The organism is Streptacidiphilus monticola (assembly GCF_042658505.1).
In the GTDB taxonomy this organism is placed as follows: domain Bacteria; phylum Actinomycetota; class Actinomycetes; order Streptomycetales; family Streptomycetaceae; genus Streptacidiphilus; species Streptacidiphilus monticola.
The window spans coordinates 53,310-100,262 of the sequence record NZ_JBHSQJ010000023.1 but is presented as its reverse complement, the minus strand read 5'-3'; the positions used below and the strand labels follow the sequence as shown (position 1 = coordinate 100,262).

The 46,953-nt window shown below is 73.1% G+C and carries 42 protein-coding genes and 1 tRNA gene; 16 read left to right on the top strand and 27 right to left on the bottom strand.

Annotated elements, in window-relative coordinates:
- The first annotated feature begins 317 nt into the window (after positions 1-317).
- A complete protein-coding gene (locus ACFP3V_RS07870; RefSeq protein WP_380581231.1) occupies positions 318-1,712 on the top strand; it encodes a CoA transferase in 1,395 nt (464 codons plus the stop codon).
- On the opposite strand, the gene ACFP3V_RS07865 is transcribed toward ACFP3V_RS07870, so the two are convergent.
- From ACFP3V_RS07865 to ACFP3V_RS07840, 6 genes are all read right to left on the bottom strand, one after another.
- Positions 1,696-2,589 carry a deoxyribonuclease IV gene (locus ACFP3V_RS07865; protein ID WP_380581247.1) on the bottom strand — a complete coding sequence of 298 codons (894 nt, stop codon included), beginning with the start codon at positions 2,587-2,589 and terminating at the stop codon, positions 1,696-1,698. The two genes, ACFP3V_RS07870 and ACFP3V_RS07865, sit on opposite strands and share 17 nt — an antisense overlap.
- Before the next feature lie 227 nt (positions 2,590-2,816).
- Positions 2,817-4,709: a glycoside hydrolase gene (locus ACFP3V_RS07860; RefSeq protein WP_380581229.1), complete on the bottom strand. Its 1,893-nt coding sequence runs from the start codon at positions 4,707-4,709 to the stop codon at positions 2,817-2,819.
- 102 nt (positions 4,710-4,811) lie between these two features.
- Complete coding sequence (locus ACFP3V_RS07855; protein ID WP_380581227.1) at positions 4,812-6,563, bottom strand: glycoside hydrolase family 35 protein; 1,752 nt, start codon at positions 6,561-6,563, stop codon at positions 4,812-4,814.
- A 91-nt stretch (positions 6,564-6,654) separates the two neighbouring features.
- Positions 6,655-8,016, bottom strand: coding sequence for an ABC transporter substrate-binding protein (locus ACFP3V_RS07850; protein ID WP_380581225.1), 1,362 nt, complete (start codon positions 8,014-8,016; stop codon positions 6,655-6,657).
- 90 nt (positions 8,017-8,106) lie between these two features.
- On the bottom strand, positions 8,107-9,066 hold the full coding sequence (locus ACFP3V_RS07845) for a carbohydrate ABC transporter permease (RefSeq protein WP_380581223.1): 960 nt from the start codon (positions 9,064-9,066) through the stop codon (positions 8,107-8,109).
- Positions 9,063-9,929, bottom strand: coding sequence for a carbohydrate ABC transporter permease (locus ACFP3V_RS07840; RefSeq protein WP_380581221.1), 867 nt, complete (start codon positions 9,927-9,929; stop codon positions 9,063-9,065). The genes ACFP3V_RS07845 and ACFP3V_RS07840 overlap by 4 nt, the downstream gene beginning before the upstream one ends.
- Positions 9,930-10,190: 261 nt before the next feature.
- On the opposite strand from ACFP3V_RS07840, the gene ACFP3V_RS07835 reads away from it, so the two are divergent.
- Entirely contained in the window at positions 10,191-11,240 is a 1,050-nt protein-coding gene (locus tag ACFP3V_RS07835; RefSeq protein WP_380581219.1) for a LacI family DNA-binding transcriptional regulator, read from the top strand.
- A gap of 98 nt (positions 11,241-11,338) precedes the next feature.
- Here the strand turns inward: ACFP3V_RS07835 and ACFP3V_RS07830 are convergent, their stop codons facing one another.
- A complete protein-coding gene (locus ACFP3V_RS07830; protein ID WP_380581217.1) occupies positions 11,339-12,136 on the bottom strand; it encodes an AraC family transcriptional regulator in 798 nt (265 codons plus the stop codon).
- 54 nt (positions 12,137-12,190) lie between these two features.
- Here ACFP3V_RS07830 and ACFP3V_RS07825 point away from each other — a divergent pair, with 54 nt between their 5' ends.
- Complete coding sequence (locus tag ACFP3V_RS07825; RefSeq protein ID WP_380581215.1) at positions 12,191-13,399, top strand: MFS transporter; 1,209 nt, start codon at positions 12,191-12,193, stop codon at positions 13,397-13,399.
- Positions 13,400-13,462: 63 nt separating this feature from the next.
- Here ACFP3V_RS07825 and ACFP3V_RS07820 read toward each other — a convergent pair.
- Positions 13,463-13,545 (bottom strand) — tRNA-Leu (locus ACFP3V_RS07820).
- Positions 13,546-13,921: 376 nt separating this feature from the next.
- Between ACFP3V_RS07820 and ACFP3V_RS07815 the strand changes: the two genes are divergently transcribed.
- On the top strand, positions 13,922-14,359 hold the full coding sequence (locus ACFP3V_RS07815; protein ID WP_380581213.1) for an ATP-binding protein: 438 nt from the start codon (positions 13,922-13,924) through the stop codon (positions 14,357-14,359).
- A 37-nt stretch (positions 14,360-14,396) separates the two neighbouring features.
- Here ACFP3V_RS07815 and ACFP3V_RS07810 read toward each other — a convergent pair whose 3' ends face one another.
- The 4 genes from ACFP3V_RS07810 to ACFP3V_RS07795 form a co-directional block, all read right to left on the bottom strand.
- The gene (locus ACFP3V_RS07810; RefSeq protein ID WP_380581211.1) at positions 14,397-15,503 is read right to left on the bottom strand and encodes an MBL fold metallo-hydrolase; all 1,107 of its coding nucleotides are present in this window, start codon (positions 15,501-15,503) and stop codon (positions 14,397-14,399) included.
- A 127-nt stretch (positions 15,504-15,630) separates the two neighbouring features.
- Positions 15,631-16,191, bottom strand: a complete 561-nt coding sequence (locus ACFP3V_RS07805) for a winged helix-turn-helix domain-containing protein (protein WP_380581209.1) — start codon at positions 16,189-16,191, stop codon at positions 15,631-15,633.
- Positions 16,192-16,293: 102 nt separating this feature from the next.
- Positions 16,294-16,434, bottom strand: a complete 141-nt coding sequence (locus tag ACFP3V_RS07800) for a hypothetical protein (RefSeq protein WP_380581207.1) — start codon at positions 16,432-16,434, stop codon at positions 16,294-16,296.
- 90 nt (positions 16,435-16,524) lie between these two features.
- Positions 16,525-16,800: an isoamylase early set domain-containing protein gene (locus ACFP3V_RS07795; protein WP_380581205.1), complete on the bottom strand. Its 276-nt coding sequence runs from the start codon at positions 16,798-16,800 to the stop codon at positions 16,525-16,527.
- 129 nt (positions 16,801-16,929) lie between these two features.
- Between ACFP3V_RS07795 and ACFP3V_RS07790 the strand changes: the two genes are divergently transcribed.
- Positions 16,930-17,739, top strand: a complete 810-nt coding sequence (locus ACFP3V_RS07790) for an exodeoxyribonuclease III (RefSeq protein ID WP_380581203.1) — start codon at positions 16,930-16,932, stop codon at positions 17,737-17,739.
- A 246-nt stretch (positions 17,740-17,985) separates the two neighbouring features.
- Here the strand turns inward: ACFP3V_RS07790 and ACFP3V_RS07785 are convergent, their stop codons facing one another.
- The 4 genes from ACFP3V_RS07785 to ACFP3V_RS07770 form a co-directional block, all read right to left on the bottom strand.
- Positions 17,986-19,089 carry a Gfo/Idh/MocA family protein gene (locus ACFP3V_RS07785; RefSeq protein WP_380581201.1) on the bottom strand — a complete coding sequence of 368 codons (1,104 nt, stop codon included), beginning with the start codon at positions 19,087-19,089 and terminating at the stop codon, positions 17,986-17,988.
- The gene (locus tag ACFP3V_RS07780; RefSeq protein ID WP_380581199.1) at positions 19,086-19,838 is read right to left on the bottom strand and encodes a sugar phosphate isomerase/epimerase family protein; all 753 of its coding nucleotides are present in this window, start codon (positions 19,836-19,838) and stop codon (positions 19,086-19,088) included. Before ACFP3V_RS07780 ends, ACFP3V_RS07785 begins: the two co-directional genes overlap by 4 nt.
- Before the next feature lie 119 nt (positions 19,839-19,957).
- Positions 19,958-20,878: a sugar phosphate isomerase/epimerase family protein gene (locus ACFP3V_RS07775; protein WP_380581197.1), complete on the bottom strand. Its 921-nt coding sequence runs from the start codon at positions 20,876-20,878 to the stop codon at positions 19,958-19,960.
- Positions 20,878-21,975, bottom strand: coding sequence for a Gfo/Idh/MocA family protein (locus ACFP3V_RS07770; RefSeq protein WP_380581195.1), 1,098 nt, complete (start codon positions 21,973-21,975; stop codon positions 20,878-20,880). Before ACFP3V_RS07770 ends, ACFP3V_RS07775 begins: the two co-directional genes overlap by 1 nt.
- A 161-nt stretch (positions 21,976-22,136) precedes the next feature.
- Here ACFP3V_RS07770 and ACFP3V_RS07765 point away from each other — a divergent pair, with 161 nt between their 5' ends.
- Positions 22,137-23,339: an ROK family protein gene (locus tag ACFP3V_RS07765; protein WP_380581193.1), complete on the top strand. Its 1,203-nt coding sequence runs from the start codon at positions 22,137-22,139 to the stop codon at positions 23,337-23,339.
- Between the two features lie 77 nt (positions 23,340-23,416).
- Positions 23,417-24,835 carry an LCP family protein gene (locus ACFP3V_RS07760; RefSeq protein WP_380581191.1) on the top strand — a complete coding sequence of 473 codons (1,419 nt, stop codon included), beginning with the start codon at positions 23,417-23,419 and terminating at the stop codon, positions 24,833-24,835.
- A gap of 7 nt (positions 24,836-24,842) precedes the next feature.
- On the opposite strand, the gene ligD is transcribed toward ACFP3V_RS07760, so the two are convergent.
- Together ligD and ACFP3V_RS07750 are read right to left on the bottom strand one after the other, a co-directional pair.
- Positions 24,843-25,754, bottom strand: coding sequence for a non-homologous end-joining DNA ligase (ligD, locus tag ACFP3V_RS07755; RefSeq protein WP_380581189.1), 912 nt, complete (start codon positions 25,752-25,754; stop codon positions 24,843-24,845).
- Complete coding sequence (locus ACFP3V_RS07750; protein WP_380581187.1) at positions 25,751-26,371, bottom strand: DNA polymerase ligase N-terminal domain-containing protein; 621 nt, start codon at positions 26,369-26,371, stop codon at positions 25,751-25,753. The genes ligD and ACFP3V_RS07750 overlap by 4 nt, the downstream gene beginning before the upstream one ends.
- 190 nt (positions 26,372-26,561) lie before the next feature.
- Between ACFP3V_RS07750 and ACFP3V_RS07745 the strand changes: the two genes are divergently transcribed.
- The gene (locus ACFP3V_RS07745) at positions 26,562-27,251 is read left to right on the top strand and encodes a dienelactone hydrolase family protein (RefSeq protein WP_380581185.1); all 690 of its coding nucleotides are present in this window, start codon (positions 26,562-26,564) and stop codon (positions 27,249-27,251) included.
- Positions 27,252-27,356: 105 nt separating this feature from the next.
- Here ACFP3V_RS07745 and ACFP3V_RS07740 read toward each other — a convergent pair whose 3' ends face one another.
- Positions 27,357-27,671, bottom strand: coding sequence for a hypothetical protein (locus tag ACFP3V_RS07740; RefSeq protein ID WP_380581183.1), 315 nt, complete (start codon positions 27,669-27,671; stop codon positions 27,357-27,359).
- A gap of 378 nt (positions 27,672-28,049) precedes the next feature.
- Positions 28,050-30,110, bottom strand: coding sequence for a phosphocholine-specific phospholipase C (locus ACFP3V_RS07735; protein ID WP_380581181.1), 2,061 nt, complete (start codon positions 30,108-30,110; stop codon positions 28,050-28,052).
- 157 nt (positions 30,111-30,267) lie between these two features.
- On the opposite strand from ACFP3V_RS07735, the gene ACFP3V_RS07730 reads away from it, so the two are divergent.
- The 6 genes from ACFP3V_RS07730 to ACFP3V_RS07705 all read left to right on the top strand — a co-directional run bounded on the left by ACFP3V_RS07730 (position 30,268) and on the right by ACFP3V_RS07705 (position 34,905).
- Positions 30,268-30,720 carry a MarR family winged helix-turn-helix transcriptional regulator gene (locus ACFP3V_RS07730; RefSeq protein WP_380581179.1) on the top strand — a complete coding sequence of 151 codons (453 nt, stop codon included), beginning with the start codon at positions 30,268-30,270 and terminating at the stop codon, positions 30,718-30,720.
- Entirely contained in the window at positions 30,717-31,538 is an 822-nt protein-coding gene (locus ACFP3V_RS07725) for an ABC transporter ATP-binding protein (protein WP_380581177.1), read from the top strand. The genes ACFP3V_RS07730 and ACFP3V_RS07725 overlap by 4 nt, the downstream gene beginning before the upstream one ends.
- Complete coding sequence (locus ACFP3V_RS07720) at positions 31,498-32,322, top strand: ABC transporter permease (protein WP_380581175.1); 825 nt, start codon at positions 31,498-31,500, stop codon at positions 32,320-32,322. The genes ACFP3V_RS07725 and ACFP3V_RS07720 overlap by 41 nt, the downstream gene beginning before the upstream one ends.
- Positions 32,323-32,473: 151 nt before the next feature.
- Positions 32,474-33,184 (top strand): alpha/beta fold hydrolase, encoded by a 711-nt coding sequence (locus tag ACFP3V_RS07715; protein WP_380581174.1) that lies wholly within the window; start codon positions 32,474-32,476, stop codon positions 33,182-33,184.
- 8 nt (positions 33,185-33,192) lie between these two features.
- Positions 33,193-34,263, top strand: a complete 1,071-nt coding sequence (locus ACFP3V_RS07710) for a LacI family DNA-binding transcriptional regulator (protein WP_380581172.1) — start codon at positions 33,193-33,195, stop codon at positions 34,261-34,263.
- A 12-nt stretch (positions 34,264-34,275) separates the two neighbouring features.
- Entirely contained in the window at positions 34,276-34,905 is a 630-nt protein-coding gene (locus ACFP3V_RS07705; protein ID WP_380581170.1) for a GNAT family N-acetyltransferase, read from the top strand.
- Between the two features lie 432 nt (positions 34,906-35,337).
- On the opposite strand, the gene ACFP3V_RS07700 is transcribed toward ACFP3V_RS07705, so the two are convergent.
- The 7 genes from ACFP3V_RS07700 to ACFP3V_RS07670 all read right to left on the bottom strand — a co-directional run bounded on the left by ACFP3V_RS07700 (position 35,338) and on the right by ACFP3V_RS07670 (position 43,668).
- Positions 35,338-36,330: a rhomboid family intramembrane serine protease gene (locus tag ACFP3V_RS07700; protein WP_380581168.1), complete on the bottom strand. Its 993-nt coding sequence runs from the start codon at positions 36,328-36,330 to the stop codon at positions 35,338-35,340.
- Between the two features lie 431 nt (positions 36,331-36,761).
- Positions 36,762-37,793: an ABC transporter ATP-binding protein gene (locus tag ACFP3V_RS07695; RefSeq protein WP_380581166.1), complete on the bottom strand. Its 1,032-nt coding sequence runs from the start codon at positions 37,791-37,793 to the stop codon at positions 36,762-36,764.
- Positions 37,790-38,740 carry an ABC transporter permease gene (locus tag ACFP3V_RS07690; RefSeq protein ID WP_380581164.1) on the bottom strand — a complete coding sequence of 317 codons (951 nt, stop codon included), beginning with the start codon at positions 38,738-38,740 and terminating at the stop codon, positions 37,790-37,792. The genes ACFP3V_RS07695 and ACFP3V_RS07690 overlap by 4 nt, the downstream gene beginning before the upstream one ends.
- Before the next feature lie 3 nt (positions 38,741-38,743).
- Positions 38,744-39,724, bottom strand: coding sequence for an ABC transporter permease (locus ACFP3V_RS07685; RefSeq protein WP_380581162.1), 981 nt, complete (start codon positions 39,722-39,724; stop codon positions 38,744-38,746).
- Positions 39,721-40,788, bottom strand: coding sequence for an ABC transporter ATP-binding protein (locus ACFP3V_RS07680; RefSeq protein ID WP_380581160.1), 1,068 nt, complete (start codon positions 40,786-40,788; stop codon positions 39,721-39,723). The genes ACFP3V_RS07685 and ACFP3V_RS07680 overlap by 4 nt, the downstream gene beginning before the upstream one ends.
- Positions 40,789-40,870: 82 nt before the next feature.
- Entirely contained in the window at positions 40,871-42,541 is a 1,671-nt protein-coding gene (locus ACFP3V_RS07675; RefSeq protein WP_380581158.1) for an ABC transporter substrate-binding protein, read from the bottom strand.
- A 116-nt stretch (positions 42,542-42,657) separates the two neighbouring features.
- The gene (locus tag ACFP3V_RS07670) at positions 42,658-43,668 is read right to left on the bottom strand and encodes a LacI family DNA-binding transcriptional regulator (RefSeq protein ID WP_380581156.1); all 1,011 of its coding nucleotides are present in this window, start codon (positions 43,666-43,668) and stop codon (positions 42,658-42,660) included.
- A gap of 336 nt (positions 43,669-44,004) precedes the next feature.
- Here ACFP3V_RS07670 and ACFP3V_RS07665 point away from each other — a divergent pair, with 336 nt between their 5' ends.
- Positions 44,005-45,351 carry a GH1 family beta-glucosidase gene (locus ACFP3V_RS07665; protein ID WP_380581154.1) on the top strand — a complete coding sequence of 449 codons (1,347 nt, stop codon included), beginning with the start codon at positions 44,005-44,007 and terminating at the stop codon, positions 45,349-45,351.
- Between the two features lie 31 nt (positions 45,352-45,382).
- A partial coding sequence (locus tag ACFP3V_RS07660) for a beta-galactosidase (RefSeq protein ID WP_380581152.1) occupies positions 45,383-46,953 on the top strand: 1,571 nt, incomplete at its 3' end.

Genomic DNA, 46,953 nt, shown 5'->3' with positions numbered 1-46,953 from the left:
GTGGGTGGTGGGCTGGTCGCGCCCACGCGGCGGAGCCGCGCATGTCGGCAGGCTCGCGCCGCTGAGAGGTGCCGGGCTGCTCGCCCAGGCCCAGGAAGCTCTCTTGGGCCCATGCCCCCCCGAGCCGCGCTCGGGAGGTCCGGCCGCTATCAGGGTCGGACCTCCGCGGGTGGTGGGGGCCGGTCGCGCCCACGCGGCGGAGCCGCGCATGTCGGCAGGCTCGCGCCGCTGAGAGGTGCCGGGCTGCTCGCCCAGGCCCAGGAAGCTCTCTTCGCCCGGGCCCCCGAGCCGCGCTCGGGGAGGCGCAGAATGGGCCGGTGACCTCACCTCGTGATCATGCCCTCGGCCACGCCTGGGCCGCGCTCGGCGGCGACCCCGACCTGACGCGGCTCGTCTCCTTCCACCGGCCCACCCCGCTGCTGGGCGCCCGGCTCCCGGTGCGCACGCTCGCCACGGCCACCGTGGCCGCGGCGGCGCTCGGCGCCGTCGCCCTGCTCGCCACCCGCAACGGAGACGCCCTGAACGAAGCGGTCCCCATCGACCGGACCGCCGTCGCCATGGCCTTCTTGAGCGAGCGTCAGCTGCGGATCGACGGCGCTCCGGTGCCGACGTTCGCGCCGCTCTCCGGCTTCTGGCGGACCGCCGACGGCTGGGTGCGCACCCACGCCAACTACCCGCACCACCGGGCCCGGCTGCTCGCCGCGCTCGCGCTGCCGGAGTCCGCGGGACCGGAGCTGCTGGCCGCGGAGCTGGCGCGACGCGAAGCCGCCGCCGTCGAGCAGGCGGTCTACGCCGCGGGCGGACTGGCCGTCGCCGTGGCCCCGCCCGGTGCGCACGGTCCCCTGCCCCTGGTGCAGCGCACGCGGTCCGACGCGCCGTCAGCGCCGGTGCTGGGCAGGGCGATCCGTCCTCTGGAGGGGGTGCGGGTGCTCGACCTCACCCGGGTGATCGCCGGCCCTGTGGCGACCCGGACCCTGGGCCTGCTCGGCGCCGACGTGCTGCGGATCGACCCGCGCCACCGCCCCGAGGAGCCGGGGGCGCAGGCCGACACCGGCTTCGGCAAGCGTTCCGCGCTGCTCGACCTGGCAGCGCCCGCGGACCGCGACCTCCTTGACGGCCTGGCCGCGACCGCCGACGTCGTCGTCACGGGGTACCGCCCGCGTGCGCTCGACCGTTTCGGGCTCTCCCCCGAGGCGCTCTTCTCCCGGCGCCCGGAGCTGGTCGTCGCCCAGCTCTGCGCCTGGGGCTGGGACGCGCCCGAGCCCTGGCGCGGACGGCGCGGCTTCGACAGCCTGGTCCAGGCGGGCGTGGGCATCGCCGCGCTGGAGGCCGACAAGCCGGACGGGCCGCCGGGAGTCCTGCCGGCCCAGGCGCTGGACCACGGCACCGGGTACCTGATCGCCGCGGGCGTCCTGCGGGCGCTGACGGACCGTCAGCGGGGCCTCGGCGGCGCGCTGCTGCGGTACTCGCTGGCCGGGACCGCCCACTGGCTGATGCACGGCCTGGACCCCGAGCCGGCCGGCGCGGACGAGGCACTGCTCCGATCCCCCGGCGGCTACCTGGCCGAGACGGACTCCGCCTTCGGCCGACTGCGCTACGTCCGGCCGCCCTTCGGCACGGAGGTGTGGTCCCGGCCCCCGTCCCTGCCCGGGGCCGACGAGCCGCGGTGGCTGCCCCCGGCTGACGACTCCGGAGTCAGCGCAGGGACTTGAGGAGGGCGATGTCGGCGGCGTGACCGCGCCCGGGGCCGGCGCTGCGGTCAGGGGTCTCCACGACGAGCGGGACGCCCGCGGTGGACGGGTGCCGGAACAGCTCCGCGAAGGCGGGGGCGCCGATGTGCCCGTGGCCGATGTTCTCGTGGCGGTCCTTGCGGGCGCCGCAGACGTCCTTGGAGTCGTTGGCGTGGATCAGCCGCAGCCGCCCGGGGCCGAGGGTGCGCTCCAGGAGGTCCAGCGCCTCGGTCACTCCACCCTCGGCGGCGAGGTCGTGACCGGCGGCGAAGGCGTGACAGGTGTCCAGGCACACGCCCACGCGCGGATGGCGGTCCAGCGCGTCCGCGTACGCGGCGAGCTCCTCGATGCGCGAGCAGAGGGACGCCCCCTGACCGGCGGTGGGTTCGAGCAGCAGCCAGGGGCCGTCCTCCGCGTCCAGGAGCGGGAGCAGGTGCTCGCGCACCTGGCGCAGCGCCTCCTGCCGCGGCCTGCCCCCGGTGGCCGAGCCGGTGTGCACGACGACCCCGAGCGCGCCGATGGCGCGGCCGCGGCGGAGCGAGTGCCGGAGGGAGTTGACGGAGCGTTCGAGGGTGAGCGGGTTCTCCGTGCCGAAGTTGATGAGGTAGGGCGCGTGCACGTAGGCCGGGATGCGCAGCGCGGCGCAGGCCGCACGGAATGCCTCGTCCTGCGCGGGCTGCCCGGCGGGTGTGGCCCAGCCCCGCGGGTTGGCGACGAACACCTGCACGGCCTCGGCGTGGAGCTGCGCCGCGCAGGCGAGTCCGGTGCCCACCAACCCCTTTGCGGCGACCGGGACATGGGCTCCGACGGGATTGCGTACCGCCGGGGAGGCGGAGGGGGAGACGGAGGCGGAGGGCAGGACGTTCACCGCGCGAGCATCCCACGCCACCCCAGCCCCGGACCCCGCAGGGGTCCTTGAGGGCCCGAAGGGCCCTGAAGGGGCGCGAGGAACTGCGCGACCGGCCCACCACTCGGGGAGGTTCGACCCTGATGGCAGGCCGGACCTCCCCGAGGAGTGTGTTGCTCGCGCGGTTCCTCGCGCCCCTCAAGGGCCCTTCGGGCCCCCGCGGGGCGCCCGGGGCCGCCTCAGGCCAGGGTCCAGCGCTGGTTCGTGCCGCCGTTGCAGGTCCACTCCTCGATGAGGGTGCCGTTCGCCGTGCCCTGGCCCGTGGCGTCGAGGCAGAGGCCGGAGGCCGCGTTCGTGACCGTGCCGTCGGGGTGGACCACCCACCGCTGGTTGGCGCCGCCGTTGCAGGTGTAGATGTCCACGACGGTCCCTGCCGCCGTTCCGCCCTGGTATCCGTCGAGGCACTTCGCACTGCCGCCGCCGTAGACGGTGATCGTCCCCGAGGCCGTCAGCGTGAAGGCCTGGTTGCTGCCGCCGTTGCAGGTCCACAGGTCCAGCTGAGTCCCGTTGGCCGTCTTCGACCCCGGGACGTCGAGGCAGCGGCCGGAGCCGACGCCGGTCAGCGTCTGCCCGGTCGGGGCCGTGCTGCCGGGCTGGCCGGCGCTGGAGAGGACGTAGGTGGTGACGCTCTGGGCGGGCAGCGTCGCCGTCAGCGTGGAGCCGGAGACGTTCGGGGCGGAGACCGGGGCCAGGCTCTCGGTCGCGCTGGTGCGGTAGCTCGCCGTCGGGGTCAGCGTGCCGCTGCCGGCGTTGAGCGCCAGGGACGTTGACGACGTGTTGGTGTTGGCCGCCACGATCGTCCACGCGTTGTTCTGCCGGAAGGCCAGCGTCTGCACTCCGGACAGCGAGCCGGCGACGGCATAGCGCACGGCGCCGGGGCGGACGAACTTGCTGTACTGCCCCAGGGCGTAGAAGCGCTTGGTCGGGTAGAGCGTCTGGTTGCCGTCGGTCGCGTAGTTCGGATCGTAGTAGATCAGGCCGTCGTTCCAGCCGTGGGAGTTGACCGAGGTGGCGCAGCTGCCGGAGGCCGTCGGGTCGCAGCCCAGCTCGGACGAGAGGGCGGTCCACCACTGGAAGGCGCTGTCGTTGCCGTAGGCGAGGTCGTTGTAGAGCGAGTTGACCAGGGTCAGCGCCCCGGTGATGGTCGGGTCGTACTGCTGGCCGTAGCCGCCTCCGCTGACCTGGCAGCAGATCTCGGTGGCCCACACGGGCTTGCCGTTGGTCGCGCCGAGCGCGCCGACCTGCTCCAGCTGGCTGCCGGACGGGAAGTCGTACGTGTGGTGCGCGATCGCGGACACGTGGCCGGGGGCCGTGGCGTCGGCGAGCCAGGTGGGTGCTTCGGAGAGCAGCTGGGTGGTCTGGCTGGACTCGTCCGCGATGACCTTCGTGCTCAGGCCCGCCGACGCGAGTGCCGAGCCCACCGCGTTGATGACCCCGGCCCTGGCCGCGGGGGCGACGGTCATGCCCTCCTGGCCGCAGGAGCTGAAGGAGTTGTCCGGCTCGTTCATCGGGCTGATCTCGTCGAAGGCCGTGCCCTGGGCCGCGAAGTGGGCCGCGACGGTGGCGAGGTAGCTGCCGTAGGCCGACTCCTGACCGGTGCCGAGCGAGCCGCCGCAGCTCTGGCCGTTGCTGGTCATCGACGCCGGGGCGCTGTTGACGAAGCCGATCAGGTCCGGGACGCCGTCGGCGGCCGCGTAGCCGAGGAAGGCGCGGCCGCCCGGGTCGCGGGTCCAGTCGTAGCTGCCGTCGGCGTTGAGGAACGTCTGCGGTGCGCGGGCGGCGACGCTGACGCCGGTGCCGCCTCCGCCGATGTTGTACCGGTACTGGCTGAGCTGGATGCCGGAGCTGGTGAACAGCAGGTCCGCGGCCTGCTTCTGGGCGGTCGTGCCGAAGTGGGCGAGGTCGTTGACCCACCAGGCGCCGGACGCGCCGAAGCCGGCGATGGTCTGGGCGGCGCCGGTGATCTGGGCGGTGCCGGTGGAGGCCGCGGCCGGGGTGGAACCGGTCAGGGGCAACAGGGCCGCGGTGACCAGCGCCGCCGCTGTGGACAGGATCATGACAGGTTTCAGCATGCGGGTTCCTCCGGGGACTGCGGGGTGGAAGTGCCGGGGAGGTGCCACCGCGCGGCTCCGGGGAGATGGACTCCCCGGGGCCGTACGGGTCGTGCCGCTGCGTCAGTCCTCGAGCGGTCCGAGGTCGGCGGTCTGCCGCAGCTCGGCGGAGCGCGTCGTGGAGGCGTGCAGTTCGAGGACGGTGAGCTCGTTCCGGCCGGGGCGCAGCACCGGGGCCGGGACGTAGAGGGACCGCTGCGGTCCGCGGGACCAGTAGCGGCCGAGGTTGAAGCCGTTGACCCAGGCGTTGCCCTTGGTCCAGCCGGGCAGGTGCAGGTGGCTGTCGGCCGGGGCCTCGATCTCGAACTCGCCCCGGTGGAAGGCGGGTCCGACGACCGCTGCGGCGGTCGAGGGCACGAACGCCAGCCCCGAGAGCGAGTCGAGCGGCAGCGGCCGGCTGGACCAGGGCCCGAGCGGCCGGCCGTTGACGGTGACCGGGCCGAAGAGTCCCTTGCGGTCGTGCACCGCCTGGCCGTAGTTGACCCGCCCCTGGTTCTCGACCAGGATGCGCAGTTCCGCGCCCGCCCGGGGGCTGGTGAAGGCCAGCGCGTGGTCGTCGTTCTCCCGTTCCAGCACGCCGACCGGCTGGCCGTCGACGAAGACCTGGGCCCGGTCGCGGACCACGGGCAGGTGGAGCAGCGCCGGTCCGGCCTCGGGCAGCGTCGCGGAGTACAGGACGAATCCGAATGCCTGGCCCAACTCCTCCATGCCGAGCGGGCGTTCGCCGGACACGAGTTCGCCGAGCGCGTCCAGGGCGTCCCACAGCGGGGCGGTCAGGTCCAGGGCGATGCCGGGGACGGCGAGCTTGGGGCCGGGGGGCGGCACCGGGGCGTCCGGGACCTCGCCGTAGCGGGCGAGCACCTCGCGGAAGGCCGCGTACTTCGGGGTGGGGTCGCCCGCCTCGTCGAGGGGGGCGTCGTAGTCGTAGGAGGTGACCGTGGCCCGGTACAGCCCCTTGTCGTTGGCGCCGTTGGTGAAGCCGAAGTTGGTGCCGCCGTGGAACATGTAGAAGCTGACCGAGGCCCCGGCGGCCAGCATCTCCTCCAGCACCGCCGCGGCGTCCGCGGCCGGTCGGACCGTGTGCACGCCGCCCCAGCGGTCGAACCAGCCGTTCCAGAACTCGGCGCACATCAGCGGGCCCTGGGGCTGCAGCTCGCGCAGCGCCGCGAGGCCCTGGGCCGCCCTGCCGCCGAAGTTGACGGTACGCAGCACCCCGTCCAGTCCGCCGTCGGCCAGGTCGCCCGGCTGGTCGGCGGTGAACAGCGGGACGTCGACGCCGCGCTGCTTCAGCGCCTGGGCGAGGTGCTCCAGGTAGGCGGTGTCGCTGCCGTAGGCGCCGTACTCGTTCTCGACCTGGACCGCCAGCACCGGACCGCCCCGGGTGGCCAGGTACGGCAGGACCGCCGGGAGCAGCCGGTCGAGGAAGCCGTCCACCGCCTCCAGGTAGGCGGGCTGGGTGGAGCGCAGCCGCATCTCCGGGTCGGCCAGCAGCCAGGACGGCAGGCCGCCGCCCTCCCACTCGGCGCAGATGTAGGGGCCGGGCCGCAGCAGCACGTGCAGGCCCTCGGTCGCGGCGAGTTCGAGGAAGCGCGGCAGGTCGAGGAAGCCGTCGGTGGTGAAGCTGTCCGGCCGGGGCTGGTGCAGGTTCCAGGGGACGTAGGTCTCGACGGTGTTGAGGCCCATCAGCCGGGCCTTGTGCAGCCGGTCCGCCCATTGCTCGGGGTGCACCCGGAAGTAGTGCAGTCCGCCGGAGAGGATCCGGAACGGCTGCCCGTCGAGGCGGAAACCGTCGTCGGTGATGTCGAGCACTGCCACGTGAAGTCTCGCTCCGTGGTTCGGCCGGGGCGCGGGCACGCCCGAATCGACGCCCGCGCCCCGGGACTTGGGGTGTCCGGCGCTACGCTGCTCAGCCGTTGGAGACGCTGAAGCCCTGCTGGGTGCCGTAGCTGCCGATGGTGGACTGCCAGGTGCCGAGCGCGGCGCCGAGGTCGGTGCCCTCGCTGATCGCCTTGCCGACGCTGTCCTTGAAGACGGAGTTGGCGTAGACCTGGTAGGGCAGGTACTGCCAGCCGGGGGCCACGGCCTTGGAGTTGGCGGCGAAGACCTGGTTGGCCTGCTGTCCGCCGAAGAAGTCGAACTTCTTGCCCAGGAAGTCCTGGCTGTTCAGCAGCGCGGTGGTGGCCGGGAAGAGCCCGTTGGCGCTGAGCGAGGCGGTGGCCACCGGGTCGGAGTTGAGCCAGGCGGCGAAGGCGGCCGCGGCGGCCTTGTTGGGGCTGGTGGAGATGACCGCGTCGGAGGAACCGCCGTTCTCCGAGCTGACGTTGGCGCCCGCGGTCCACTGCGGCACCGGGGCGGCGGCCCACTTGCCGGAGGTCTGGGCGATGGTGGACTCCAGCGAGCCCGGGGCCCAGGCGCCGGCGATCCACACCGCGTACTTGCCGCTGCCCATGCCCTTCCACCAGTCGGTGGTCCAGCCGGGAGTGGGGTCGACCAGCTTCTTGGCCAGCAGCGAGGACCACAGCTGGGCGAACTTGGCGGTGCCCGCGTCCTTGAGGTTGAGCTTGACCGAGGTGCCGCTGCCCTGGAACGGCCGGCCGCCGGCCTGCCAGATCAGGCTGTCGACGCCGCCGGCGTCGCCCGGGTCGATGGAGGCGATGTAGTGGGTCGGGTCGGCGGCGTGGATCTTCTCGGCGGCCTTGGCGAACTCGTCCCAGGTGGTGGGGACGGCGATGCCGAGCTGCTTGAAGATGTCGGTGCGGTAGAACATGGTCAGCGGACCGGTGTCCTGCGGGTAGCCGTAGATTCCGTTGTCGATGGCGACCTGGGCCCAGGCGGAGTCCGTGTAGGAGGACTTGAGCGAACCGGCGCCGTAGTCGGAGAGGTTGACGACCTGCTTGGAGAGGGCGAACTGCGGCAGCGCGAAGTACTCGATCTGGGCGACGTCCGGGGCGCCGCTGCCGGCCTTGATCGCGGTCTGCAGCTTGGTGTACTCGTCCGCGGACTGGCCCGCGTTGACCACCTTGACCTTGATCTTCGGGTACTTCTGCTCGAACAGGTCCACCGTCTTCTGGATGTTCGGCACCCACGTCCAGAAGGTCAGCGTGGTGGGGGTGTTGAGTGCGTCCGCGGCGCTGACCGGCTTGCCACCGGATCCGCCGGAGCTTCCGGACGAGGAGCTGCAGGCGGCGGTGAGCGAGAGGGCGAGCGCCGCCGAGGCGGCCAGGAGGATGCGAGCGGTTCTGGTGGAGCGGCTGCGCACGGTTCGCATGGAGGGTGTGCTCCTCGGGTCGTCGTTGACGGAGACGGTCAGGACTGGTGGTGCGTCGGGACTGGTGGTGCGTCAGGGGGCGGTGCGGGGCTACTGCTTGACCGAACCGGCCGCGAGGCCGGACTGCCAGTAGCGCTGCAGCAGCAGGAAGGCGGCGACGAGCGGCACGACGGCGAGCACGCTGCCGGTGATGATCAGGGGGTAGAGGTCGACGATGCCCGCGCCGCCGCTCTGCGGGCCGGTGGTCTGCGCGTTCCACTGGCTCAGGCCGACCGTCAGCGGGAACCACTTGGGATCGCTGAGCACGATCAGCGGCAGGAAGTAGTTGTTCCAGGTGGCCACGAGCGTGAACAGCAGCACGGTGACGAAGCCCGGCGCGAGCAGCCGCAGCGAGACCGTCCAGAAGGTGCGCAGCTCGCCGGAGCCGTCGATGCGCGCCGCCTCCAGGAGCGAGTCGGGGATCGCCTCCATGGCGTAGACCCGCATCAGGTACAGGCCGAAGGGGCTGGCCAGCGCCGGGATCAGCACCGCCCAGGGCGAGTTGACGATGCCGACCTTGCTGAACAGCAGGTAGGTGGGCACCGCGAGGGCGGTCGTCGGGATGGTGATGGCGCCCAGGATGATGCCGAAGATCAGGCGCTTGCCGCGGAACTCGTACTTCGCCAGCCCGTAGCCGCCGAGCGCGGCGAGCGCCGCCGCTCCCCCGGCGCCGACGACCGCGTAGAGCACGGTGTTGCCCAGCCAGCGCAGGTAGACGCCGTGGTCGTAGGTGACGGTCAGCCGGATGTTGTCGAAGAGGTGGAAGCCGTGGCCGAACCAGAGGCCGAAGCTGTCGAAGAGCGACTGGCCGTCCTTGGTGCTGCTCAGCAGCAGCCACACCAGCGGCATCAGCGTGTAGAGCAGCATCACGCCCATGATCGCGGTGAGCAGCGGGCTCTTGCCGCGCCGGCGGCCGGAGTTGCGGACGCCCGGACGGCTGCGGCGGCTGCGGCGGCGCACCGGGTCGGCCTCGGCGCGGTCCCGGTCGGGTGCGGTGGCGGTGGCGCTCACAGGGCGCGCTCCTGACGGTTGGCCCACAGCTGGACGGAGTAGGCGACGACGGCGGTCACGCCGCCGAGGACCACGGCGACGGCGGCGGAGTAGTTGAACTGCTGGCCGTTGAAGGCGAGGTTGAAGGCGTACATGTTGGGCGTGTAGTTGGTGGAGATGACGCCGGGCGCGAGCGACTGCAGCACGTTGGGCTCGTTGAACAGCTGGAAGCTGCCGATGACCGAGAAGATGCCGGTGAGCAGCAGCGCCTGACGGATCGCCGGCACCTTGATGGACAGCGCCTTGCGGATCTCCCCGGCCCCGTCGACCTCGGCGGCCTCGTACAGCTCGTGCGGCACGGTCCGCAGCGCGGCGTACAGGATCAGCATGTTGTACCCGGTGTACTCCCAGGTGGTGACGTTGCCGATGGAGGCGAGCATCCAGGAGCGGGAGAGCAGGTCCGGCACCGGCAGGTGCAGGTCGGTGCCGAGCTGGTGGAACAGCCCGAAGTGCGGGCCGTAGAGGTAGCCCCACATCAGCGCGGCGACCACGGCGGGAACGGCGTAGGGGATGAAGATGCCGATCCGGAACAGGCCGGCCCAGCGCAGCCGGCCGCTGTCGAGCGCGAGGGCGGCGAGCAGGGCCAGGCCCAGCATGATCGGCACCTGCACGGCGAGGAAGAGCGCGACCCGGCCCAGCCCCACGTGCAGCAGCGTGTCGGTCAGCGCCTGCCGGTAGTTGTCCAGCCCCACGAACACGTTGCCGCCGACCAGGCCCTGCCGGAACAGGCTGAGGTAGGCCGCGTATCCCAGCGGCGCCACCACGGCTGCGGCGAAGACGACCAGGAACGGGAGCAGGAAGAGGAAACCGTAGCGTCGTGTCACGGAACGTCCAAGGTTCGAGGGGCTGGGCTGCTGAGCCGGCGGGCCAGCCGCGCTGTGTTTGCGCAAACACGGCCTGACTGGCGTTGAGTGTGATCCCGGACGTCGCGGCGCGTCAAGACACGCGGGCGTAACACTTTCGCTCGACCCAAGAGACCCTACTTAAGCGGACATTGACGGACATTCAGCGAAGGCCCAAGCTCTTGCCAAGCGACTGGGGCACGGGCCTAGGATGTTGGCGCAAACATCGTGAAGGATGGTTTCGTGACCGAGAGTTCGCCTGTGCCCACCAAGACGCGCAAGCCGCCCTCGCAGGCGGACGTCGCCGCCCTGGCGGGGGTCTCCAGCCAGACGGTCTCCCGGGTCGCCAACAACCGCAGCAATGTGGACGAGGCCACCCGGCAGCGCGTGCTCTCGGCGATGCAGCTGCTGGGGTACCAGCCCAACAGCGCCGCCAGGGCCCTGGCCACCGGCCGGTTCGGCATGATCGGCGTGATCAGCTTCAGCCTCAGCGCGCACGGCAACAGCCGTACGCTGCAGGCGATATCGGAGGTCGCACGGATCTCGGGCTACTCGGTGAACCTGGTCGGCCCGGAGGTCGCCACCGGCGGTGCGATGGAACAGGCGGTCACCAAGCTGACCAACCAGGGCGTGGACGGGATCATCCTGATCGAGGCCCAGATCCTGGACCATCCGAACCGCAACCTGCCGCACGGGGTCCCCCTGGTCATCGCCGACGGCGACCCGGACCAGCGCCACCCCTCCGTCGACAACAACCAGGCCGCGGGCGCCGAGGCCGCCACCGCGCACCTGCTGGGCCTGGGCCACCGCACGGTCCACCACCTGGCCGGCCCGCAGGACTCCCACTCCGCGCGACGCCGCGCCGCGGCCTGGTTCGACACCCTCAAGCGGGCGGGCGCGCCGGTGCCTCCGGTGCTGTACGGCGACTGGAGCGCCGAGTCCGGCTACCGGCTCGGCCGCCGCCTCGCCGCCGACCCCGAGGTGACCGCGGTCTTCGTGGCCAACGACCACATGGCCCTCGGCCTGGTCAAGGCCCTGCACGAGGCCGGGCGGCGGGTCCCGCACGACGTCAGCGTGGTGGGCTTCGACGATGTGGCCGAGTCCGCGTTCTTCCTGCCGCCGCTGACGACGGTCCATCAGGATTTCGAGCAGGTCGGGCGGTTGTGCGTGTCCCTGCTGCTGGAGCAGATCGCGGACACCGGGCACCGCGAGCGCCGCGTCCAGGCGGTGGTGACGCCGGAGCTGGTCGTCCGCGAGAGCACGGCCCCGCCTCCGGTGCCCCAGAGCCGGTGACGGCCGGGGCGAGCGGATGACGCCCGGAGGTGACGCCCGGGCCGGGCGACCGGCCGCATTGCTGCGCGCCCCCGGCTCCGCCGGGACCTGTCCCGGCGTCAGTTGGCCTGGGTCGGCGGCAGGTACTGGCTCGGGGTGGTGCCGAAGGTGCGGCGGAAGGCCTCGGTGAAGGCGCTGGGGGTGGCGTAACCGCAGGCGGCCGCCGTGGCGGTGACGGAGCGTCCGGCGTCGAGCATGCTGAGGGCGTGGTGCAGCCGGAGCCGGGCGCGCCAGCGCGGAAAGCTCATTCCGGTCTCGGCCTGGAACAGCCTGCTCAGCGTGCGTTCGCCGGCGCCCACCGCCGCGCCGAGCTCGCGCAGCGAGCGCGGGTCCCCCGGATCGGCGTGGAGGAGCGCGGCCACCGCGCGCAGCCGGTCGTCCACCGGCGTCGGCAACAGCACCGGCAGCCGCTCCGCGCGGGCGAGTTGGTAGGCCGCCGCGAGTTGCAGCGCCGCCCGCTCCTCGCTCGGGTAGCCGTCGCCTTCCTCGGCGAGCGCGGCGACCAGTTCCCGCAGCAGCGGGCTGACCGCGCACACCACCGGCTGCTCGGTCCCCAGGGGGTCGGTCTCCGGCGGGAACGCCAGCGAGCGCATCCGGGCCGCGGTCCGCGCCGGGTGCGCATGCGGAGTGAACGCCGGTACCCAGACCGCGCGTTGGGGCGGGACCACCCAGCTGCCGACCGCGGTCTCCACCTGCAGCACGCCCTGCGCGGGGTGGATCAGCTGGTGCACCTCGTGCTGGTGCCAGTCGATGCGCTGGTCCGGTTCCAGCCGTTGCCGCGTCGGTCCGGGCAGCGGCAGGCAGGGAGCCCCACGGGGCTGGTGGTGGCCTGCGTGGTCGTGGCGGGTTGTCGACATCGTCCGGCAGGCTATCGACAGCCCGCCGCGACCCTGCGTCGCCACGCTGGGGCCATGACCTCGACCGCGACACCGCGCACCGGAGCCGCCTCCACCGACACGCCTGCCCCGTCGCCTTGGCGACGGATGCGGCTGTGGGGCCTGGCCCATGCCGTCGACGACCTCTACCAGGGCCTGGTGCCTGCCGCCCTCCCCTATTTCGTGCTGGAGCGCCACTACGGCTATCTCGCCACCACCGGCCTGACCTTGGCGGCCACGCTGGGCAGCGCGCTGCCGCAGCCGCTGGTCGGACTTGCCGTGGACCGGTTCCGGCTCCCGTGGCTCGCCGGGGCGGGCGTCGGGATGGCCGGCCTCGGACTCGGACTGTCCGGCCTGGTCGGCTCCTATGCGGGCGTCTGGCTGCTCATCCTGCTCTCCGGCCTCGGCGTCGCCTGCTTCCATCCGGCCGCCGGCAAGGCCGCCCGCGCGGACGCGGGCGACAGTGCCGCCGCGATGAGCGTCTTCGCCGCCGGCGGCAGCGTCGGGTTCTTCCTCGCCCCGGTGCTGGCCACCCCCGCCCTGATGGCCTGGGGTGTCGGCGCGACCGCGCTGTTCCTGCCCCCGGCCGCGCTCCTCTGCTTCGTGCTGCTGCGCCGCTCGCGCCGGGCCGCGGCGAGTGGACATGTCGTCACGTCGCTTGCCGGCGACGACCGTTGGCTGCCCTTCACGGCCCTGACCGCGCTGGAGGTGGTGCGCTCGGTCGCCTTCTTCGGGCTCAACACCTTCATCGAGCTCTACTGGCTGCGTGAGCTCCACGCCGGACGCGCGGCCGCGGGCGCGGCGCTGACCTGCTTCCTGGCCGGAGGCGTGCTCGGCACCCTGGCCGGCGGCCGGATCGCGGACCGCTGGGGCATGGTCCGCACGGTCCAGCTCGGCGCGGCCCTGGTCCTTCCCCTGCTCGCCGGTCTGCTGTTCGCGCCCGGGGCGTGGCTGCCGCTGCCGCTCGCGCTGCTGACCGGGGCGGCGCTGAACCTGCCGTTCGCGGTGCTGGTCAAGCTCGGCCAGGACTACCTGCCCTGCCGCCCCGGCACCGCCGCGGGCGTCACCCTCGGCCTCGCGGTCAGCGTCGGCGGCCTGCTGGCCCCCGTGCTCGGCCTGGTCGCGGAGGCCCACGGCCCGCGCGGCGCGCTGCTCGCGCTGTGCGCGGTGCCGCCGGTCGCGCTGCTGCTCGGCCTGCTGCTCCCGGAGCCGGAGCCCGGACGCCGGCCGACTGACGGGCGCTGACGGGGCGTCGCCCGGACACGGTGAAGGCCCCCGGTACGGACCGGGGGCCTTCGTCATTCTCTGTGCGCGAGGGGGGACTTGAACCCCCACGCCCCGTAGGGCACTAGCACCTCAAGCTAGCGCGTCTGCCATTCCGCCACCCGCGCCGGTGGTGTCCGCGGTGACCCGCGGTGACGAGGTAAACAATACACGGAAAACAGAGTGCTCCCGACCACCCCTCTCACGGTCGAAAACGGTCGGAGCCAATCATCGGACGGACATCCGCGGACGCCATTCGGTCACTTTCCGCGCTCGGGCCGTGTCGAAGGCGAACCAACGCTGTCATGGGCGGAGAGCACCGGGCGCGGATGACCCGGGCGGTCCTGAGATGGCGGCTGATCACCTATGCACGTCCGCAGAGAGGTCCCAGTGTCCGAGCCGGGCAGCCCGGCACCGGGCGGCCCGGCACCGGGTGGGCCGGAGCCCGGAGGCGGCCCGGAGCCCGGCGGTGACCCCGAACCCGGAGGGGGCTCCCCACCCGGCGTGGTCGAAGGGGTGTGGCGCTTCGCCGCGCCCGCGCTGGAGGCGTCGGTCCCCCAGGCCCGGCACGCCGTGCGCGACCTGCTGCTCGCCCAGGGCTTCAGCGGCCCCGCCTACGCCGACCTCGTCGACAGCCTGCTGCTCATCGTCTCCGAGCTGGTCACCAACGCCGTCCGGCACGCCGCGCTGCTCTCGCCGCAGGTGGTGGTCGAGGTGGTGATCGGGGCGAACTGGGTGCGGCTGTCCGTGGAGGACGACCACCCCTACCGCCCCAAGGCCCTCGCCGCCGACTTCGGCCGCACCGGGGGGCGGGGGCTGATGCTCGTGAAGACGATCACCCTGGAGGCGGGCGGCAGCTGCGACGTCGAGCGGACTCCCGGCGGCGGCAAGGTGATCTGGGCCTCCCTGCCGCTGCCGGCCGCGCGCACCCCGATCGACTGACCTCACCGCCCCGGCGTGCCCGCCTGCTGACGGGGGCTCAGATGATGCGCCGCCACCAGTGGTCCAGCTTGGGCGGAGTGGCCACGACCACCCGCTCGCCGGGGCGCGGCACCGCCACCGGCACGGCCTGCGCGTCCGCCTCCTCGCACAGCCGCTCCACCGGCTCCGACCAGTCGTGCGTGGCCAGCACGAACGTGGCCCAGTGCACCGGGACCAGCAGCCCGCCGCGGACGTCGAGGTGGGTGCGCACCCCCTCCTCGGGCGTCATGTGGATGTCCGCCCAGTGCTCGCTGTAGGCGCCGATCTGCACCAGCGTCAGGTCGAAGGGGCCGTACTGCTCGCCGGTGCGCGCGAAGCCGTCGAAGTACCCGGTGTCGCCGCTGTAGAAGACGCGCTGGGTCGGGCCCGCGATCACCCAGGACGCCCAGAGCGTCCCGTCCCGCCGGAACCCGCGGCCGGAGAAGTGGTGCGCCGAGGTGGCGGTCAGCGTCAGCGAGCCGACCTCTGCCTTCTCGTCCCAGTCCAGCTCCACGATCCGGGTCTCCGGGACGCCCCAGCGCTCCAGGTGCGCGCCGACGCCGAGCGGGACGACGAAGAGCAGCGACGGCTGCAGCCGCGCCAGTTCCCGGGTGGTGTGCATGTCCAGGTGGTCGTAGTGGTCGTGGGAGATCAACACCGCGTCCACCGGGGGCAGTTCGGCGAGTTCGACCGGGACCGAGTGCAGCCGCCGGGGCCCGGCGGCCTGTGAGGGGGAACACCGCTCCGCCCAGACCGGGTCGATCAGCACCCGCTGGCCCTCGATCTCCAGCAGTGCGGTGGAGTGGCCCAGCCAGGTGACCGCCAGCTCCTCGGACGCCGTCTCGGCCAGCTCGCGCACCAGCGGGATCGGCAGCCGGGGCTTGCGGTGCTCGCGCCCGCTGACCAGCTCGCGCAGCACGCTGCCGCGGCCCTCCTCGGGCTCGGGCCGGGGCGGCTGCGGGGGATTGCGGAACTTGCCCTCCCGGTACTGCGGCGAGGCCTCGACACGGGCGCCCCGGCTGCCCTTGCGCGGATCGCCCCCCATGGCCGCCGGCACCTCGCGCGCGGCCCAGCCCAGCGCCGCCGCCCCGGCCACCCCGGCCGCGATCTTCCCCGCTCTGCCCATGCCCGCCGCCTTTCGCTCCGCTTGTGTCGCCACAGCCACAACGGTCGAAACGGACGGCCTGTTCCCGGATGCCGGACGGGGTCCGTTCCGCCCCCCGGACGGCACGGACCCCGCGTCCGGCGATGCCTCAGCGGGCCACCGGCGGGACGAACTTGTAGCCGACCCGGCGGACCGTCACGATGCTGCCGCGGAAGTCCGCCCCGAGCTTGCGGCGCAGCCGCGCCACGTGGACGTCGACGGTACGGCCGTCGCCGACGTGGCCGTAGCCCCAGACGGCGCCGACCAGGTGGTCCCGGGTGTGCACCCGGTGCGGGTGCTCGACCAGATGGGCCAGCAGCTCGAACTCCAGGTAGGTCAGGTCGAGCTGACGGCCGTTCACCCGGGCGGTGCGCCGGTCCGGGTCCAGCTCGATGGCCCGGTGCGGCGCCGACGTCGCGGGCGGGGTGGGCGCGGCGACGGGGGCGGCGGACGACGCCTCCGCGGGGAGCGGGGGCGCGGGCACCAGCTGCGGCGTCGTCCCGGCCGGGACGAGCACCAGGTAGCCGACCAGGGCCTGCTCCGGGGCGGACCCCTGGAGCTGGGCGACGACCTGCTCGGGCAGGCGGTACACCCCGCCCGGAGCCGCCGCGGCGGTCGCGGGGGCGGTACGGCGGGCGGTGGGCAGAACGGAGACAGTGGCAGTGGACATGGCACAACTCGATTCGCGCGAAGGGAGGTTGGAGGTCTTCTTCTGCGCGCGGCGAGGGCCTGCGGGTGTCCGGGCCGACCCGGCCCGGAAAAGGGCCGCGGGTCAGGCGGAGCAGACCTGCGCGCTCGTCGAGCGGCAACAGGTCTGGTCGAAGTGGCACTGCTGCCGGGACGGCCAGAACGGCTCGAGGTCGGCCTGCGCCGCCCCGCCGCCCCGGCGAGTGCCGTCCGTCAACGTGTCCATGGCTCCATTCAAGCAGAACAGGGCGGCCCGGCTCCACCCTGACAACGCGTCAAGGGTCCGTGGGCCGCCGAGCGCCTTCCTGACGGACGGTCAGACGAGGATCAGGCTGCCCTGCGGGTCGATCCGGTCGGCCGACTCGTCGTCGAACCAGACGCCGCCGGTGGCCAGGTAGCGGAAGCGGTGCTCCCCGGGCGGGAAGGTGATGCTGACGGTCCGGGTGCCGTTGCGCCGCCGCACCAGTTCGGCCGCGCCGGGCTGCCATCCGTTGAAGTCGCCGACGACGCTGACCGTGCCCTCCGGCGCGTGCGCGGGCAGCTTGAAGGTCACCCTGGTCCTGCCTCCGAACAACCGGGTCCTGCTCAGCACGGTTCCGTTCCTCCCCTGATCCGTCCCCTGTTCCGGCGGGTGATCCGCCCGCTGTTCCGCGGGCTCGTCGCCCGGAAGGAACCAGCATGGCCGACGGGGCTGTCCGACCGGAAGGGCACAATGTCCGCCATGAGCTTCACCATCACCACCGCGAACGTCAACGGCCTGCGCGCCGCCTCCGGCAAGGGCTACGTCGAGTGGCTGACCGCCACCTCCGCCGACGTCATCTGTCTCCAGGAGGTGCGCGCCGAGCCGCTGCAACTCGCCGAGCACGTGCGCGAGCCCGAGGGCTGGCACACGCTGTGGGCCCCCTCGACGGCGGCCAAGGGCAGGGCGGGTGTGGCGGTGCTCACCCGGCAGGAGCCGCTGGCCCGCCGGGTCGGCTTCGGCTCGGCGGAGTTCGACACGACGGGCCGCTACGCGGAGGTCGACCTGCCCGGGCTGACCGTGGCGAGCCTCTACCTGCCCTCCGGGGAGGTGGACACCCCGCGGCAGGAGGAGAAGGAGCGGTTCATGGCCGAGTTCCTGGAGTACCTCAAGTCGCTGCGCAAGCGCGCCGAGGAGGCCGGCCGCGAGGTGGTGGTCTGCGGCGACTGGAACATCGCGCACCGGGAGGTCGACCTCAAGAACTGGCGCACCAACCAGAAGAACGCCGGCTTCCTCCCCGAGGAACGCGCCTGGCTCGGCCGCGTCCTCGACGAGGCCGGCTACGTCGACGTCGTCCGCCGCCTCCACCCGGAGGGCCCGGGCCCCTACTCGTGGTGGTCCTACCGTGGCCGCGCCTTCGACAACGACGCCGGCTGGCGGATCGACTACATCATGACCACCCCCGGCCTCGCGGCCAAGTCCCTTGCGGCCCACGTCGAAAGGGCTCCCTCCCACCCCGAACGCTGGTCCGACCACGCCCCCGTGACCGCGGTCTTCGACGACCTCGGCTGACGCCGCGTCGACGGTGGCCGGCGGTGCCGCGCCCTGGAACCGCCTGGCAGTGAGTCCCGCCGGAACGCCGGCCGCAGGCGTCCCCCACACGGTCGGGAGCGCCGACGCCGCCCGGGCGGCGTGCACGCGGGCCCACGCCGGCGGTGCCCCGCAAGGCCGCGCCGCCCCCGGCCCGGGGGCCCGGGGTCCGGGGCACCGGGGCACCGGGGCACCGATCCCGTCAGCCGGGAGGGGCGCCACGTCGTGTCAGAGGGTGGCCTCCGAGGGGTCCCAGCTCGCCGGAAGGGCATCCGTCGCGGGGACGACGCTCGTCACCTTCTGGAAGCTGCCCTCCGCGGCGGAGGCCACGATCGTGGCCATGATGTCGAGCACGTGGAGGCCCAACTCGCCCGAGGCGCGGTGGGGTTGGCCGGCCCGCAGCGAGCGGGCCAGGTCGACGACGCCGATGCCGCGGCCCGCCTCGGTGCCGGACAGGGGCAGTTCGCGCCATTCGCGGTCCTTCGGCCCGCGGATCCGCAGCGGGCCGCCGAAGGTGTTGGGGTCGGGCAGGGCCAGGGTCGCCTCGGTGCCGCCCAGTTCGAGAAGCTGCTTCCCCGCCGGGGAGTCGAAGCTGAACGCCGTGCTCGCACCGCAGCCCGCGGCGAACTCCAGCAGCGCGGTCACGTGCGTGGGCACCTCGACCGGGAACTCGGTGCCGGCCAGCGGGCCGGAGCCGACCACGCGGCGCTGCCGCGCCATGCGCGCGGTGGCGGCCACGGAGGACACCGGCCCGAGCAGGGAGACGAGCGCGGTGAGGTAGTAGGGGCCCATGTCGAACAGCGGGCCCGCGCCGGGAAGGTAGAAGAACGCCGGGTCCGGGTGCCAGCCCTCGGGGCCCATGCTCTCCAACGCGACCGTCGCCGCCACGGGTTCGCCGATCAGTCCGGCCTCGACCGCGCGCCGCGCCGACTGGATGCCGGCGCCGAGGAAGGTGTCCGGCGCGTTGCCGACGCGCAGCCCCCGCGCCGCCGCCTCGGCGAGCACCGCACGCCCGCTCTCCGGGTCGAGCGCCAGCGGCTTCTCGCCGTACACGTGCTTGCCCGCGCGCAGCGCGGCCAGCGCGACCTGCGCATGGGCGGCGGGGACCGTCAGGTTGACGACGATCTCGACCTCGGGGATCTCCAGCGCCGCCGCGGGCGAGCACGCGGTCCCGATGCCGTACTCCGCCGCGGCCTGCGCCGCCCGGCGGTCGTCGAGGTCGGCCACCGCGAGCACCTCGACGTCCGGAAAGGCCGTCAGATTGCGCAGGTACTGGCCGCTGATGTTGCCCGCGCCGACGACCGCGAGCCCGACCGGGCCGGTGCGGCTCATGCGGCCTCCCCCTCGGCGAGCGCGTCGAGGTAGGCCACGCTGGCGCCGAGCGCGGCCATCAAATCGGTCGCACAGGAGTCGAACTCGACCACCCGCCAGGCCTGTTGGGCCGCTGCCAGCACCTCGGGCACCGGCATCACACCAGAGCCGACCGCGACGTTGGGCTCGCCCTTGACCGCGGGACCGTCCTTGACGTGGAGGGACCGCACCCGGTCGCCCAGACCGCGCAGCACCGCCGGCACGTCCGCACCGCCGACCGCCGCCCAGTAGGTGTCCACCTCCAGGAACACCTCGGGCGCGAGCAGGTCGGCCAGCACCTCGAGGGCGTGCCGGCCCTCCAGCACGGGCTCGAACTCCCACCAGTGGTTGTGGTAGCCGAGCCGCAGGCCGTGCGCGGCCGCCCGCTCGGCCAGCGCGTTGAGCCGGTCGGCGGTGCGGGCCAGGCCGTCGTGGCTGGTGAAGTCCTCGGCGGGGATGCCCGCGGGCACGATCGCGAGGTCGGTGCCGAGCGTGGCGATGGCCTCGAACACCGGCCCGGGGTCCGGGTCCAGCAGGCCCATGGCGTGCGCGCCGGAGACGCGCAGGCCGAGGTCGTCGGCGACCTTGCGGAAGCCCTGCGGGTCCTCGGTCGGCTGGAACGGCTCGACCGCGCCGAAGCCCAGGTCGGCGAGGCGCCGCAGCACCCCGTCGCGGTCCTCGGCGATCAGGTCGCGCACGGTGTAGAGCTGGACGCTCAGTGGACGGGACATCGTCTCTCCCCTCGTGGTGGTCGTGGGTTCGGCTGCTCGTCGATCGGGTGCTCGTGGGTTCGGCTGCTCGTCGATCGGGTGCTTGCGGGTTCTGCTGCCCGTCGATCCACGTGCCCGGCTCAGCCGGTGATCAGTGGCCGCAGCGTGCGGTGGGCGATCTCGAGGCCCTGCTTGACCCGGGCCTCGGACCCGGACCAGACCGGGTCCTCGTGCTCGACCGAGAGCACGCCGGCGAACCCGCCCTCGTACAGGGCGTCGACCACGCCGGTCCAGTCGACCTGGCCGCGGCCGGGCACGCGGTAGCGCCACCAGCCCTCGTCCCAGGGGTGTTCGCGGCTGACGGTCTTTCCGAAGAACCCGAAGCGGTTGCGGGCGGCCGGGTCGAGCTGCGCGTCCTTGGCCTGGGCGTGCAGGACGCGGTCGACGTACGGGCGGAGGGCGGTCACCGGGTCGATCCCGAGCCAGAGCAGGTGCGACGGGTCGTAGTTGAGGTAGAGGCCGAGGGAGAACATCCACTCCCACAGCTCGGGCGAGTAGGCGATGTTGCCGGGGTACCCGTCCGGGTGCCAGCCCTCCATCACGCAGTTCTCGATGATGATCTTTACGTCGCGTTCCCCGGCGTACTCCACCAACGGCGGCAGCACCCGCTCGGCGAGGGCCACGTTCTCCCTGACGGAGAGGCCGGGGTGCCGCCCGATGAAGGTGCCCACCGTCTCGACGCCGAGCAGCGCGGCGGCGTCGATCGCGTGGCGCAGGTGCGCGGCGATCTCGGCCCGGCGGTCCTCGTCGGGGTGCAGGTTGTTCTCGTAGTAGGCCAGGGAGGACAGCGACAGGCCGTGCTTGTCGAAGAGTCGGGTCACCTCCTCGGCGTCGGCGGCGCCGAGCCGGGCGACGTCGAGGTGGCTGGCCTCGAAGTCGCGGCCGCCCGTCGAGGGCCAGACCGCGACCTCCAGCGCCTCGTAGCCGGCGGTCGCGGCCCAGGCGGCGATGTCCGGCAGGGACAGCTCGGGCAGGCAGGCGGTCAGGAAGCCGAGTTTCATCAGCGCACCTCGATCCAGGAGCGGGAGTGGGCGGAGCGCAGCACGGCGTCGGTGATCCGGGCGGTGCGGGCGGCGTCCGCGAAGGTCGGGTGGAGCGGGCGGTCCGGCGCGCCGTCCGTCGGGTGCCGGCGCACCGCCTCGTAGACGTCGGCGACGAACGCGGCGAAGCAGTCCCGGTAGCCGAGGGGGTGACCGGCCGGCACCGGGCTCAGCCGGGCGGCCTCCGCGGAGAGCGTGCCGGGGTCGCGCACGACGGTCTCGGTGCGGGTGCGGCCGCCGAGCAGCAGGCTCTCCGGGTTCTCCTGGTCGAAGACGACGCTGTGCTCGGCGCCGTCGATCTCGAACCAGAGCCGGTTCTTGCGACCCGGTGACACCTGTGAGACCACCAGGCTTCCGGTGGCGCCGCGGTCGGTGCGCAGCAGCACGTGCACCACGTCCTCCGTGCTCACCGAGCCGCTGGCGGGACGCTCGGGCACAGCCGTCTGCACCACCGCCGTGAGTGCGGCGATCCGGTGCCCGGAGACCCATTCGACCAGGTCGCACCAGTGCGAGCCGATGTCGGCGAAGGCCCGGGAGGCGCCGCCGACCGCCGCGTCCACGCGCCAGTTGTCGTCGGCCCGGCCGGAGAGCCAGTCCTGCAGGTAGTGGCCGTGCAGCAGCCGGACGTCGCCGATCGCGCCGCCGCGCACCCGGTGCCGGGCCTCGGCCGCCATGGCGTGGTAGCGGTAGACGAACGGGACCGCGTTGACGAGACCCGACTCCCTTGCCAGGTCCGCGAGTTCGAGTGCGTCGGACAGCTCGGTGGACAGCGGCTTCTCGCAGACCACGTGCTTGCCGGCGGCGAGCGCCCGGCGCACCAGCGGCCCGTGCAGGGCGTTGGGCGTGCACACGTGGACGACATCGACGTCGGGCGCGGCGGCCAACTCGTCGGCGTGGTCGAAGGATCGCTCCGCTCCGAGCCGGACCGCCGCCGCCTTGGCGCGCTCCGGGGTGGACGCGGCGACGCCCACCACCCGCGCCCCGGCGCGGCGGGCGGCGTCCGCGTGCACGGCGCCGATCATGCCGGTGCCCGCGATCGCGATGCGCAGCGGTTGCATGCGTCCTCCTTGAGTCCGGCCGACTTCGGCCGCAGACGACGGTAAGTGGGCCCATTTATGCCTGACAAGAGGCATCATTCGACCAACTTCCGTTATAAAGAGCGCTGGTGTCGGTGAGGCAGATGACGTATCAGCGTCGTCCGCGACAGGAGGAGGGGCGCGTGGTCGCGAAGGCGGGCAACTCGGCGGAGGAACGCAGGCTGGTCGCACTCAGCGAACTCGCCTGCCTGGTCGCGGACGGCGTGGCGGACACCCGCGGCTCCCTGAGCGCGACGACGGGGCTGTCCCGTTCCGCCGTGGCCCAGCGGGTGGACCTGCTGATCGAGCGCGGCGTCCTGGTCGAGTCGGCGCCGCAGACCACCGAGCGCGGCCGGCCGCCCTACACGCTCGACCTCGCCCCGGACCGGGTGCTCGTCATCGGCGTGGACCTGGGCGCCACCCACCGGCGGACCGCGCTGACCACGCTCGGCGGCCGGGTGCTGGCCGAGACCGAAGCCCCGATCGACGTCAACGAGGGGCCTGAGCGCGTGCTGGGCGAGGTCGCCACGCAGATCGAGTCGCTGTGCCACCAGGCCGGACGGCCGCTGGGCAGCGTCCGGGCGATCGGCATCGGGCTGCCCGGCCCGGTCGAGGCGGAGAGCGGCACCGTGGTGCGCCCGCCGATCATGCAGGGCTGGGACGGCTACCGGGTGCCGGCCTTCTTCCAAGGCGCTTACACGGCACCGGTGTTGGTCGACAACGAGGTGAACATGATGGCGTTCGGCGAGTACGTCCACCGGCGCGCCTCCGACCATCTGCTCTACGTGAAGCTGGGCACCGGCATCGGCTGCGGCATCGTCTCCGGAGGCGTGCTGCACCGGGGCGCCTCCGGCGCCGCGGGCGACATCGGCCACATCCGGCTGCCCGGCCACGACGGCGTGCTCTGCCACTGCGGCAACGCCGGCTGCGTGGAGGCCGTCGCCTCGGGCTCGGCGCTCGCCGCCGCGCTCCGCGCCGAGGGTCTGGAGGCGCGCGGCGCGCGCGACGTCGTCCGGCTGGTGTCCGAGGGTCATCCCGTCGCCCGCCGCCAGGTCCGGCTGGCCGGGCGGCGGATCGGCGAGGTGCTGGCCTCGCTGGTCTCCTTCCACAACCCGGACACCATCGTGGTCGGCGGCGTCCTGGCCCAGCTGCACGAGGACCTGCTCGCCGACATCCGCGGCGAGGTCTACCGCCGGGCCCTGCCCCTGGCCACCCGCAGCCTGCGGATCGAGACCTCCGTCCTCGGCGAGCGCGCGGGAGTCCTCGGCTCCGCCCGGCTGGCGACCCGCCATCTCCTCTCCCCGCGTGGAATCGGCGACCTGCTCGACGCAACATCCGCACGCTGAAACGGGAACCGTCCGCCGGTGCGTCAAGTCTGTAGTGCGCAGCACCAGTTGGCAGACGCATGGAGGAGGAACAACGCATGTCGGACGAACGGGGCGCAACCACGCCCGGACGCGCGGCCGCACGGAAGGCCGCACGCCGTCGGCAGCGCCGTCGGACCCGCCGCGTCGTGGTCTGGTCCGTCGCCGGCATCGTGCTGCTCTGCTTCGGCGCGGGCTACTACGAGTACCAGTCACTGAACAGCAAGCTGTCCGGCTCCTCGCTGCACGCCTCCGGTGACAGTGCCACCGGCGCGCCCCAGGAGATCGTGGACCGGTTCGGCCGCTCCCCCATCAACGTGCTGGTGATCGGCTCGGACAGCCGGCTGTCCCAGCAGGACTGCAAGCTCGGCGGCAGCACCTGCGGCGGGGCCGGCGGCCAGCGCGCGGACGTGGAGATGGTGCTGCACGTCTCCGCGGACCGCAGCAACGCCACCGTCATGAGCATCCCGCGCGACCTGGACGTACCGCTGCCCGCCTGCGCCGGGGGCGGCACCAACAAGATCAACTCTGCGCTCCAGACGAGCCCGGGCTGCCAGGTGGACGCGGTGGAGAAGGCCACCCGAATACCCATCGACCACTTCATCGAGGTGGACTTCGGCGGCGTGGTGGCCGTCTCCAACGCCATCGGCGGCGTCCCGGTCTGCGTCAGCTCGGACGTCTACGACCGCAATTCCGGCCTCAAGCTCACCGCCGGGCACCACATGCTCGCCGGCCAGCCCGCTCTGCAGTTCATGCGCACCCGCGACGCCTTCAACGACGGCTCGGACCTCCAGCGGACCGGCACCCAGCATCAGTTCCTCGCCTCGGCGATCAAGCAGCTGGAGTCCTCGGGGGCGGTGTCCGACCCCACCAAGATCCTCTCGCTGACCAGCGGCGTCGTCACCTCGCTCCGGGTGGATGACAAGATCAAGGACCTGTCGAAGCTGGCCAGCCTCGCCTGGGACATCCACAAGGTCCCGACGGACCGGATCACCTTCGTCACCATGCAGACCGGGTACGTGGGCAAGAACCTCGTGCCGGCGGCAGGGGCCACCGCCCTCTTCCACGCCATCGCCCAGGACCAGGCCGTGTCCGCGGCCGCCGCCCCCGCCGGAACAGGGTCCGCGTCCGCGTCCGCGTCCGTCGGCAGGGGCGCCTCCCGCGCCGCCGGCACCGGCAGCCCGGCGCCGCACAGCAGCCGCACGACCGCCGGCGCGGCAACCGGAGCCCTGGCAGGCGCGTCACACCAGACCGCGGCGGGAGCCAAGGACTGCGCGCAGGTCGGCGACGTCGAGAACATCCCCGTCGGCCTCGGGATGCGGAACAGCGCGGCCGGGCAGCGTGCCATGGCCACCCCCGAGCCGGGGACACCGCACCATCAGATGTACTGCGGAACCGGCCCCTCCGGATACAACTGCTACGCCACCCCACGGGCCGCCTACGCCCTCTTCCCGCAGGTGAAGAACTCCGCGCCGTGACGCGGCGTCAGGCCGCCTCCAGCTTCTCCAGCCTGTGGGCGGCCGGGTCCAGGGAGCGGCCGCGCGGCGGCCGCTGCCAGGGATTGCGGGCGAGCAGCTCGTCCGCGCAGGCCAGGGTCCACCGCTGCGGAGCCAGCTCCGGGTCCGCCGCCTCCTCCCAGGTCAGCGGGGCGGCGACGGGCGCGCCCGGAAGCGCCCGGACGCTGTAGGGAGCGACGGCGGTCTGGGCGTAGCCGTTGCGCTGCGTGTCCAGGTAGATCCGGCCGCCGCGGTCCTTCTTGCGTGCGGCGGTGGTGAGTCGGTCCGGGTGGCGGTCGGCCAGCACGTCCGCCACGCGTCGGGCGAAGGAGCGGACCTCGTCGAAGCCCGCCCGGCCGTTGAGCGGCACGATGACGTGCAGGCCGCGCGAACCGGTGGACATCACCTGGGTCACCAGGCCCAACTCGTCCTCCAACAGGGCGCGCAGCTGCAGCGCGGCCTCCTGGACCCAGCGGAAGTCGGAGCCTGACGGGTCGAGGTCGAAGACCATCAGGTCGGGGCAGTCGGGCCGGTCGGCCCGGGACAGGAACCGGTGCACGGTGGTGCAGGCCTGGTCGGCGAGGTAGACCAGGGCGGCCGCGCTCTCGCACAGCGGGTAGCTCACCGTGCCGTCCTGCTTGGGCAGTTGGGCCCTGGGGATCCAGTCCGGGAAGTAGTCGGGCACGTCCTTCTGCATGAAGGCGTGTCCGTCGATGCCGTCCGGATGCCGTTCCAGCATCAGCGGGCGGCCGCGCAGCCCCGGCAGCATCCGGCGGCTCGCCGCCAGGTAGTACGCGGCGAGGTCGGCCTTGGTGACGTGGTCGGCCGGGAACAGCGGCTTGTCCGGGCGGCCGACCTCCACGGTCCGTCCGCCCGCCCGGAACGGCTGGGCGGCCGTCATCGGCCGCCCTCCTCGGCCGCGCCGCCGGCCATCTGACGCAGCGTCCGGCCGCTGAGCGCGGAGCGGGCCCGCTGCGGCGAGGGCGTGCCGCCCCCGCGGGCGTGCCGGTCGGCCTCCTTGACCAGCAGCCAGGCCTCGCGCCGACCTTCCTGCCGGATCCGCGTGAGCGCCCAACCGCCGTGCAGCTTGTGCCCGTTGAGCCAGAAGGAGACGTGGCCCTGCTCCAGGGCCCGGCCGAAGGGGACCTCGCGTCCGTCGCGGTCGGTGGTGAGGTTGCGGTAGGTGCCCTCGTCCCAGACGATCACGCTGCCCGCCCCGTACTCCCCTTCGGGGATGCGGCCCTCGAACGACCGGTACTCCAGCGGGTGGTCCTCGGTCGGCGTGGCGAACCGCTTGTCGTGCGGGTCGGTCGACGGCCCCTTCGGCACGGCCCAGGACTTGAGCACGCCGTCGGCCTCCAGCCGGAAGTCGAAGTGCATGGTGCTGGCGTCGTGGATCTGCACCACGAAGACGGGGGTCGCGCCGCCGCTGGCGGCGGGGGTCGCGCCGCGGGGCTCGCGCGTCCGCTCGAAGTCGCGCCGCCGGTGGTACTCGGCCAGCGTGCCGGTGGCAGGCATCGTCCGGTCACCTCCTGGTTCGCCCGGTCCTCTCCGGACCTGGTTCCGGCCCTCTCCGCAGCGGCTACCCCCGTCCCGGCCGGGGACACCGCCGCTGCCGGCTCGGGCGGGTCCGCCGCCGCGCGCACGGCGTTTCGGAAAGCGGAGCCGGGGGCAGGCGCGGCAGGACCGGCTGAGGGAGGTGGCCGCCGTGTCCGCCACCGTCGTCCACGAGGTCGCCATCGGCGTCCCGGAGCAGGAGGTCCGGGGCGACCTGGTGCTGCCCGCCGGCCTGTCCTGCGTCGTCGTCTTCGCCCACGGGAGCGGCAGTTCGCGGTTCAGCCCGCGCAACCGGGCCGTGGCGTCCGCGCTGCAGGAGGCCGGGCTGGGGACGCTGCTGCTGGACCTGCTCACCGAGCGCGAGGAGCGGCTCGACGCGATGACCGGGGACTTCCGCTTCGACATCGGCCTGCTCGCGTCCCGGCTGGCCGCGGCGGTCGACTGGCTCGGCAACCGCCCGGCCACGGCCGGGCTTCCGGTCGGCCTGTTCGGCGCGAGCACCGGCGCGGCGGCGGCGGTGCGCGCGGCGGCCGAAGGCCCCGCCCGCGTGCGGGCCGTGGTCTCCCGTGGCGGCCGCCCCGACCTGGCCGGCCTGGAGGCGCTGGGCCGCGTCCGGGCCCCGGTGCTGCTGCTGGTCGGGGGTCACGACCTGGAGGTCCTGCGGCTCAACCGGGCGGCGGCGGAGGCGCTCACCGCCCCGCGCCGCGTGGTTGTCGTCCCCGGCGCGGGCCACCTCTTCGAGGAGCCGGGCGCCCTGGAACAGGTGGCGGGAGCCGCCTGCGACTGGTTCCTCGACCCGCCCGCCACGACGCCGCCCGCGAAGGACGCCGACCTCTGCTGACGCCCCGGCCACGGCCGCTCGCCCTGCTGCGGGCGCACGGACGCCCACGGTGCCGCTCCCGGACGGAGCGCCTCCCGCGCGCCCCTGACGGGGCGTCACGTCCGGTCAGGTGGTCTCGCGCGCGATGGCCAGCGCCAACGCCTGCAGGACGCCGTCGGCGTCCGCGTCGGGGTCGGTGCGGTCGTAGGCCTGCGCGAGCGCCTGGAAAGCCAGGACGAAGCCCGTGACCAGGGCGCTGAGCGGCCCCGAGAGCTGGTTGAGGACCGCCAGGCCGACCTCCTGCGGCTCGGCCTCCGCCGGGATGACGAAGTGGTCCGGGATCACCTCTTCCAGCAGCTCCGAGACGTACTCGGCCTCGACGCCCCCGCGCACGGCCGTGAGTGCGGCGATGGCCTTCAGCGTGATCTCGTCCTCGGTCATGGGTGGTCTCCGGTCTCCCCGACACAGCTCCTTCGCCTGCGGTTACCCCCCGTCCCCGGGCCTGACACCGCTCCCGTCCGGCAGGGCCGGGGTCCCGGCATCACATCCCGGCCGGGCCGGTCACCGCGCAGCCGGAGGAGGCGGGGTGGCGCAGCCGGGACCCGCATGGGTCGCCGGCTCGCTCCTTCGGCATGGAGGCCGGGGGCGGGCCGGAGGCCCGGGCACCACGTCCCGGGCCGCCCTGTCGCTGCGCAGCCGGAGAAGGCGGGGTGGCGCAGCCCGGACCCGGATGGGTCGCCAGCTCGCCCCTTCGGCAGGGTGGCCGGAGGCGGGCCGGAGGCGGGCCGGAGGCCCGGCCCGCCCGCAGGCGTCCGGCGATCAGCCCAGGCGCGGATCACTCACACTGGGGTGGCCGGTCTCCACGTGGCCCGCGAGGCGGTAGCGCCACGCCGGGTCAGCGTCCGCGGTCAGGGTGAGGTCGTACCAGCCGGGGCCGCCGCGGCGGAGGCGGAGGCGGGCGCCGGGGCGCAGGCGGTGGTGCTCCGCGACGGCGTGGGGGCGGTAGGCGTCCGCGACGCGCAGCTCCACCGTCGTGGCCCCGGCGTTGCGCAGCGTCACCAGCACGCGCCCGTCGGCCTGGTGACGGGCCGTCACCTCGACCTCGGTCCGGCCGAGCACTCCCGCCGTGTGCCGCAGGAAGCCGTTCGGGCCGTGCACGGTGACGTCGTAGGCGCTGCCGGGGATGGTCAGCGCCGCGTCCAGCGTGTCGCCCGCGCCCACCGTCCAGCTCCACGGGCCGCCCGTGAGCGCGCCCGACGTGGCGAGGAAGTGGGCGCCGGTGCCACGGCCGTGGTTGGCGAAGGCCACGCCGATCCGTCCGCCCACCCGGTCCACCCGCAGGTCGGCCGCCAGGTCGTAGGGCAGCGGACGGGCCGGACGGGTGCCCGGCTCCTGCCGGGGCAAGCGCGGGTCGGCGGGCGGGGTGGGGACGTAGTCGGGGTGCCGGTCGCGGTCCTTGGGCCGGTAGCCGCTGGTGTCGGGCAGCGGCGGGACCGAGCCGTCCGCGTGCGTGAAGTCGAACGCGGAGGTGAGGTCGCCGCAGACCGAGCGCCGCCAGGCGGAGATGTTGGGCTCGTGGACGCCGAACCGGGTCTCCAGGAAGCGGATCACCGACGTGTGGTCGAAGACCTCGGAGCAGACGTAGCCGCCCTTGCTCCACGGCGAGACGACCAGCATCGGCACCCGCTGGCCGAGGCCGTAGGGGGCCGGCGTACTCGACGCGGTCGCCCCGTACAGCTCGTTCGCCGTGTCCACCGTGGACCCGCCCTGCGCGTCGTTCAGCGGCGGGAACGGCGGCACCACGTGGTCGAAGAAGCCGTCGTTCTCGTCGTAGGTGATGAAGAGGGCGGTCCGCGCCCACACCTCGGGGTCGCTCGTCAGCGCGTCGAGGACCTGGGCGATGTACCAGGCGCCGTAGTTGACCGGCCAGTTGGGGTGCTCGGTGAAGGCCTCGGGGGCGACGATCCAGGACACCTGCGGCAGCGTCCCGGCCTTGACGTCGGCCCGCAGCCGGTCGAAGTACCCCTCCCCCGCCGCCGCGTTCGTGCCGGTACGGGCCTTGTCGTGGAGCGGGTCGCCGGGCTTGGCGTTCTGGTACTGGTGGAAGTAGAGCAGCGAGTTGTCGCCGTAGTTGCCGATGTAGGCGTCGTCCGTCCAGCCCCAGGAGCCGTTGGCGTCCAGGCCGGTGCCGATGTCCTGGTAGATCTTCCAGCTGATTCCGGCCTGCTCCAGCCGCTCCGGGTACGTCGTCCAGTCGTAGCCGGCCTCGGCGTTGGAGATGACGGGGCCGCCGCCCTTGCCGTCGTTGCCGGTCCAACCGGTCCACAGGTAGTAGCGGTTGGGGTCGGTGGGGCCGATCAGCGAGCAGTGGTAGGCGTCGCAGACGGTGAACGCGTCGGCCAGGGCGAAGTGGAAGGGGATGTCCTGGCGGGTCAGGTGGGCCATGGTGGTGGCCGACTTGTTGGGCACCCACTGGTCGTAGCGGCCGCCGTTGAACGCCTTGTGCCCGCTGTTCCAGTCGTGCGGCAGGTCCTCCAGGAACGCGGAGCCCAGGTCGGCGGCGTCCGGGTGGAACGGAAGCACGTCCTTGGCCCCGCTCTTCGCACCGTCCGACTGGTACCAGACCGGCTTGCCGTTGGGCTGGGCCACCGGGTGCGGGTCGCCGAAGCCGCGGACGCCGCGCAGCGTGCCGAAGTAGTGGTCGAAGGAGCGGTTCTCCTGCATGAGGATCACGACGTGCTCCACGTCGCGGATGCTGCGGGTGCGCCGGTTGGCGGGCAGCGCCGCAGCGCGGGCGATGCTCTGGCTCAGCAGCGTGGCCGCGGCGGTGCCGCCGGACAGCTGCAGGAACCGGCGGCGGTTGACGGACGACGGCGCCATGGGGGACGACCTCCTGTGGTGCGGGTGAGGGCGGCACCATCCCGCCAGGAGGCCGGGAACGCTTCGCTTCCGGAATGCTAAGGCCGCATGTCAGTTGTACGAACAAGTCGCCGGGACCTCTGGACAGATACCTCTCACTGAGAGGCAAAATGGAGGCATGGCAGGGACCCGCGTGCCCGACGAGCTGGCCGAACTCCTGGTCGGCATCCAGCGCTTGCTGCGGCGCCGGCTGCGCCGCGGGTTGGACCGGCCGCGGCTGCGCGGCGCACAGGTCGAACTGCTGCGGCTGGTCGCCGCCCGGCCCGGGCTGCGGGTCTCGGAGGCGGCGGAGGAGCTGTTCCTCGCGGGCAACTCCGTCTCCACGCTGGTCAACCAGCTCAGCCGGGACGGCCTGCTGCGCCGCGAGCCGGACCCGACCGACGGCCGCGCCGCCCTGCTGTACGCGAGCCCCGAGGCCCTGTCCCGGATGCGCGACTGGGACCGGCGCCGCCGCCGCCTGGTCCGCGAGCAGCTCGCCGCGCTCGGCGCCGAGGACCGCGAGGCGATCGCCGCCGCCCTGCCCGCACTGCGCCACCTCGCCGCCAACCTGCGTCAGGAGGACGAGAGTTGAACGAGACACCCGCGGTCCGCTGCACCGGCCTGGTGTACCGCTTCGGCGACCGGACCGCCGTGGACCACCTGGACCTGGAGGTCCGCCCCGGCGAGGTCTTCGGTCTGCTCGGCCCGAACGGCGCCGGCAAGACCACCGCCATCCGCGCGATCACCACGCTGTTGCCGGTCCCCGCGGGCATGGCCGCCGTCTTCGGCCGCGACTGCGCGGGCGACCGGATGGCGGTCCGCCGCCTGCTCGGCTACGTGCCCCAACAGCTGTCCGCCGACGGCGCGTTGACGGGCCGCGAGAACGTCGCACTGTTCGCCCGGGTCTTCGACGTGCCGCGCCGCGATCGGGCCCGCCGCGTCGCCGAGGCGCTGGCGGACGTGGACCTGACCGACGCCGCGGACCGGCTGGCCGCCACCTACTCCGGCGGCATGGTGCGCCGCCTGGAACTGGCCCAGGCCCTGGTCAGCCGCCCGCGCCTGCTGATCCTGGACGAGCCCACCATCGGCCTCGACCCGATCGCCCGCACCAACGTCTGGGAACGGATCGCCGCGGTCCGCGCCGCCACCGGCATGACCGTGCTGGTGACCACCCACTACATGGACGAGGCGGACCAGTACTGCGACCGCGTCGCCCTGATGCACCGGGGCCGCGTCCGCGCCCTGGGCACCCCCGACGAACTCAAGGACGCACTCGGCGGCGCGGACGTCACCCTCGAGGACGTCTTCCGCCACCACGCGGGCGGCTCGCTCGCCGGAGCCGCCGACACCGAGGGAGGGACCTACCGCGATGTCCGCCGTACCCGCAACACCGCCGGCCGCGTCGGCTGACCCGACGTCAGGCCGCCCCGCCTGGGCGCTGGTCCCCTCCCGGACCGTGGCGCTGTGCGTCGTCGAACTGCAGAAGCTGCGTCACGACCGCAGCGAGATCTACACCCGGGCCATCCAGCCGGCGCTGTGGCTGCTCATCTTCGGCGAGACGTTCAGCCGCATCCGCGCCATCCCCACCGGCGGCATCCCGTACCTGGACTACCTGGCGCCGGGCATCATCGCGCAGTCCGCGATGTTCATCTCGATCTTCTACGGCATCCAGATCATCTGGGAGCGGGACTCCGGGGTGCTCACCAAGCTGCTGGTCACGCCGACCCCCAGGGCCGCGCTGGTCACCGCCAAGGCGTTCGCCGCCGGCGTCAAGGCCGTGGTCCAGGCGGCGGTGGTGGTCCTGCTGGCCGCGCTGCTCGGCGTGGCGCTGACCTGGAACCCGCTGCGGCTGCTGGGCGTTGCGGCCGTGGTCGTCCTCGGCTCGGCGTTCTTCTCCTGCCTGTCCATCACCATCGCCGGGATCGTGCGGGCCCGGGACCGGCTGATGGGCATCGGGCAGGCGATCACCATGCCGCTGTTCTTCGGCTCCAACGCGCTCTACCCGGTCGCGGTCATGCCCGGCTGGCTGCAGGCGGTCAGCAGGGGCAACCCGCTCAGCTACGAGGTCGAGGCGCTGCGCGGGCTGCTGCTGGGCATCCCCGCGCGGCTGCCCCTGGACTTCGGCGTCCTGGCCCTGGCCGCCGTGCTGGCCATCGCCGCCGCCTCGTCGGTGATGGGCCGCCTGGCCCGGTGAGCCCGGAGCCCGCGCTATGGACCCGGGCCCCGGCCCCGAGCCCCGGACCGGGTCCCAGACCCCAGCCGCGGACCCGAGCCGCGGACCGGAACCGTGCATGCGGGCCCCCGGCGCCACCCCGGGGCCCGGCCTGCCCGGGTACGCTGCGGGAATGCTGCAGATCCGGGCACACACACCGCACCCCAGTGACGTCCTGCTGGTGCTGCACGGCGGCGACGAGGAGAACCTGCGCGCGCCGGGGCGGGTCAACCCGCCCCTCCTGCGGATGCGGCCCTTCGAGCGGGCGCTGCTGCGCCGCCTCGAGGACGACCCGGTGACCGTCGCCGAGGTCCGCTACCGGCACCGGGGTTGGAACGGCGAGCGCGCCGACGCCGCCGTGGACGCCCGCGACGCCGTGACGGAGCTGGCGCAACGTCTGCCCAGTGAACGGAAGTTGGTCCTGCTCGGGCACTCCATGGGCGCCCGCGCCGCGCTCCGCGCAGGCGGCCACCCGGCCGTCGCGGGCGTCGTCGCGCTCGCGGCCTGGTGCCCGGCGGAGGAGCCTGTCGAGCATCTGGCGGGCACGCGCCTGCTGCTGGTCCACTCCGACCGGGACCGGGTGACCCCGCCCGAGGAGTCCCTGGTCTTCGCCGCCCGCGCCCGCGCCGCGGGCGCCCACGTCGCCCGGCTGCTGATCGCGGGCAGCGACCACGCCATGGCCCGCCACGCCCGCGCCTGGCAGCGCGCCGCCACGGTGCTCACCGGTGCGCTGCTGGACCGCTGGCCCTTCCCCGACCCGGTGCGCAGGGCGCTGGACCGCACCGGCACCGACGACGCGGGCCTGGAGCTGCGGCTGCCGCTGTTCGACGGCGGCAGGGTATAAAGGGCGCCATGAGCAGGAGGTCAGCGGGCAGCGGCAGCGTCACCCTCGAGGACGTGGCCAAGGTCGCCGGGGTGTCCCGCGCGACCGTCTCACGGGTCGTCAACGGCAGTACCACGGTGGACCCGGCGCTGCGCAAGGTGGTCGAGAAGGCCATCGCCGCGACGCACTACGTGCCGAACCGGGCCGCGCGTTCACTGGTCACCCGGACCACCGGCTCGATCGCACTGGTCGTCTCCGAGGAGGGCCGCGGCGACCACCACGGTGGGGAGAACCCGCCGTTCGCCGGGCGCATCTTCTCGGACCCCTTCTTCGGACGCATCGTCAGCGGCGTGATGCAGTACATCCGTTCGCGCGGCGTGCAGATGGTGCTGCTGCTGGTGGACGACGACGAGTCGCGCCACCAGCTCCTCGGCTACCTGCGCCAGGGGCACGTCGACGGCGTGGTGCTGATCTCCACCCACGCCGCGGATCTGCTGCCGCAGTTGCTCGCCGAGGCCGACGTACCGGTGGTGCTCTCCGGCCGCCCCGCGCAGCCGACGCCGATCAGCTACGTCGAGGTGGACCAGCGGGCGGGCGTCGCCATGGCCGTGGACCACCTGGTGGCCCGCGGCCGCACCCGGCTCGCCACGGTCTCCGGCCCCCAGGACACCCCCGCGGGACGCGAGCGCCTGGCCGCCTTCCGGGAGCGGCTGGCCGCCCACGGGCTGGCCGAAGTCGCGGCGGTGGAAGGCGACTTCACCCAGGCCAGCGGCGCGGCGGCGGCCCGCGAACTGCTCGCGGCGGCGCCCGGTGCCGGGGACGTGGACGGCCTGTTCGTCGCCTCCGACCTGATGGCCCTCGGCGCCCTCCCGGTCCTCTACCGGGCCGGGCGCCGGGTCCCCGAGGACATCGCCGTCGTCGGCTTCGACGACAGCTCCGCCGCCCTGGCCTGCGACCCGCCGCTGACCACGGTGCGGCAGCCGGTGGAGGAGATGGCCTCGCAGATGGCCAACCTGCTGCTGCAGCAGATCGCCGCCCCGGAAAGTACGTTGCAGTCGTCGATGTTCCAACCCACCCTGGTGGTACGCGAGTCCAGCTGAGGGAGAGACGACGTGCAGGAGTTCCGCCTGGAGGCCCCGGTACTGGAGGGGACCAGGGTCCGTCTGGAGCCGCTCTCCCATGACCACGCCGCCGATCTGGCCCGGGCGGCGGAGGAGGACCGCGGCTCCTACGCCTTCACCTGGGTGCCCCGGGCGGACGAGGTCTCTGACTACATCGACCAGCAGCTCGCCCGCGCCGCGACCGGGCGGCTCGCGCCCTACGCCCAGGTGGTCGACGGCCGCGCCGTCGGCGCCACCTCCTTCTGGGACCCGCGCTGCTGGATCGACCCCGCCCGACTCTCCGCGATCGAGGTGGGGTTCACCTGGCTGGCCGCCTCCGCGCAGGGCACGGGCGTCAACACGGAGGCGAAGTACCTGCTGTTCCGGCACGCCTTCGAGGAGTGGGGCGTGGTCCGCGTCGACCTCAAGACCGATGCCCGCAACGCCCGTTCCCGCGCCGCGATCGAACGCGTCGGCGCCCGCTTCGAGGGCGTCCTGCGCAACTGGTCCCGCTCCTGGGCCCCCGGCGAGTCCGGCCACCACCGTGACTCCGCGATCTTCTCCATCACCGACCAGGAGTGGCCCTCCTGCCGCGCCCACCTCGAATCCCGCCTCAACGCCGCTGCGCTGCAGCGGCATTGACCCCCGCCCCGGCGCGCCCCCGGAGGTCCGGAAACGGCCCCCGCCGTCCCCGGCCCCCCGCCCCGCGCGGCACACAGCCCCCGCACGGCCCGCCCCCCGAAACGGCACGCCCGCGTGGGGCCCGCGCACCCCGGCCCCCGACGACTGCCCCCACACAAACAGGCAACTCAGCCCACCACTGCGGCTGCGGCTCCCGCAGCGCGGCACGCCACACGGGGGACGGCGCCCCTGCCACGCAGCCCGCACAGCGCCAAGCCCGCGTGAGACCCGCACAACCCGACCCCGACAACTGCGAGCCTCTGCGCCGCCCGGCCCGCGAAGCGGCAGGGGGCGGCGTGGCCCGCGAAGCGTGGCCCGCGCCCGCAGGGCGGCGGGGGCCGCCCCTCCGCAGAGGTGGGGTGCACCCACCCCCGCACGGGCGGGGCGGGAGGCTCAGGCGGTGCCGGTCAAGTGGGTGGTCTGCCAGAGGGTGAGGAGCACCAGGGCCAGCGTCACCGCTGCCAGGCCGGTGGCTTGCCACCAGGCGCGGGTGCGGCCGCGGGGGGCGAAGGCGAAGGCCGCGCCCGTCGCCGCGCCGGCGAGGAGGCCGCCGAGGTGGCCCTCCCAGGAGGTGACCGCGGCGGAAACAGCCACCCAGACCAGGAAGCTGACGAGGAGTCCGGTACCGCCCACCGGGTCGTGGTGCAGTCGCCTGCTCATCACGTAGTACCCGCCGACCAGGCCGAAGATGGCGCCCGAGGCGCCGATGGCACTCTGCTCCGGCGCGATCAGGTAGACGGCGACCGAGCCTCCGAACGCGGACACCAGGTAGAGGGCGAGGAAGCGGGCCCGGCCCAACTGGCCCTCCAGCACCGGGCCCAGCCGCCAGAGCCAGAGCATGTTGCCGATGATGTGGAAGAGACCGAAGACCCCCATCGTCGGCAGCGCGTGCACGAAGGTGCCCGTCAGCAGCCGGTACCACTCGCCCTCGGCGATGCCGACGAGGTGGAGGTGGCCGGGCAGCGGCGCGGTCGGGAGGGAGTCCGACGGCAACACCTGGTAGCCGTCGGGGAGGACGACGCCCCGGCCGAGGACGGCGAGTTCGTCCACGAGGCCACGGTCGCGCAACTCTCCCACGTAGACCGCGAAGTTGAGCGCGACGAGCAGCATGGTGAGCACCGGCGGCCCGGCGGTGATCCGGCCGCCGAAGACCGTGCGGGCCTGCCGCATGCCCTTGTTGCCCTCGCGGACGCAGTCGGGGCACTGGAACCCGACGGCGGCGGAGCGCATGCAGTCGGGGCAGATGTACCGGTCGCACCGCGTGCAGCGGACGTGGCTCTCGCGGTCCGGGTGCCGATGGCAGGTGGTGGTCGGCGTCGCTGCCACGGCCGCCACCGGGTCCGCTGCGACGGAGGACGACGGGCTCGGGTTCCCCTGGGCTGCCATGGCGGCGCGCTGCTCCACTCGATACGAAGGACGCCCGGCCCCGGCCCGGCGCCGGGGAGGCTGCGGAGGAGGGTAGCGGATCTTGCTCAGCAGCCGCACCACCGAGTCGGATCCGCCACCCGGTAGCGTCACGGCACACCGCCGGGCGTGAGGGCCTGTGCGGCGGATCATTGCGGATCAGCCCGCGTCGTTCGCCCACCTCCGGGCGGCCAGGCGGTCCCAGGTGCGGCCGGCTCCAAGGCGGCGGAGCGCCCTCGTACTGGACCTACTTGGGAGTCTCGCCAACGCAGGGTGGCGGGAACCTCCCGGCCGAAGGCTGGGAGGCCGTACCTGGGGCACCTCCCCGCCGAAGGCTGGGGGGAGGCCGTGCCTGGGGCACCTCCCGCCCGAAGGGTGGGGAGCGGCGCAGGCCCGGGGAGATCCGCCGGGCGTCAGCCCGTCGTCACCGCCTCCTCCGCCACGCCCGACTCCGGCGGGGCCTCCGTGTGCAGCCAGCAGGCGACCGTCCGCGGGGCCGGCCCCGGGGCCAGCAGCTGCGGCTCCCGCTCCGCGCACGGCGCGAACGCCTTCGGGCAGCGCGGGTGGAACGCGCAGCCGGTGGGCATGGCACGCAGGTCCGGCGGGGAGCCGGGGATGCCGGCCAGCTCGCGGCGCGGGCCGCGCAGCGGCGGGAAGGCGTGCAGCAGTCCGTCGGAGTACGGGTGCAGCGGGTCGCGGTAGAGCTCCGCCGCCGGGGCCTCCTCGACGATGCGGCCGCCGTACATGATGGCGATCCGGTCGGAGAACTCGACCAGCAGCGAGAGGTCGTGGGTGATGAAGACGACGGAGAAGCCCAGCCGTTCCCGCAACTCGACCAGCTTGCGCAGGATCTGGCGCTGCATCACCACGTCCAGTGCCGTCGTCGGCTCGTCCATGATGACGACCTGCGGCTCCAGCGCCAGCGCCATGGCGATCATCACGCGCTGGCGCATGCCGCCCGAGAGCTGGTGCGGATAGGCGTCCAGGCGGTCGGCGGCGATGCCGACCAGGGCGAGGAGTTCCTTCGCCCGCGCCAGCCGGGAGGACGGGGACGAGGCGGGATCGTGGGCGGCGATCACGTCGGTCAGCTGCGTGGACACCCGGTGCACCGGGTTGAGCGAGTTCATCGCGCCCTGGAAGACGATCGACGCCTCCGCCCAGCGGAACCGGCGCAGTTGCTCGTCGGTCATCCGCAGGACGTCCACGGCCGGGCCGCCCTCGCGCGGGTGGTAGAGCACCTTGCCGCCGCTGATGACGCCCGGCGGCGGCAGCAGCCGGGTCAGGCCGTAGGCGAGTGTGGACTTGCCGCTGCCGGATTCCCCGGCCAGGCCCAGCACCTCGCCGCGGTGCAGCACCAGGTCGACGTCGCGGACGGCGTGCACCGCCTGCTCGCCGAGGCCGTAGTCGACGCAGAGGCCCTTCAGTTCGAGTACGGGCTGGCTCACGAGCGTTCACCTTCTTCGGCGGCCACCGCGACGGGGGCGTGGATGACGGGGGTGAAGCCCACCCGCAGCTTGACCGGGCGGCCGTCCGCGGCCTTGGCGTGCCGCTGGCCGACGTTCTTCAGCCGCGGGTTGACGTACTCGTCCACGCCGAAGTTGACCAGCGAGAGCGCGGTGCCCAGCAGGGCGATGGCCAGACCCGCAGGGACGAACCACCACCAGGCGCCCTGGGCCAGGGCCTGCTGGCTCTGCGCCCAGTACAGGATGGTGCCCCAGTTCCACGCGGAGATGCCGGGGACGCCGATGAAGGCGAGCGTCACCTCGGTGAGCACGGCGTAGACCACGGTGCCGATGAAGCCGGAGAAGATGACCGCGCTCAGGTTCGGGAGCAGCTCGAACAGCACGATGCGCCAGGTGGATTCGCCGTTGGCGCGGGCCGCCTCGACGAAGTCGCGCCGCCGCAGCGAGAGCGTCTGCGCCCGCAGCACCCGCGCGTTCCAGGCCCACGACGTGAAGCCGATGACGAGGGCCACCAGGGTGTCGCCGCCGCTCGGCACGCTCGACGTGATGATGATGATCAGCAGCAGCGCGGGGATCACCAGGAAGACGTTGGACAGGGCGGAGAGCGTCTCGCCGCCCGCGCCGCCCAGGTAGCCGGAGGTGACGCCGATGATGACGGCCAGCGCCGTCGCCACGATGCCGGCGGTGAAGCCGACGTACATCACGCTCTTGGTGCCCACCAGCACCTGGCTGAACAGGTCCTGGCCCAGGTGCGTGGTACCGAACCAGTGCTTGCCGGACGGCGGTTGGAGCAGGTCGTCGCTGCGCGCCGAGGGGTCGTAGGGGGCCAGGGCCGAGCCGGCGAAGGCCAGCAGCACGAACAGCGCGAGGATGGCCGCGCCGGTCGCCGTCTTGGGGTTGCGCAGGAAGGTCCGCAGGAAGCTCTTCACCGGTCAGCCCTCCTTGCGGGTGCGCGGGTCGAGGAAGAGGTAGGCGACGTCGGCCAGCAGGTTGGCGACCAGGACGAACATGGTGGTCACCAGGAAGATGCCCTGCAGCAACGGGAAGTCGGTGGCGCCGACGGCCTGCATGGTCTGGTAGCCGATGCCCGGGTAGGAGAAGACGATCTCCACCAGGAAGGTGGCTCCGACGATCTGCCCGAAGGCGAGGGCGAAGCCGGAGACGTTGGGCAGCAGGGCGTTGCGCGCGGCGTAGCTGAACATCACCCGCCGTTCGCGCAGGCCCTTGGCGTGGGCGACGGTGATGTAGTCCTCGGAGCCGACGGTCACCATCATGTTGCGCATCGACAGGATCCAGCCGCTCATCGAGGTGACCACCAGCATGGCGGCCGGCAGCAGGCTGTGCTGGACCACGCTGCCGATGAACGCGCCGTCCCAGCCGGGCACCAGGCCCGGGTCGTAGCCCTGGCCGATGGGGAAGCTGCTGCCGACCGCGACCAGCACGGCGATCATCAGCGCGCCCACCCAGAACGGCGGGATGGAGGAGATGAAGGTGGTGACCGGCAGCACCGAGTCCAGCCGGGAGCCGCGCCACCAGCCCATCAGCACGCCGAGCAGGGTGCCGGTGGTGAAGCTGATCAGCAGGGCGCAGAAGGCCAGTCCGACGGTCCACGGCAGCGAGGACTTGAGGATGTCCAGCACCGGCGTGGGGAAGTTGGCGAAGGAGACGCCGAGGTCGCCGTGGGAGAGCTGGGCCAGGTAGGCGGTGTACTGGTCCCACAGGCCCTGCTTCTTGTCCAGGCCGAAGAGGACGTAGAGCGAGTGCATGGACCGGGTGTCGATCTGGCCCTGGTTCTTGGCGATCAGCGCCTGCACCGGGTCGCCGGGGACCAGCCGGGGCACGAAGAAGTTGATGGTGATCGCGGCCCATGCGGTGAACAGGTAGAACGCGAGCCGCTGCAGCACGTACCTCACGCCGCGTCACCTTCCTTCCCAGCAGCGGGTTCTGCGTAGAGCCAGCAGGCGGCCCAGTGGCCGGTCCCGCTGTCGGGGACGTCGAAGCGGGGCGGCAGCTCGTCGTGGCAGCGCTCCATGGCCGCGGGGCAGCGCGGGTGGAACCGGCAGCCGGAGGGCGGCGCGATCAGGGACGGGGGTTCCCCGGTGTCCTCGTCGTTGAGCTCCTCCGGCAGCACCTCGCCGAGGATCCGGTCCGGGTCGGGGGCGGAGGCGATGAGCAGCCGGGTGTACGGGTGTGCGGGATGCTGGGTGACGCTCTCGCTGTCGCCGCCCTCGACCATCCGGCCCGCGTACATCACCAGCGTGTCGTCGGCGAAGTAGCGGGCGGAGGCGATGTCGTGGGTGATGTAGAGGACGGCGAGGTGCAGCCGCTCCTTGAGCTCGGCCAGCAGGTTGAGCACGCCGAGCCGGATGGAGACGTCCAGCATGGAGACGGGCTCGTCGGCGAGCAGCGCCTCCGGGTCGGCCGCCAGCGCCCGGGCGATGGCGACGCGCTGGCGCTGGCCGCCGGAGAGCTCGTGCGGGTACTTGTCGAGGTAGCGCTCGGCGGGGGTGAGCGAGACCTTGCCCAGCAGCTCGGTCAGCGCCTGCTCCAGCCCGGCCCTGCCCTCCCCCGCGTTGCCGTGGATGCGCAGCGCCCGGGTGAGGTGGTACCGGATGGTGTGCGTGGGGTTGAGCGAGGCGAAGGGGTCCTGGAAGATCATCTGGACCCGGCGCGCGTAGGCCCGGAACCGGCGCCCCCGACGGACCGTCACCGACTCGCCGTGCAGCCGGATGTCGCCCCCGGTGCGCGGGTAGAGCTGGGCGAGCAGCCGCGCCACCGTCGACTTGCCCGAGCCGGACTCGCCGACCAGGGCGGTGACCCGGCCGCGGCGCAGGGTCAGCGTCACGTCGTCCACGGCGTGGACGACCCGGCCCCCGCGGCGGCCGACCGGGAAGTGCTTGGTGAGGCCGTCCGCCTCCAGGACTGTCTGCCCCACTGTCACTGTCTGGCCTTCTGTGGCCGTCTGGCCCGCTGTCATCGCGGCATTCCCATCCTTCCGGGCCGGCGCCCCGCCCCCTGATCCTGGGCGGGGCGCCTGCAGAAAACGGCGAACTGCCGTACTAGCTGGCGGGCTTGAGGTGCAGGACGACGTCGAGCGCCGCCTCGATGGTGGGCTGGCCGCCGTTGTACTGGTTGCTGTCGTCGGGCCAGCCGGTCCAGTGCTTGCTGGAGTACTCGGCGCCGACGTTGCCGGCCGAGGTGGGGATCATCGGGACCTGCTCCACCATGGTCTTCTCCAGGGTGGCGAGCGCGGCCTGGCGGGTGGCGTCGTCGGTGGCGTTGGCGTAGTCCTGCAGCGCCTTGGTGGCGGCCGGGTCGTTGAAGCGGCCGTAGTTGCCGGCGGGCGAGTCGGTGCCGATGGGCTTCAGCGAGTTCCCGTCCATGATGTTCTGGTACATGTCGTACGGGGTGCCGCCGCCGTTGCTCCAGTGCATGGTGGCCTGGAAGTTGCCGCTGCCGACGTTCTTGAACCAGGCGTTCTGGTCGGCCTTGTCGATCGAGGTCTTGATGCCGATCTGCTTGAAGTTGTCGGCGATGATGCTGAGGATCGTCTGGTAGTCGGACCACCCGGCCGGGTCGGTGAGGGTGATCGAGACCGGCTTGCCGCTCGGGTCCTTGAGGCTGCCGTCGGACGCGAAGCTGAAGCCGTTCTGGGTGAGCAGGGCCTTGGCCCCGGCCACGTCGACGGTGGCCTTCTGTCCCTTGTACTGGTCGATGATGAACGGGTCGCCGGCGGGGGTGGGCAGGCCGGTGACCGAGTCGACCAGCGGCTTGAAGTAGCCGGACTCGCCCTGGACGAAGATGTCCTGACGGTTGATCACCATGGACATGGCCCGGCGCAGCGCCACGTTGTCGAAGGGCTTGACCGTGGTGTTGATCCACAGGCCGTCGGCGCTCAGGTTCGGCGGGAAGTAGAGCTTGTTGTGCGCCGGGTCCTTGGCCGCGAAGACCTGCTTGGCGTTGGGGATGAACACGTAGGACCACTCGCAGGCGCCGGTGGTCAGCGCGGTGGTCTGGGTGTCGTTGCCGGTGTAGGAGGTGTAGCGCAACTCGCCGACCTGCGGGGCGGTCTGCCAGTAGCCGCTCTTGCGCACGGTCAGCGTGACCGTCTGCGGGGTGAAGGACTTGAGCGTGTAGGGACCGGTGCCGACCGGGTTCTTGACGGCGTCGGTGGCCGGGTCGGCCATCTTCGACCAGATGGCCTTGGGCACCACGAAGGTCTGCAGCACCCGCTGCTGGGTGACGAACTGCGAGGTGGTGAACTTGACGGTGACCTGGTTGCCGCTGCTGCTGACCGAGTCGATGGCCAGCGCGTTGAAGTTCAGCGCGGCGTGGTCCTTGAGCAGCTGGAAGGAGTAGGCGACGTCGTCCGCGGTCATCGGCGAGCCGTCGGAGAACTTGACGCCGTCGCGGACGGTCAGCGTCAGCGTCTTGAAGTTGTCGGCCCAGTCCCACTTGGTGGCCAGCCACGGTCTCGGCTGCTCGGCGGGCTTGGCGAAGTTCACCATGGCCAGCGGCTCGTAGATCATCCAGCGGTAGCCGAGGCTGGCTCCGGCGGAGGTGCCCAGGAACGGGTTGTTGTTCTCGGTCTGCGGGCCGTTGGGCATGCCGATGTTCAGCACTCCGCCGGCGGAGCCGCCGGACTTGCTGGAGCTGCCGCCGCACGCGGCCAGGCCGGCTATCGCGAGGCTGCCCGCGACGAGCGCGGTGATGGTGCGATATGCGCGCATGGTTCCCCACTTCGGGATGGGTGGTCGGGGTGGTGAGGACGTGCTGGTCCGGGACAGGGCGCCTGGTGCTGCCGCGGCCTGCCTGGTACGGGGCGAGGGGGATGGGTGGTGCGGGTTCAGTCCGGGGCGCGGGTGGAGCCCCGGACGGTCAGGGTGGTCGGGATGACGACGGGCGCGCCGCTCTCCGGCGGCCGCCCGCCCAGCTGGGCGAGGAGCAACTCCGCTGCCGCCTCGCCGATTTCGCGCAGCGGCTGGTGCACGGTGGTCAGTTCGGGGTCGCTGTGCCCGGCTTCGGGGATGTCGTCGAAGCCGACCACGGCGACGTCCTCGGGGACGCGCAGTCCGGCCTGGCGCAGCGCGTGCAGCGCGCCGAGCGCGGACAGGTCGTTGTGGGCGAAGACCGCGTCGAAGGGGATGCCGTCCGCGAGCCGCTGCCGCACCGCGCGCAGGCCGCACTCGAAGGTGAAGTCGCCTTCGACGACGTCCTGCGGCGGCACGGGTGACGGTCCGTCGGCCGCCCAGGTCTCGGTGAAGCCGTCCAGCCGCTCCTGGACGCAGCCGAACCGTGGCGGTCCGGTGACCACCAGCGGCCGGGTGGCGCCGGTGGCCAGCAGGTGGCGGGCCGCGTCCGCGGCGCCGCCCCGGTTCGTGGTCTCCACCGAGGGGAACCGCGGCTGGTGGCCGCGGTCGTCGATGAGGACCACCGGCAGGCCCTGGTGGTGCAGTTCGGTGATGTAGTCGAGGGTCCCCTCGGGAGCCACGACCAGCAGCCCGTCGAAGGACTTGGCGGAGACCTGCTGGCCGAAACGGCGCAGCGACTCCTCACCCTGGTTGCAGGTGAACAGCAGCAGGCCGAAGCCCCGGGTCTCCACGGTGTCGACCACGCCCTGCAGCACCTCGCCGATCCACGGCCAGGTGAGCGAGGGCACCAGCATGCCGACGACCTGGGTGCGGCCGCGGGCCAGGCCGACCGCGCCGGCGCTGGGCACGTAGCCGAGCTCCTCGATCACGCGGCGCACCCGGGCGATCGTGGCCGCGTTCAACTCGCCCTTGCCGTTCAGGACTCGGGACACCGTCGTCTTGCTCACGCCGGCATGCGCCGCGACGTCAGCAATGGTGATCGGCATCGTCCGCCTCCGTTGGTCGGGTGAGCCTGTCGCAGATCCGTTTCCGGAACCGGTTGCGGAACCGGTTCCGTAGCGGAGTCAAGCAGGGTAGTCTGCGCCGCGTCAATCACGATCCGGAAACAAGAAGTTAACCGACTCGCGCCGATCGAGAGAGCGCTATCTCGCTCGGTGCAGGGAGCTTGGCCCGAGCCGCAGGGACTGTCAACCCCTGGAGCACACATGAGTTTTCAGTTCTTGAAATGATGCGGCACGCTCTTGACGCAGACGGAACCCCGCCGTAACACTCAAGCCGCCGAGGAGAGCGCTCTCACGCCCTCCGGTGTTCACGTTCACCCAATGAAGACGGAGGGATTCCGTATGGAGCCGCTCGACCTCACGCTGCCCCGGGACTTCCTCTGGGGGGTGGCCACCTCCGCCTACCAGATCGAGGGGGCCGTCTCCGAGGACGGGCGGACCGCGTCCATCTGGGACACCTTCTGCCGCGTCCCCGGCGCGGTCGCCGGCGGCGAGACCGGCGACACGGCCTGCGACCACTACCACCGGATGCCGCAGGACGTCGCCCTGATCGCCGGCCTCGGCGTGGACGCGTACCGCTTCTCGCTCTCCTGGCCCCGGATCCAGCCCGGCGGCAAGGGCCCCGCCAACCCGCGCGGACTCGCCTTCTACGACCGCCTGGTGGACGAGCTGCTGGCCAAGGGCATCCGCCCGTGGATCACCCTCTACCACTGGGACCTGCCCCAGGAGCTGGAGGACAACGGCGGCTGGCCGGCCCGCGACACCGCCGAACGCTTCGCCGACTACGCCGAACTGTGCGTCCGTCAACTCGGCGACCGGGTGCGGTGGTGGACCACGCTCAACGAACCCTGGTGCTCGGCCGTCCTCGGCTACGAGCTGGGCATCCACGCCCCCGGCCGCAACGACCGCGGCGACTCCCTCGCCGCCGTCCACCACCTGCTCCTCGGCCACGGCCTGGCCGCCCAGCGCCTGCGCGCCGCCGCCGGCCACCCGGTCCAGGTCGGCATCACCCTGAACACCACCCACGCCATTCCGGCCGACGACCGCCCCGCCTCCGTCGCCGCCGCCCACCACGCCGACGGCCTGGGCACCCGCCTCTACCTCGACCCCCTTGTCCACGGCCGCTACCCCGCCGACGTCGTGGACGCGCTGCACCGCGAGAACGTCCACCTCCCCCTGCACGACGGGGACCTGGCCGACATCGCGCAGCCGCTGGACTTCCTCGGCGTCAACTACTACACCAGCCACGTCGTCGGCGCGGACGGCCCGGTCCGCCGCGACCTGCCGCGCACCGCGATGGACTGGGAGATCCACCCCGAGGGCCTGACCGACCACCTGGTCCGTCTCGGCCGCGACTACCCCGGCCTGCCGCTCTACGTCACTGAGAACGGCGCCGCCTTCGACGAGCCCGCCCCCAGCGGCGGCGAGGTGGCCGACCCCCGGCGCACCGCCTACCTCGACGCGCACCTGCGTGCCGTCGCCGCCGCCCACGCCCAGGGCGCGGACGTCCGCGGCTACTTCGCCTGGTCCCTGATGGACAACTTCGAATGGGCCGAGGGCTATGCCAAGCGCTTCGGCCTGGTCCACGTCGACTACCCCACCCAGCGCCGCACGTTGAAGCAGAGCGCCCGCTGGTACGCCGCCACCGTCGCCCGCAGCCGCGCCTGACGCAGCCCCGTTGCTTCCGAGAGGACTTCCTGTGCCCATCGAGCTCCGCCACGGCGTGCTCCACCGCGACGGCGCCCCCGAGCTGCTCGCCACGGCCGACTACCCCTACTACCGCGACCACCCCTCGGTCTGGCGCGACCGGCTCACCGCGCTGCGCGACCGCGCGGGGATCCGCGTCGTCACCTGCTACCTGCCCTGGCGCCACCACCAGCCGGACGCAGCCGTGCCGCCGGACTTCACCGACGTGGTCCGCTTTCTGCGCCTGTGCCGGGAGTTGGGCCTGGACGTGATCGCCAAGCCCGGTCCGTTCATCCACGCCGAGACCAACTACGGCGGACTGCCCGACTGGATCTGCCCGCTGCACAACCCCGAGGTCGAGCCCGCGCTTCGGGCCGACGGCGAGCCGATGCGCTGGAACGGCTCGGTGCTGGACGGGGACGGCCGGATCGAGCGGTGGCCGCTGCCGTCCGCTGTCGGCCCGCACTTCACCGCCCGGGTGACCGAGTGGCTGCGCGCGGTGGGCAAGGAGGTGCTGGCCGAACTCACCGGCCCGGAGGGCCCGGTGATCGCCGTTCAGATCGCCAACGAGGGCCTGTTCACGGACGGCGCGCTGCCGCTGTGGGTCTACGACTACAGCGGCCCCGCGCTGGCCGCGTTCCGCGACGGCCTGGACCGCCACTACGGCGGCCCGGCCGGCTACAACGCCGTCCACGGCACCTCGCTGACCTCGTTCGACACCGTCGAACCCCCGCGCCGCCGCGGCCCCCTGGGCTCGCCCGCGGAACAGCTCGCACTGGCCGACTGGGGACGCTTCCACTCCGAGCTGCTCGGCCACTGCTACCGCACCTGGTACGACGCGCTGGGCACCGACGTGCCGGTGCTGGTCAACCTCAACCCTCCGGCCGGGGACCCCCACTCGATGGACGACTGGCTGGCCCGGGTCCGCCCGGAGACCTGGCCGGGCATCCACTACGGCTTCACCAACTGGATGGGCGTCGTCTCCACCGACCCGCTGGCGCACGCCCGTTACGTGGTCGCCGCCAAGCGCGCCCCGGGGCCGAACATGGAGGAGAACTGGGGCTTCTCCGAGCTCTACGACCGCGCCTACGCGGCCGGCGCCACCAGCCTGCACCAGACCCTGCTCGCGCTGGCGGCGGGCGCGACCGGCTGGAACGTCTACACCGGCATCGCCACCGCGACCTGGTCCGACGACCTCGACGTGCTGCACCGGCCGCCCTATCCCGACTGCCCGCCCGTGGACGAGGAGGGCCGCACCGGCCACAAGGCCTGGCTGGTGCGGACGCTGGCCGACTACCTGGCCCGGCACGGCGCGGAGTTCCTCGCCGCTCCCCCCGCGCACGCGGCGACCTGGGGCCTGTACTCCCCCTACGCCGCGGTGGCGGCCTGGAGCACGGACGACCCCTCCGGGTCCACGGCCTGCGGCCGCCCGCTGCGCGCCTTCCACGACCGGATGCGGGCGGCGGGTCTGGACTACCGGATCACGGATCTGGAACACGCCGACGCCGGATCCCTGACCGGCCCCGTGTTCCTGCACGGCGGCCCGTTCCTCCCCGCCCGCGTCCAGCGCCTGCTGGCCGGCCA

What these genes read in the sequence shown, in the direction of transcription:
- ACFP3V_RS07860 (WP_380581229.1), bottom strand. Translation starts at nt 4,709, where the DNA reads ATGCTGAAACCTGTCATGATCCTGTCCACAGCGGCGGCGCTGGTCACC.
- ACFP3V_RS07850 (WP_380581225.1), bottom strand. Translation starts at nt 8,016, where the DNA reads ATGCGAACCGTGCGCAGCCGCTCCACCAGAACCGCTCGCATCCTCCTG.
- ACFP3V_RS07830 (WP_380581217.1), bottom strand. Translation starts at nt 12,136, where the DNA reads ATGTCGACAACCCGCCACGACCACGCAGGCCACCACCAGCCCCGTGGG.
- ACFP3V_RS07825 (WP_380581215.1), top strand. Translation starts at nt 12,191, where the DNA reads ATGACCTCGACCGCGACACCGCGCACCGGAGCCGCCTCCACCGACACG.
- ACFP3V_RS07810 (WP_380581211.1), bottom strand. Translation starts at nt 15,503, where the DNA reads ATGGGCAGAGCGGGGAAGATCGCGGCCGGGGTGGCCGGGGCGGCGGCG.
- ACFP3V_RS07805 (WP_380581209.1), bottom strand. Translation starts at nt 16,191, where the DNA reads ATGTCCACTGCCACTGTCTCCGTTCTGCCCACCGCCCGCCGTACCGCC.
- ACFP3V_RS07800 (WP_380581207.1), bottom strand. Translation starts at nt 16,434, where the DNA reads ATGGACACGTTGACGGACGGCACTCGCCGGGGCGGCGGGGCGGCGCAG.
- ACFP3V_RS07790 (WP_380581203.1), top strand. Translation starts at nt 16,930, where the DNA reads ATGAGCTTCACCATCACCACCGCGAACGTCAACGGCCTGCGCGCCGCC.
- ACFP3V_RS07785 (WP_380581201.1), bottom strand. Translation starts at nt 19,089, where the DNA reads ATGAGCCGCACCGGCCCGGTCGGGCTCGCGGTCGTCGGCGCGGGCAAC.
- ACFP3V_RS07780 (WP_380581199.1), bottom strand. Translation starts at nt 19,838, where the DNA reads ATGTCCCGTCCACTGAGCGTCCAGCTCTACACCGTGCGCGACCTGATC.
- ACFP3V_RS07775 (WP_380581197.1), bottom strand. Translation starts at nt 20,878, where the DNA reads ATGAAACTCGGCTTCCTGACCGCCTGCCTGCCCGAGCTGTCCCTGCCG.
- ACFP3V_RS07770 (WP_380581195.1), bottom strand. Translation starts at nt 21,975, where the DNA reads ATGCAACCGCTGCGCATCGCGATCGCGGGCACCGGCATGATCGGCGCC.
- ACFP3V_RS07760 (WP_380581191.1), top strand. Translation starts at nt 23,417, where the DNA reads ATGTCGGACGAACGGGGCGCAACCACGCCCGGACGCGCGGCCGCACGG.
- ligD (WP_380581189.1), bottom strand. Translation starts at nt 25,754, where the DNA reads ATGACGGCCGCCCAGCCGTTCCGGGCGGGCGGACGGACCGTGGAGGTC.
- ACFP3V_RS07750 (WP_380581187.1), bottom strand. Translation starts at nt 26,371, where the DNA reads ATGCCTGCCACCGGCACGCTGGCCGAGTACCACCGGCGGCGCGACTTC.
- ACFP3V_RS07740 (WP_380581183.1), bottom strand. Translation starts at nt 27,671, where the DNA reads ATGACCGAGGACGAGATCACGCTGAAGGCCATCGCCGCACTCACGGCC.
- ACFP3V_RS07735 (WP_380581181.1), bottom strand. Translation starts at nt 30,110, where the DNA reads ATGGCGCCGTCGTCCGTCAACCGCCGCCGGTTCCTGCAGCTGTCCGGC.
- ACFP3V_RS07730 (WP_380581179.1), top strand. Translation starts at nt 30,268, where the DNA reads ATGGCAGGGACCCGCGTGCCCGACGAGCTGGCCGAACTCCTGGTCGGC.
- ACFP3V_RS07720 (WP_380581175.1), top strand. Translation starts at nt 31,498, where the DNA reads ATGTCCGCCGTACCCGCAACACCGCCGGCCGCGTCGGCTGACCCGACG.
- ACFP3V_RS07715 (WP_380581174.1), top strand. Translation starts at nt 32,474, where the DNA reads ATGCTGCAGATCCGGGCACACACACCGCACCCCAGTGACGTCCTGCTG.
- ACFP3V_RS07710 (WP_380581172.1), top strand. Translation starts at nt 33,193, where the DNA reads ATGAGCAGGAGGTCAGCGGGCAGCGGCAGCGTCACCCTCGAGGACGTG.
- ACFP3V_RS07700 (WP_380581168.1), bottom strand. Translation starts at nt 36,330, where the DNA reads ATGGCAGCCCAGGGGAACCCGAGCCCGTCGTCCTCCGTCGCAGCGGAC.
- ACFP3V_RS07680 (WP_380581160.1), bottom strand. Translation starts at nt 40,788, where the DNA reads ATGACAGCGGGCCAGACGGCCACAGAAGGCCAGACAGTGACAGTGGGG.
- ACFP3V_RS07675 (WP_380581158.1), bottom strand. Translation starts at nt 42,541, where the DNA reads ATGCGCGCATATCGCACCATCACCGCGCTCGTCGCGGGCAGCCTCGCG.
- ACFP3V_RS07670 (WP_380581156.1), bottom strand. Translation starts at nt 43,668, where the DNA reads ATGCCGATCACCATTGCTGACGTCGCGGCGCATGCCGGCGTGAGCAAG.
- ACFP3V_RS07665 (WP_380581154.1), top strand. Translation starts at nt 44,005, where the DNA reads ATGAAGACGGAGGGATTCCGTATGGAGCCGCTCGACCTCACGCTGCCC.